The following is a 55,934-nucleotide window of genomic DNA, read 5'->3' as shown; positions in this document are numbered from 1 at the left end:
AACGACGTGGTCACCGGCAAGGGTCCCAGCGATCGCGACGAGGACGCCGACCAGGGCTTCTACACCGTCCGCGGCCAACTGCTGTTCGTGCCGGACGACAAGGCCACCTTCCGGCTGATCGGCGACTACACCAAGCGCGACGAAAACTGCTGCGGCGCCGTGCAGATCCGCACCGGCCCGACCGCCGGCATCCTGGGTCTGCTGAACGGCGGCCCGGCCCTGGCCACCACCGCCGATCCCTACGCCCGCGTCGCCTATTCGAACCGCGGCGCGCCGTCGTCGATCGAGGACAAGGGCGTATCGCTGCAGGCCGTGATCGACACCGACTTCGGCGAGATCACCTCCATCTCGGCCATCCGCAACTGGCGCACCGACAACGGCCAGGACTCCGACTTCACCACCGCCGACCTCGCCTATCGCAACAAGGACGGCACCAACTATTCGGAGTTCACCACCTTCAGCCAGGAAATCCGCCTGGCCGGCCAGACCGACAAGTTCGACTGGCTGGTCGGCGCCTTCCTGGCCGACGAGAAGCTCGATAACGAAGCCAACTTCAAGTACGGCAACGACTACGAGCAGTATCTGGGCCGCCTGCTGTCGCGCTCGGGGGCCAATCCGGCCGGCGTCGCCAACTTCGTCGCCCTGCTGCTGAACCGTGCGCCCAACACCAGCTTCGTCGGCGGCCAGGGCTTGCACGACACCTACAAGCAGCGCGCCACCACCGTCGCCGGCTTCACCAACAACACCTGGCACGTGACCGACGCCTTCGACATCACCGCCGGCCTGCGCTACTCGATCGACAAGAAGGACCTGGACACCTACCAGACCACCAGCGACGGCGGCGTGGCGTGCGCCACCGCCCTGTCGCCGGCCGGCCAGGCCCGCATCGCCGGCATCGTCGGCCCGGCCAACGCCGGCACGGTGATCGGCAACCTCTGCCTGCCCTGGGCCAACCCGCTGTTCAACGGCCGCGGCACCAACCAGAAGCGCTCGGACAAGGAATGGAGCGGCACGATCAAGGCGTCGTACCGCTTCTCGCCGGAGGTGTTCAGCTACGCCTCCTACGCCCGCGGCTACAAGGGCGGCGGCTTCAACCTGGACCGCACCCAGTCGTCCAACGGCCTGCCTTCGGGCGCGCCTGGCGTCGTGCCGATCCTGGACACCTCGTTCCCGGCCGAATTCGTCGACAGCTATGAAGTCGGCCTGAAGAACACCCTGTTCAACCGCACGGTGCTGTTCAACGTCACCGGCTTCTACCAGAAGTTCACGGACTTCCAGCTGAACACCTTCCTGGGCACTTCGTTCGCGGTGCGCTCGGTGCCGGAAGTGACCTCCAAGGGCGTCGACGTCGACTTCCTGTGGTTCACCCCGGTGCACGGCCTGTCGGTCCAGAGCGGCCTGAGCTACGCCAAGACGACCTATGGCGACGACAAGGTCCCCAACGACCCGACCAACGCCCTGGCCCTGCTGCCGGGCAGCCAGATGTCGCTGGCCCCCAAATGGTCCGGCTCGGCCTCGCTGACCTACGAACGTCCGGTCGGCGACAGCCTGAAGGCCCGCTTCAACATCGGCGCCAAGTACTCGTCCGCCTACAACACCGGTTCGGACCTGTTCCCGCCGAAGGTCCAGAAGGCCTACACCGTGGCCAACGCCCGCATCGGCCTGGGCTCGCAGGACGACAAGTGGACGATCGAGCTGTGGGGCCAGAACCTGTTCAACGAAGAGTACGAACAGGTCGCCTTCAACGGCTTCCTGCAGGGCTCGTCGGGCCTGAGCGCCACCAACGCGACCTATGCGCCGGCCAACGACACCATCACCTATGATGCGTTCCTGGGCGCGCCGCGCACCTACGGCCTGACCCTGCGGGCCAAGTACTAGATCCACGGACCCGCTCTCCAGGCGAAAGTCGGGAGCGGAGACGAGGGTGGAAGACGGAAGGGCGATCCGGGTGACCGGGTCGCCCTTTTCGTTGGGCTCCTTTCGCCCTTAACCAAGCTTTCCTCAAGCCCCGAAGCGCCTCACCCTGCGATCGGGGATTCGCTGCGGGAGGCGCATCGCATGAAGACCATCCGGCTGCTCGGCGTCTGGGTCTGCCTGCTGCTGGGCCTGGCGATCGCCAACCTGGCCTTGCGGACGCCGCCCCCCCTGCCGGCCAACACCCCCGCCGACCAGTTCTCGGCCGGCCGCGCCATGGCCGACGTCCGCGCCATCGGCCGCAAGCCGCATCCGATTGGCTCGAATGAGATCGTCCGGGTGCGCGACCACCTGCTCTCGCGGGTCAATGGCCTGGGGCTGGAGGTGCTGGTGCGGCCGGGCGAGGGCGTGCGCGAGGCGGCCAAGTGGTCGCCTCGCTCGGTGGCCGTCGGCGCCGTCCAGAACATCGTCGCCACGCTGCCCGGCGCCGACCGCGATGCTCCGGCGGTGCTGGTGATGAGCCACTACGACACCGTCCACAACTCGCCCGGCGCCGCCGACGACTCCGCGGGCGTGGCCGCCGCCCTGGAAATCGCCCGCGCCCTGAAAGCCGGCCCGACCCCGGCCCGCGACGTGATCTTCCTGTTCACCGACGGCGAGGAGCCGGGCCTGCTGGGCGCCGAGGCCTTCTTCGCCCGCGACCCTCTGCGCGAGCATGTGGGCGTGGTGGTCAACATGGAGGCCCGGGGCGACGCCGGCCGCGCGGCCATGTTCCAGACCGGTTCCGACAGCGGCGACCTGGTCCGCCTCTACGCCGGCGCGGCCCACCAGCCGACGGCCAACTCGCTGGCCGCCGCCGTCTATGCGCGGATGCCCAACGACACCGACTTCACCCACGCCCTGCGCAAGGGCCTGCCGGGCCTGAACTTCGCCTTCATCGACGACCAGCTGGCCTATCACACGCCGCTGGCCACGCCCGAGCATCTGAACCAGGGCAGCCTGCAGAACCTGGGCGACCAGGCCCTGCCCGCCGTCCGGGCCCTGGCGATGGGCGCGGCCCTGCCTTCGAAATCACCGGACCTGATCTATTCCGACGTCCTCGCCCGCGTTCTGGTGGCCTATCCGGTGAATATCGGCTGGGCGATCCTGGCGGCGGCTGGGGTGCTGATCCTGTTCACCGGCTTCCGCGCCCTGCGCGGCAAGGCGGTGAACTTCGTCGAGATCCTGCGCGGGATCGCCGGTTTCCTGCTGCTGAGCGCCGGTGCGATCCTGGCCCTGCACCTGGCCGGCCGGCTGATCGGGATCGTCGACCAGCAGCGCTACTATGCGATGCTGGGCCAGTTCAACCTGCTGCTGCCCGGCGCCGGGATCCTGCTGATCGGGGTGTGCCTGACCACCCTGATCCTGCAGGCGCGGGGCGGTGGTCGCATCTGGATCAGCCTGGTGGGCCTGGCGGCCGGCGGCGCGTGCAGCCTGGTCGGCGGTTTCGACCCGATCGGTCTTGGTCTCGGCGTCGCGGTGGTCGTCCTGGCCTGGCTGAGCCTGGGCAAGGGTGTGGGCGTGTTCGGCGCCTGGCTGGGAGCCCTGCTGGTGGTGCTGGGCCTGGCGGTCACGGTGCAGGCCTTGCTGCCGGGCGGCTCGGTGATGCTGGCCTGGCCGCTGCTGGCCGCCAGCCTGGCCGCCGCCCTGGTCATGGCCGTCGGCGGAACCCGCGACCGTCGTGTCGCCTGGGTCCTGACCCTGGCCGTCGCCCTGATCGCCATCGCCGTCGTCGCCCAGCTGGGCGCCTGGGGAGCCTGGACCTTCGCCGGGGTGGGCCTGCAGGAGCCGGCCGTGCTGGCGGCTTTCGCCATCCTGGCCGCCCCGGCCCTGCTGCCCCTGGCCTTCGATTTCGCCGCCTATCGCTGGGCGCCGGTCTTCGCCGGCGTCGCCGTGGCGGCGGGGATCGGGTTGCTGGCCTATGCCGGCCTGGGCGACGGCGGACCAGCCCGGCCGCAACTGGCCGAAGCCAGCCACCTGGCCGACCTGTCGACCGGCACGGCCTGGCGGGTTTCGCCCCAGCCGCGCCTGGATCCGTGGTCGCGGGTGGTGCTGTCGGACAACGACGCCAAGCCGGTGCGCCAGGCCTATCCGCCGCTCTACCGCGAGCCGGTGTGGATGGCGCCGACCGCCGTCCTGCCGGTCGAGCGGCCGGTGCTGTCGATCGACCGGGCCGGCGACCGCCTGCTGGTTCGCGCCGTGCCGACGGCCGGCGCCGAGGTCCTGACCCTGCGCCTGCGGCCCAGTATCGACCTGAGCCAGCCGCGCCTGAACGGCCGGCCGATCGCCCTGCCGACCCAGGCCGGCGAGTGGACCAGCCTCAGCTACCACGCGCCCGATCCCAACGGCGTCACCCTCAGCTTCACCGCCCGTCCGGCCGGCAAGGTCGACGTGGCCGTGATCGAGATCCGCGACGGCTGGCCGCGCGGCGTCTCGGCCATCCCCGCCAAACCGGCGGGACTGATGGGCAGCGGCTATTCGGACAAGACCATCGTGCTGGATCGCGGGGCGCTGAGCTGGCCGGCCTATGTGGAGGCGGCGCCGGAGTAGCGGCCGGGGACGCGCACTTGTGCGTGTCCCCATCCACGAAGCGCCACGCCAGGCTTGGGGACACACACAAGTGCATGTCCCCGGCCCGGGATCACGATGCGGCGCGCTACTCCGCCGCCTGCTTGGCCGAATAGCCCAGCACGGCCTTGGTCTCCAGGAACTCGCCGAACGCGTGGTCGCCCCATTCGCGGCCGTTGCCGCTCATCTTGTAGCCGCCGAACGGGGCCATCAGGTCGGGGCCGGCGCCGTTCAGGATCACCTGGCCGGCCCGGAGCTTGGAGGCCACCGCGCGGACTTCGGCCAGATCGTTGCCCGACACATAGGCCGCCAGGCCGTATTCGGTGTCGTTGCCGATCTCGACCGCCTGGTCGACGCCGTCATAGCCGAGGATGGCCAGCACCGGGCCGAAGATCTCTTCCTTGGCGATGGTCATGGTCGGCGTGACGTTGGCGAACACCGTCGGCTTGACATAGTAGCCGGTTTCCAGCCCCTCCGGCTTGCCCGGACCGCCGGCCACCAGGGTCGCGCCCTCGTCGACGCCCTTCTGGATCAGGCCCTGGATCTTGGTCCACTGCACTTCGGACACCACCGGGCCCAGCTTGGAATTGCCGTTCGGGTCGCCCACCGTGTGGGCCTCGGCGGCGGCCTTGGCGATGGCGATCACCTCGTCCATGCGCTTTTGCGGGACCAGCATCCGGGTCGGGGCGTTGCACGACTGGCCCGAGTTCATCATCACCGAGGCCACGCCGCCGCCGACCGCCTTCTGGAAGTCGGCGTCGTCGAGGATGATGTTGGGGCTCTTGCCGCCCAGTTCCTGGTGCACGCGCTTGACGGTCGGGGCGGCGTTGCGGGCCACCTCGATCCCGGCCCGGGTCGAGCCGGTGAACGACACCATGTCGACCTCCGGATGCGAGGAGAGCGCCGCGCCGACGGTCGGGCCGTCGCCGTTGACGAGATTGTAGACCCCGGCCGGCACGCCGGCGGCCGCCAGGATCTCGGTCCAGACCCAGGCCGAGAACGGGGCCACTTCCGAGGGCTTGAGCACCATGGTGCAGCCGGTGGCCAGGGCGGGCGCCACCTTGCAGGCGATCTGGTTGATCGGCCAGTTCCACGGGGTGATGAAGGCGCAGACGCCGATCGGTTCCTTGACCAGGCGCGTGGCGCCGCGATCCTCTTCGAACCTGTAGTCCTTCAGCACCTGGAGCGCCGTCTGGACATGGGCGATGCCCATAGCCGCCTGGGCGCGCTGGGCCAACCACGACGGGGCGCCCATCTCCTCGGTGATGGCCTTGGCCATGTCCTCGAAGCGCTTCTGATATTCGGCGATGATCCGCTCGAGCAGGTCGACGCGCTCCTCGCGGCTGGTCTGGGAGTAGCTGGCGAAAGCCTTGCGGGCAGCCCGCACGGCAAGGTCGACATCCTCGGCCGTGCCCAGGGTCACCCGGCCGGCGGCAGTCTCGGTGGCCGGATTGATCACGTCCACCGTCTTGGAGCCTTTCGGCTCGACCCACTGACCGTCGATGTAGAACTTCAGGTAGTCGCGCATGCCGTGCTCCTCCGGTCGGGGTCGTTCACGTCCGGCGGGACGGCGGCCCTCGTTCAAACATCCATTTTAATGATCGTTGATCACTGGGGAAGGCCTGATCGCCATTCCGACGATCTCCCTCACCACATCGGATCGCATTCGGCGCCGTGCAACGCCTCGGCGATGCGCTGGCGGGTGCTGGGCGTGGTGTCGGCCGGCAGGGCGTCGGGCGCGAACCAGCCCACCTCGTGAATCTCGCCCTGGACGCTGGCCGCGCACGGTTCCCAGGCATGGACGCGATAGAGCAGCACATGGTCGCCCGGATGGCGCGGCTCGTTGCTGTGCACCGAGACCAGGGTCGGCCGGCCCAGCACGCGCACGCCGGCCTCTTCCTGCATTTCCCGCGCCAGGGCCGTCTCGGCCGTCTCGCGCCGCTCGACCCCGCCGCCTGGCAGGTACCAGCCGTGGACATAGGTGTGCTGCACCAGCAGCACCCGCCCCTCGCCGTCGGTGACCACCCCGCGCACGCCCAGGGTCAGGCCGCGCCGAAAGCGGAACAAGGCATAGACCAGGGGACGGGTGAAGGGTTCGACATGGCGGCGCCAGAGCATGGGCGGAGCCTAGAGCATTCTCGAGCGAAGGGGCGCCCGGCTCGGGGGGAGAAAGCACGCGGAAACAAGTCTGGAACCGCCCCCTCAAGCGACGTCGCCCAAACTTTCGCCTAACGCGCTATAGGCTGGGGCAGGTTCAGAAGCTCCACGGCCGAGTTGTAGTTGCGCTGCATCATGTTGAAGTCCTCAACGCTGCGGCTGCGCTTAAGGTCGCGATAGTTGCCGATCATCGAGGTCAGCTGGTCGGCCGCGATCTGGCGGGTCGGACCGATCTGGCCGCCCGTCTTGGCCTTCGCCTCGGCATAGGCCTTGCGCTGGTCGGCCAGGGTCGTCTCCAACTGGGCGACGATCGCGTCGCCCTTGGCCAGGGTCGCCGGATCGCTGAGGTCCTCGGGCGACTTGAACAGGTCGACCAGGGACTCCGACTGCTGCAAGGCCAGCTTGCTGTTATAGGCCAGCAGGTCGCCGCGCGCCTTGAGCGCCGCCAGCTCCACGGCCAGGTGCTTGTTGCGCTCGGCCTTGAGCGCTTCGGAGAAGGCGTCCATGTCGGTCAAGGCGGTCTGGAACTCGGCCTTCATCAGCGGGTCTTCGGCCTTGCCGCGGGCCAGGCCGTCGTCGCGATAGGCCTTGCTGTCATAATAGACCTTCAGCGGGCGCAGGCGGGCCAGCACCTTGTCGAGGTCGGCGATCAGGGTGTCGGCGGCCTGGTCGACCGCCTTGGAACCGCCAGGCATGGCCCGGGCGCTCTTCAGGGCGTCCTGCGCCTGCTCGATCCAGCCGGCCGAGACGATGATGGGGTCCTGGGCCGATTGGCGCGAAATGTCGGCCTTGGCGTAGTCGTCGGCGGTCTCCACCAGGCCGTAGGTTCCGACCAGCTTGTTGAACCCCTCGGTATAGGCGCCGACCTTGGCCATGTCGGTCGGGCTCCTGGCTGACGCCGCGGTCCCGTCGGCCGACTTGCCGCCTGGAAGCTTGTCGCAGCCGCCCAGGATCAGGGCCGCCGCCACCGCCGTCGCCACGATCGAGACCGAAGCCGCGGCCCGGGCCTTGCCCTTGTTCTGCTTGATCACGCTGAAGGTCCCCCTGCTGACACGAAGCTAGACAACGTCGGACGCTGCGAAAGGCTCCCTTAGGTTGAGCGCTTTTCCATCCGGCGAGCGGGCGAGCCTTGCCCTGCGCCCGCCACCCCGCTAAAGCCGCTGCACATCCATCTTCAAACCGGACTTGTCCCATGCTCGCGATCGGCGTCATCGCCATTTTCCTGGCGGTCATCCTCGGCCTCAACAAGTTCGAGTTCGGCCGTTTCGACTAAGACCGCCATGACCCGCGGCGCGGCCCTGGTCACCGGCGCCGGCCGCCGGATCGGCCGCGCCTTGGCCCTGGAGGCGGCGCGGGCCGGGTTCGACGTCGCCGTCCACTACCGCGGGAACCGCGCCGACGCGCAGGCCGTCGCCGACGAGATCGCCGCCCTCGGCCGCCGCGCCGCCGTCCTCGACGCCGAACTGGCGGACGAGCGCCAGACCGCCGCCCTGATCTCCCGGGCCGCCCACGCCCTCGGACCCGTGACCCTGCTGGTGAACAGCGCTTCGACCTTCGAAGACGACCGCCTGGCCACCGCGACGCGCGAAAGCTGGGACGCTCACCTGGACGCCAATCTGCGAGCCCCGGTCGTCCTGGCCCAGGCCTTCGCCGCCGCCCTGCCCGCCGGCGAACCGGGCCAGATCGTCAACATCGTCGACCAGCGCGTCTTGCGGCCAAATCCGCAGTTCTTCAGCTACAGCCTGTCCAAGGCCGGCCTGTGGTGGCTCACCCGGACCATGGCCCAGGACCTGGCGCCGCGCATCCGGGTCAACGCCATCGGCCCTGGCCCGACCCTGGCCTCGACCCACCAGACGCCCGGCGAGTTCGAGCGGGAGGCCGCCGGCACGCCGCTGGAACGGGCCGTTTCGCCGGACGACGTCGCCATGGCCCTGCGCTATCTCATTGACGCCACGGCAGTCACGGGCCAGATGATCGCGGTCGACGCGGGTCAGCATCTGGGCTGGCGCACGCCGGACATCATCGGTTCCTGAGAGTCGCCGTGGCCGCCCACCCCCTGACCAACGCTCCGAACACGGCTCCGCAGCCGACGCCGGCCCGGGTGATCGTCACCAAGGTGTTCGTGCGCGGCCTGAAGGTCGACGCCTGGATCGGGGTCTACGACCACGAGCACGGCCGCCAGCAGCCCCTAGTGATCGACGTCGAGCTGGACGTCGCCGCCAGCCACTGCGAAGCGCTGGGTGACACCGTCAATTACGAGACCATCCTGCAGGCCGCGCAAGCCATCGCCGCCGAGGGCCATATCGACCTGGTCGAAACCTTCGCCGAGCGCCTGGCCCAGGCCAGCTTCGCCGACAGCCGCGTGACCCGCGCCCGGGTGCGGGTGGAAAAGCCCCTGGCCCTGGCTCCGCACGCCGCCGCAGCCGGGGTGGAAATCACCGCCGTCCGGGGGTGAGCGTGCTGCGGCACAGCGCCCGCCTCTCCCCGTTCCAGCCCGAGACGGTCTGGACGCTGGAGGGCGCGGAGCTGGTCGAGCGCCGGGGTCCCCGTGAGCAGCGCTTTCCCCTGGCCGCCCTGACGACCTTCCGTCTGGCCAGGCCGCGTTCCGGCGGACGCCGTCGGGTGCTGACCCTGGGCTTCGGCCGCCGCAAGGCCATCCTGGCCGCCCAGAGCTATGTCGCTCCGGGCCGCTTCGATGATCGGCTGGCCAGCTTCTCGCTGCTGGCCCGCGCGGTGGCGGCGGTGGCGGCCGACCTGTCACCCCGCGCTCGGTTCGAACTGGCGGGCGCCATGGCCCCGCGCGAGGGCCTGACCTGGGTGATGGGCCTGCTCGGCTTCGGCACGGCGGCGATGCTGCTGCTGGCCTTCAGCCCGCACATGGCCGGCATGGCGCTCGCCATCGCCGCCCGCCTGGCCTTCCTGCTGATCCTGCTGGCCGCCGCCCTGCCCTGGCTGGGACGCGGCCAGGGCCTGGACCCGCACGCGCTGCCGGAGGACCTGCTGCCGGGCGGCTAGAACGCTTCCAGCCTGACAGCGCCTTCATTTGCTTTGGCCGCCGTTTTTCGCGACCATCGTTTCATGACCCAGACCGACCCCGCTCCGGATCCCGCCGTTCCGCCCGCGCTGCAGGACGACAAGACCATGCCCGTGGTGGTCTACGCCCTCTATCTGGCCGCCCTGGTCTCGGCCGGCATGACCTCGGTGGTCGGGGTGATCCTGGCCTATGTCAGCAAGGGCGCCGCGCCGGAGTGGATCCAGAGCCACTACGTCTTCCAGATCCGCACCTTCTGGCTGTCGCTGCTGTTCGGCCTGATCGGCCTGGTGCTGACGCCGGTGGGAATCGGCTTCGTGATCCTGCCGGCGGTCGGCATCTGGGTGGCGGTGCGATGCATCCTTGGCCTGTCCTGGCTGTTGAAGAGCCAAGCCTATCCCACGCCGCGCAACTGGATGATCTGATGAGCGACGCCGCCCCGACCGCCCCCGACCGCGTGGAGGAGGACAAGGTCCTGCCGATCGTGGTCTACGCCCTGTACCTGCTGGGCTTCACCAACGGCTTGACCTTCCTGGCCGGACTGATCGTCGCCTATCTCAATCGTGAGACGGCCGGGCCGATCAACGCCAGCCACTACACCTTCGCGATCCGCACCTTCTGGCTGTCGATCTGGTGGTTCCTGATCGGCCTGGCCCTGTTCCTGGTCGGCCTGGCCCTGGCGGTGCTGCTGATCGGCATCCCGATGCTGGTGATCGGCGGGGCGATCATGGGCGCGATCGGCGTATTCTTCGTGGTCCGTTGCATCATGGGGCTGGTCTACCTGCTGAAGGGCGAGGCCTATCCCCGGCCCCGGACCTGGCTGGTCTGACGCCGGCGTCCAGACACAAAAAATCCCGGAACGCCCAAGCGCTCCGGGATCCTTGATTTGAGAACTGGAAACCGCGCGCGGTTAAGCCGCCACCAGCTCCCGCCGCACCAGCCGCGCATATTCGTCCATCAGCGACAGCGACAGGGCGGCCGGCGTGAACTTGAACTCGCCGATCTCCGACACCGGGGTGACCTCCGCCGCGGTGCCGACGATGAAGCACTCGGTGAAGTCGGCCAGCTCGCGCTTCTCGATATGGCGCTCGACCACCTGGATCCCACGCGCCTTGGCGATCTGGATCACCGTCTGGCGGGTGATGCCGTTCAGGATGCAGTCCGGGACCGGCGTGTGCAGGACGCCGTCCTTGACGAAGAACACGTTGGCGCCGGTCGCCTCGGCGATATAGCCGCGATAATCGACCATCATCGCGTCGGCATAACCGTCCTTCTCGGCGGCGTGCTTGGAGATGGTGCAGATCATGTAGAGGCCGGCGGCCTTGGCGGCGGTCGGGATGGTGTTCGGGGCCGGGCGGTCGTACTTGGCCCAGGTCAGGCGGATGCCCTTGGCCTTGGTCGCCGGGTCGAAGTAGCTGGGCCACTCCCACACGGCGATGGCCACGTGGATCCTGGTCTGCTGGGCCGAGACGCCGATCATCTCGCTGCCGCGCCAGGCGATCGGCCGGACATAGCAGTCGGTCAGGCCGTTCTTGGCCGCGGTCGCCTTGCACGCCTCGTCGATCTGCTCCACCGTATAGGGGATCTTGAAATCGAGGATTTCGGCCGATTTGAACAGGCGCTCGGTATGCTCGGTCAGCTTGAAGATCTCGCCGCCATACATCCGCTCGCCTTCGAACACCGACGAGGCGTAGTGCAAGCCGTGGGTCAATACGTGCACCTTCGCGTCCCGCCAGGCGACGAACTGGCCGTCCAGCCAGATCCAACCATCGCGATCGTCGAAGGGAACGAGAGACATCGGTCAAAGACCTCCTTATTTGGAACCCGGTTCTTAGACGCTCGGAGCCGCGGAAGGTCAAATAAAATGGACGCAAGCTGATGGCCGGGCCGCTTTCATCGGGACCTCCCGGAGGCCCGACCGGAGGGATGTCGGGCGGCTCGACCGACCCGCGCCTGATCCTTGGCGAGGAACAGCTGGACAGCGGGCTGGAGCTGCTGCTGCTGGCCGAGGCGGGCCTGTGGGCGGCTGTCGACGCAGCCCTGGAGGGCGAGGGTCCGGGCCTGGGCCGCTCGCACTGGCGGGCCGCCTTCCTGCTGCGCCGGCGGCCGGGCCTCGGCGTCCAGGACCTTTCGAAACTGACCAGCCTGTCCAAGCAGGCGGCCAGCAAGACCCTGGCGGACCTGCAGCGGCTGAACCTGGCGCAAAAGGCGGCCGGCGACCTGGACGCCCGCCGCCGCCCGGCCGAGCTGACCCCGGAAGGGATCGCCTTCGAATACCGGGTGGCCGAGCGCCTGCGCACCTTGCTGGGCCGCGCCTACCGCACCGGCGGCCTGGACGGGGTGGCGGGCGCGCGAAGGATCCTGGCCGCCTTGGCCGGACCGCGCCAGGGCGTCGGCCTCAATCGTCGAGACGCCCTATGACGCCAGAAGAACGCGCGGACCGCCACCTGCTGGTCGTCGACGACGACGACCGCATCCGCACCCTGCTCAAGGAATTTTTGACCCGCGCCGGTTTCCGGGTCAGCGCCGCGGCCGACGCCGCCCACGCCGACCGGCTGACCGGCTCCATGGATTTCGACCTGCTGGTGCTGGACGTGATGATGCCGGGCGAGGACGGCTTTTCATTCACCAAGCGGCTACGGGGCCGGGGCGGCGAGGCCGGCCAGACGCCGATCCTGATGCTGACCGCCCGCGACCAGACCAGCGACCGGATCGAGGGCCTGACCCACGGGGCCGACGACTATCTGGCCAAGCCGTTCGAGCCGCGCGAGCTCCTGCTGCGCATCGAGTCGATCCTGCGCCGGTCGGCGCCCAAGCCGGCGGGTCCTCGCGCCATCAGTCTGGGCGATTGCGCCTTCGAGCCCGAGCGCGGCGAGCTGACCCGTGACGGTGAACCGATCCGCCTGACCGAAGCCGAGGTCGCCTTGCTGCGCCGCCTGGCCAGGGCGGCTCACGCCCCGGTCGACCGCCTGGAGCTGGCCCGCGACACGGTCGACGCCACCGGCCGCGCGGTCGACGTCCAGGTCACCCGCCTGCGCCGCAAGATCGAGCCCGACCCGAAGAACCCGCGCTATCTGCAGACGGTGCGCGGGATCGGCTATCGGCTGGCGCCGGATTGATGGCGTTGTCGCCCTGGGTCTTCAGGTCCTCGCCCCATGGAGGAGGTGTCGCCGCAGGCGACGAAGGGTGGAGTGTGCACCTCCGACCGTTCGCCCTCGACGCCGCGCCACTCCCCCCACTGGCCCTTCAGGCCGCCTCCCCCAAAGGGGGAGGATCTCACTGATGATCCGCCTTCGCGCCCGCCTGCACATTCCCCGCCCGATCAAGCGGTGGCTGCCGACCTCGCTGTTCGGCCGCAGCCTGCTGATCATCGTCCTGCCGGTGGCGGTGATGCAGATCGCCGTCACCTGGGCGTTCTTCGACGCCCACTGGGACACCGTCACCAGCCGCCTGTCGGAGGGACTGGCCGGCGATGTCGCGTGGGCGGTCGAGAGCTACAAGGATGATCCCTCGCCCGCCGCCCTCGACAGGCTGGCCGAGCGCGCCCAGGACTCGATGGACCTGTCGATCGCGCTGCAGAAGGGCAAGAGCTTGCCGGCCGGCAAGCGCAACTCGCTGTTCCGGGTGGTGGACCGCTCGCTGAACCGCGCCCTGTCCGACCGCCTGGACGCGCCCTTCTGGTTCGACGCCAGCGGCGACCACTATCCGGCCCATGTCGATATCCGGGTGAAGGTGCCGCAGGGCGTCCTGCGGATCATCGCCCCGCGCGACCGGGCCTTCGCCACCCAGGGCCACATCTTCATCCTGTGGATCGTCGGGGCCACCCTGCTGCTGACCGCCGTGGCCATCCTGTTCATCCGCAACCAGGTGCGGGCCATCGAGCGGCTGGCGGACGCCGCCGACGCCTTCGGGCGCGGCATCGACCAGGCCGCCTTCAAGCCGCACGGTGCGCGCGAGGTGCGCCAGGCGGCCCAGGCGTTCCTGGCCATGAAGGCCCGCATCCAGCGCCACATCGAACAGCGCACCGCCCTGCTGGCCAGCGTCAGCCACGACCTGCGCACGCCCCTGACCCGCCTGAAGCTGGAGATCGCCCTGGCCGAGCCCAGCCCGCAGTTGGAGGCCATGGCGCGGGACCTCTCCGAAATGGAGCACATGATCGACGAGTACCTGGCGTTCGCCCGCGGCGAAGGGGGCGAGGAGGCCCGCCAGGTGCTGCTGCGGCCGCTGATCGAGGGGGTGTGCGAGGGCGCGGTCCGGTCGGGGGCCAAGGTCGAGCTGTCGATCGGCGACGACCTGACGGCCATCCTGCGGCCCAACGCCTTCAAGCGGGCCTTGGCCAACCTGATCGATAACGCCGCCGCCCATGGCGAGACCGTACGGGTCTCGTCCACCGCCGCCCCGGCCGGCGGGGTATGGATCTTCGTCGACGACGACGGCCCCGGCATCCCCGAGGACCGCCACGAGGAAGCCTTCCGCCCGTTCAACCGCCTGGACGAGTCGCGGAACCAGAACGAGAAGGGCGTCGGCCTGGGCTTGGCCATAGCCCGCGACATGGCCCGGGGACTGGGCGGAGAGCTGACGCTGCAGAAGTCGCCGATGGGGGGCCTCAGGGCGGTCCTGCGGTTACCGGGCTAAAGCATCTGACGAGGTAGTGACGGGGACAGGTACATGCACCTGTCCCCAGCCGCATGTCCCCCAGCCGCATCTACCGCATCGCCGCTTCGATAAGGCGCGGTCCCGGTTCCCGCATCGCCCGCGCCATCGCCTCGTCGAACGCCTCCGCCGTCTCGACCCGCTCGGCCGCGACGCCCAGCCCGCTCGCCACCGAGACCCAGTCGATGCGGGGATCGCCGAGGTCCAGCAGCCGCGACGCGGCCGGTCCCGGTTCGCCGCCGCCGGTGCGGCCCATCTCGACGCCCAAGATGCGGTAGGCGTGGTTGGCGAACACCACCACGGTCACGTCCAGCCGCTCACGGGCGATCGTCCATAGGCCCTGGACGGTGTACATCGCGGCGCCGTCGCCGTTCAGGCTCAGCACCTTGCGGTCAGGGCAGGCCACGGCCGCGCCGATGGCCAGCGGAATGCCCTGGCCGATCGCCCCACCGGTCAGGGACAGCCAGTCATGGGTCCGGGCGTTGCGGGTCTGGGTGAAGATCGGCAGGCCGGCGGTCACCGCGTCGTCCGAGATGATCGCGCCGGCCGGCATGTGGCGGGCGATCGCCGCGCCCATGGCCCAGGCGTCCAGCTTGCCGGCTGGGGCCGGCGGTGGCGCGTAGGACTCGACTGCGCCCGTCGCCGGGGCGCCCAGCAGCTCTGCAAGGGCCTCAAGCGCGGCGGCTGCATCGGTACTCCGGTCACTGAGCGTCAGGGTCGCGCAGCCGTCGGGGACCAGCACGCTGGGTCGGTCGGGATAGGCGAAGAAGGCCACGGGCTCGGTGGTGGCGACCAGCACCATCAGGTCGACGCCCTCCAGGTCCTTCAGGGCCTGCTCGCCAAAATAGGGCAACTTGTCAGGGCGGAAGCGGCCCTCGCCGCGCGCCTGGCGAGCGGTGAAGGTGTCGGTCAGGACGCGCACGCCGGCCGCGGCGATCCGCCCGGCGGCGGCGATCGCCGCCTCGCCGCACGCGCCGCTGCCCAGCAGCAGGACGGGCTTGGCCGCGGCCTTCACAGCCTTGGCCGCAGCGGCGACCGCGACGGGATCGGGGACGCCGAAGCGGGGACGCCCCACCACCGGTCCCGCGACGGCGGTCGCGTTCCAGGCGCTGTCAGCGGGCAGGATCAGGCAGGCGCCGCCGCCGGGTGCGCCGAGGCTGGCGGCCACCGCCTCGGCCGCCAGCGGCCCGACCGCGTCGGCGCTGTCGGCCGACTTGACCCACAGCGAATTGGGCGCGGCCAGGGCGGCGATGTCGGAGTTCAGCGGCGCGTCGTACTGGCGGTGGCCGACGGCGTGGTCGCCGATGATGTTGACGACCGGCGTGAAGGCCCGGCGGGCGTTGTGCAGGTTGGCCGCGCCATTGGCGTAACCTGGGCCCAGATGCAGCAGGGTGCAGGCCGGCGTCCCGGTCATCCGTCCGTAGCCATCGGCCGCGCCGGTCGCCACGCCCTCGAACAGGCACAGCACGCTGCGCATGCGCGGCTCGCGATCGAGAGCCGCGACGAACTGCATCTCGCTGGTGCCAGGATTGGCGAAGCAGGCGGTGACGCCGTTGTCGGCCAGGGTGGTTATCAGGGCGTCGGCGCCGTTCATCCGCTCTCCTTCAAGGAAACACCATCACCCCGTCGTCCGGCTCCTCGGCGAACAGCCGCGCCAGCTCGGCCGGCCGTCGCTCGCGCGCCAGGGCCTGGTTGATGTAGCCCTTGTCGGTCAGCTCGCCCGAGGCCGCGTCGGGCGCGCCGTCCAGGATCAGGGCGCGGGTCACCTTGCCGCCGCCCTTGGCCAGGCCGTTCAGACGCTCCAGGCCGGCCCGGATCGCCGCCTTCACCGCCTTCGGGTCGCCGATCCGCAAGCAGGCCTTGGGGTCGAGGAACAGCATCAGTCCCACGCCCTCGCGCCCCTCGCCGCAGACCACCGCGTCCGACACCGCGCCGGCGATCGCCGACACCGCCGCCACCCGCAGGGCGCCGGCGACGACGAAGGCGCCGCTGGCCAGCTTGAAGTTCTCGACCAGCCGCCCGTCGAACACCAGACCAGCCGCCGGATCCAGCCGGTCGGCCAGCCTGGCCGCGTCGCCCAGCCGGTAGTAGCCGTCCTCGTCGAAGGCCGCCGCCGAGGCCTCGGGCATGTCCAGATAACCGGGCGAGACCTGCGGGCCCTTCACGCGGATCTCGAACTTGTCGGGCGGGCCGTCGAGGACCGGGACCAGCTTGACCGCCGTGCCGGGGGTGGGCAGGCCGACCATGCCGGAGCGGGCGTTCAGCCAGTGGATGTTGCAGGCGGTCGGGCCGGTCTCGGTGGCGCCGTAACCGGCCGCGAAGGTCACCCGGCAGCCGATCGTCCGCAGGGCCACGGCCTGGACCCGGTCGAGGATCGACTGGGCCATCGACGCCCCGCCGTACTGCAGCACCCTCACCTTCTCGAAGAACTTGGCCGCCAGGGCCGGGTCGCGTTCCAGCTCGCCGACCAGCAGGCCCCAGCCGGCCGGGACCATGTTGTGATAGGTCGTGGCCACCTCGCGCAGGTTGCGCACCGTCTCGTCGAACCGGCCAGCCAGCGGCTGGCCACCATCGATGTAAAGAGTCCCGCCCCGGTGCAGCACCATGTGCAGGATGGCGTTGGCGCCCAGGCTGTGGCTCCAGGGCGCGGAATTGACCAGCACCGGCGGGTCGGGATCCTCGTAGCAGGCGGCGATCTGGGCGGCGTTCAGGGCGATGTTGGCGTGGGTGCAGATCACCGCCTTCGGCTGGCCCGTCGAGCCCGAGGTCAGCAGCAGCTTGGCGACGTCGTCGGGTCGGCAGACGGGCGGCTGGGGCGGCGAGTCCTGGAGGGCCTCGAAGGCCACGTCGCTGTCCCGCGCATTGCGGCTGGCGATCACCGGCAGGCCGGCCAGGAACGGCGCGGCCAGGGCCTCGGCGAAGGCCTCGGCGTCGTCGACATAGACCGCCGCCGGCTTCAGCCGCTCGACCGCGAAGGCCAGGCGGGAGAGGTCCGCGCCCTTCAGGCCATACTGCGGCGACACCGGCGCGATCGGCGCGCCCAGGCTCATGGCGGCGTAGCCGACCAGGGCGTTGTCGATCCCGTTGCGGGCCAGGATCAGCAAGGGCTTGCCGCGCGACAGGCCCAGTCCCGCCAAGCCGCCGGCCAGGCGCGCAACCTGGTCGGCGGCCTCGGCGTAGGTCACGGTCCGCCACCCCGCCGCGCCCTCGCCGTGCTCACCGGGCCGCTCGGCCAGCCAGATCCGGTGCGGGGCTTGCGACGCCCAGCGGATCAGCGGCGCGGTCACGGTCTGGACGGTGCGGGAATAGGGGGTGGGGTTGCTCAGGATCAGGACGTCGCCGCGCCGCTCGACCTCCAGCGCGCGGGGCGCGTAGCGGGCGTCGCGAAACGGCGCGTGGGTCTCTGACGTCCCATCCATGCGGGGAGTGTTAACTGGACTCGGGCGGGTGGCAATGGCGGTTCGTCAACCCACGCGCCCTCTCGGTTCATCATCCCGGGCCGTGCGCTTGGCGCCCTTTTAAAGTCGGATGAGAGCGTTCGAAGCGGCTACCGCCGCAGGAATTGGGATCGCTTCATCCGTTCCGCGAGGTCTATACAAGGCGAATGAAGACGTTCGCAGTCAGCCGCTCCCGGCACCCCATGTCCGTGAAGTGGTCTGGGGGAATCATTCCTGAATGAAGAGCATTGCTTGGGTAAACGGCAATTCTACCACGGCGCCCAGTGATCTCCGCCGTCATTTCATATTCGTCATTTGATCCGCATATATAGCTTTCTCGAACCCCAAGATGTCGTATCGACGCCAAATAATAGTCGAGCTTATCTTGGGTTATTCGCTCCAATCCGGTGGCGCGATGGCGGTAGAGGGCAGTGCCCATGGTGGGGGTCAGGTAGTGCAGAATGGCGATCATCTTGCCACTGGTGTCATCAAAATGCGGGTGGCTCTGATACCTCGTGAGCTTTTCGGGGCGCGTCGTGACCCTTGAAAAGGATGCCGATGTGGCCCCCAAAATGTCTGCGTCGAAGGCGTCGCCGATAATGGGCGCCAAGGTGTCCAGCATAGGACCGATGTAGTCAGCCATCAGGCTGTCGCCTGGCGCGATGAAATGGCGCTCACCTGGGTATGGGCCTGTCGCTTGCGGATAGGGAGACAGCGCGCGCGCCTGACTGACAATCGCGTCAAGGTCGGCGACATAGTTGTCGACAATCAGGACCGGCACTTTTTCGTGTCCGACATAGAGCAGGTGTGGTTCGATTGTCGTCCGCCTTTTCGAGCCTGCCCGTTCGCCGTCGGCCTCCAGATCAGTCCGCTGCCCCACAAGCGCAGAACCAAAGCTATCCCGGACCGCTATTGCGATCGAGGCGCAAAGTCAACCACCGGTCGGCGCCGCTGGCCTAACCGCAACTCGTCTCCGCCTGGCTACAAGAGATAGGCGGGGACATTAGGGATTTTCGTGTGCGCCGCTATCTAATCGATACTGCTGTCTAACTTGTGCCGTCACAAGATCGACCTTCTTGAGGTGACCTTACCTTTGTCTATAGTTATCTTCACGGTCATTGACGGGACTGGGGAGCCTATACTGCCCACGCCACATGGTCGCGATCAGGTGAGAAGTAGGCGGCCGTCGCCAATGTCGCCGACGTACTCGAAGCTACGGTCTGAACAGCAAGGCCCGGGATGACGGCTGAAAGGGTCGACGATCATCGCATCGCCGCCTGCCCCCGCCGCCGCTCCAGCCACAGGCGCTCGGCCGGAGCCGGGTCCAGGGCCAGGGCGCGGTCGTAGGCGGCGACGGCCTCGTCGCCGCGGCCCAGCCGGGCCAGCAGGTCGGCGCGTACGGCGTGGAACGGGCCGAAGTCGCGGAAGGCGACGGAGTCCAGCCAATCCACCTCGGCCAGGGCCTGGGCCGGGCCCGTCACCTCAGCCACCGCCACGGCGCGGTTCAGCCGCACCACCGCGTCGTCGCGCCACCGCAGCAGAGCGTCGTAGAGGGCCAGCACCGTGGGCCAGGGCGCGGGCTCGCCCAGGCTGGCGCGGGCGCACCAGGCCGCGTGGATGGCCGCCTGCAGCTGTCTCGGCCCTGGCCGACGACAGCGCGCGGCGGCGTGCAGCAGGGCCTCGCCCTGGTCGATCAACGGTCGCCGCCACAGGGTCGGGTCCTGCTCGGACAGCGGCGTCATCGCCCCGCCGTCGTCCAGCCGCGCCGGGCGGCGGGCCTCGGCGTAGCGGACCAGGGCGGCGAAGGCCAGGCACTCCGGCTCGTCGGGCAAGAGCTCGGCCAGCACGGCGGTCAGGTCCAGCATCTCCTTGGCGTAGCCGGCGTGCTGGCCCGCCCCGGCCGCATCCTCGTGGGCCTTGGCGTAGGCGATCTCCAGGGTCGACAGCACCGCCCCGATCCGCTCGGGCCACGCCTCGGGGCCGGGCACCTCGAAGGCGACGCCGGCCTCGGCGATCTTGCGCTTGGCCCGCACCAGCCGCTGGGCCAAGGTCGGCTCGGCCACCAGAAAGGCGCGAGCGATCTCCTGGGTGGACAGGCCGCAGACCAGGCGCAGGGTCAGGGCCGCGCGGGCGTCGGGCGCCACGCCCGGGTGGCAGCAGACGAAGATCAGCCGCAGCCGCTCGTCTGGAATCAGGCGGGCGTCGTCGATCATGGCGTCCTCCGCGCTGGGGGGCGGCGTCGGCGGGTCGGGGATCAGCCGGGTCCGCACGCCGCGCCGCCGCAGCATGTCCAGCGCCCGCCGCTGGGCGACGCTGTAGAGCCAGGCGGCGGGGTCGCGCGGCTCGCCGTCTTTGGCCCAGCTCTGGGCGGCGGCCAGGCAGGCCTCGGCGAAGGCCTCCTCGGCCAGGTCCAGGTCGCGGAACTTGGCGGCGAGCGCGGCGATCACCCGGCCGCCATGCGCCCGCGCCGCCTGGTCGAGAAGACCCTTCGCCATGGCGTCAGGTCGTCCCGTCGATCACCGGACGGACCTCGACCGAGCCGTCGCCGGCCAGCGGCAGCTTGCGGGCCCAGGCCAGGGCTTCGTCCAAGTCAGCCGCCTCGATCAGGTAGAAGCCGCCAAGCTGCTCCTTGGTCTCGGCGAACGGCCCGTCGTGCAGGCCGCACTGCCCGCCGGCCCGGCGCACGGTGGTGGCGGTGTTGGTGGTCTTCAGGCCCGCCCCGCCGCGCAGCAGGCCCTTCTCGACCAACTCGGCGGCGAAGGCCTGGTGCTGGGCGATGATCTCCTGCCAGGCGCGGCCGTTCTCGTCTCGATAGGCGGTTTCGTCCTCGTAGATCAGCAGGGCGTATTGCATGGATTGGTCCTCCTCGATGGCCAGGTCGACGGGAGCGCCGCCCGGTCTCGGATCAGAGACGGGTCAGCCTGGCCGGACTCGACATTCGCCCGCAAGTTTTCGGCGGGCCCGGTCGATCAGCCTCAGCCGACGTCGTGGGCGATCGCCCGGATCTCGACCTTGCCGCCCGGGATCTGCGGGATCTTCCGGGCCCAGGCCTCGGCCGCGGCCATGTCCGGCGCCTCGACTAGGTAGAAGCCGGCCAGCTGCTCCTTGGTCTCGGCGAACGGCCCGTCATGGACCACGTGGCCGTCGGCGGTCTGGGCGATGGTGCGAGCCGACGGGGTGTCGACCAGCCGCGCGCCCAGCCAGGCCATGCCGTCGGCCCGCAGCTCCGCCTGCAGCGCCTCGTGCGCCGCGATGACGCCCGGCTTGATGGGATCGGTCTCGGGCCGGGCCCACTCGGCTTCGCTGGAATAGATCATCAACAGGTACTTCATCGAACCCTCCGTCGGCGCACGGCGCGCGCCCTCGCTGAAAGACGCGCGAGGTTGGGCGGATTCGACAGGGGCGGCGAAGAAAGTCGAGGGGGCCGACAGATCCTCCCCCTCTGGGGGAGGTGGCCCGAAGGGCCGGAGGGGGTTCACCCCGCCAGCGTCTCCAGGAACCTTACCGGCGCCCCCGTCCCTTCCGCCACGATCTCGTCGTCGCGCATGACCACGGTCCCGCGCACGATGGTCGCCACCGGCCAGGCCTTGGCCTCGAAGCCGTCGAACGGGGTCCAGCCCGAGCGGGTGGCCATCCAGTCGTGGGTGATGACGCGCCGGGCCTTCATGTCGACGATGGTGAAGTCGGCGTCGAAGCCCTCGGCGATGCGGCCCTTGTCGGCCAGGCCGAAGATCCGGTTGACGCCATGGCTGGTCAGGTCGACGAACCGCTCCAGGCTCAGCCGGCCGTCCACGACGTGAGTCAGCATGATCGGCACCAGGGTCTGGACGCCGGGCATGCCCGAGGGCGAGGCCGGATAGGGCCGGGCCTTTTCCTCGCGGGTGTGGGGGGCGTGGTCGCTGCCCAGCACGTCGGCGACGCCCGCCTCGATGGCATGCCAGATGCCGGCCACATGCTCGGCCGAGCGGATCGGCGGATTCATCTGGGCGAAGCCCTTCAGCCGCTCATAGGCCTCGGGCGCGACCAGGGTCAGGTGCTGGGGCGTGACCTCGACGCTGGCGACGTCCTTGTTCTGGGCCAGGAAGTCGATCTCCTGGTGGGTGGTGACGTGCAGCACGTGGATGCGCTTGCCCAGGTTCTTGGCGATGCGGACCAGGCGATGGGTCGATTGCAGGGCGGCCTGGGCGTCGCGCACCTCCGGGTGGCTGGTCCAGTCGCCGGGACGGGCCAGGCTGCGGCGCTCGGCCAGGCGGTACTCGTCCTCGGAGTGGAAGGCGGCGCGGCGGTTGACGTGCCGCAGCACGTTCTCGACGCCCTCGTCGTCCTGGACCAGCAGGCTGCCGGTCGAGGCGCCCATGAACACCTTGATGCCGCAGCAGCCCGGCAGGCGCTCCAGTTCGCCCAGGAAGGTGGCGTTCTCGTGGGTGCCGCCGACATAGAAGGCGTGGTCGGTGTGCATGCGGCCCTTGGCGCGGGCCAGCTTGTCGGCCAGGGCGTCGGGGTCGGTCGTCGTCGGCTCGGTGTTGGGCATCTCGAACACCGCCACCACGCCGCCCAGGGCCGCACCGCGCGAACCGCTTTCCAGGTCCTCCTTCCACTCCAAGCCGGGCTCGCGAAAGTGGACCTGGCTGTCGATCACGCCGGGCAGCACGGTCAGGCCGCTGGCGTCGAACACCTCGTCGGCGCTGGCCTGGGACAGGTCGCCGATCGCGACGATCTTGCCGCCGCGCACGCCGATGTCGGTGAAGCCGCGGCCGGCGTGGTTGACCACCTCGCCGCCGCGCACGATCAGGTCGAAGGTCTGGGTCATGGGCGCGGCTCCTGCGGGGGTTTGGGGCGGTCTAGGACGGATCGATCGTCAGTGGCTGTGGCGAAAACCTCGTCCTTCGACAAGCTCAGGATGAGGTTTTTATAGCGCCCTGGCCTGTAAATGGTCCTCATCCTGAGCTTGTCGAAGGACGAGGGCCACGCGCAGAGTTCGAATGTCGGTCCGTCCTAGGCGCCCACCCTAGCCGCCGCAAGACGAAATATCGCCCGGTTCCGACATTGACCATCGCGCGCGACGGGCGCACCTCCCCGACGTTTCCTCAAACACGCAACGAGGCTCCGATGGACTTCTCCGGGCTCCAGGCCGCCAGCAAGGTCACGGACGAGTGGAAGTATCCGCAAGGCCGGCCCAACCGCACCGGGATGCTGCCGGTCGATCAGGCGCCCGACCACACGCTCTACTGGGAGGAATACGGCGATCCCGACGGCGAGCCGGTGATGTTCCTGCACGGCGGACCGGGCGGGGCCTGCGCGCCGGTGATGTCGCGGTTCTTCGATCCCGCGCGCTATCGGGTGATCCTGTTCGACCAGCGCGGCTGCGGCAAGAGCACGCCGACCGTGGCCTCGCACGGCCCCGCCGTCGCGCTGGTCCGCAACGACACCGACCACCTGGTGGCCGATATCAACCGCCTGCGCGACGCTCTGGGCATCCAGGGTCCGATGCACGTGTTCGGCGGCAGCTGGGGCAGCACCCTGGCCCTGGTCTACGCCATCCGCCACCCCGAGCACGTGGCTTCGCTGGTCCTGCGCGGCATCTTCCTGGGGACGCGCGAAGACCTGCTCTACATGTACCAGGGCAACGCGGCGGTGTTCGACAGGACGCCCTACGCCCTCAGCGAGCCGGGCGCCTATGTCGCCTATCCCGACGAGTGGAAGGCCTTCGTCGAGGTCATACCGCCCGAGCAGCGCGGCGACATGATGGGCGCCTACAAGGCGATCTTCGACGCCAGGCCCGATGACGACGCCGGCCGCCGGGCGCAGCTGCGCGCGGCCGTGGCCTGGTCGGTCTGGGAGGGGGCGATCTCCAACATGATCCCGGAAACCGGCGACCCGGGTAAGTTCGGCGAGGCCGACTTCGCCCTGTGCTTCGCTCAGATCGAGGCCCACTTCTTCGCTCGCAACCTGTTCCTGGAGCCGGATTACATCACCCGCAACGTCGCGCGGATCGCTCACCTGCCGATCCATATCGTCCACGGCCGCTTCGACCAGGTCTGCCCGCTGACCCAGGCCTCGCGGCTGGTCGCTGCGCTGGAGTCGGTCGGCGCCGCCCCGGCCACCTATGTGCGCACCAACGCCGGCCACAGCGCCATGGAGGCCCAGACCGTGATGGCCCTGACGGCGATCATGGACGGGCTGCCGAGGCTGTAAGTTGGATGGGATGACGGCTGGGGACAGGCGCATGCGCCTGTCCCCATTCGTGGCGGGACCCTAGGCGCGGTCGGCGTCGATGGCGTCTTCGGGCGTCGCGGCCTCTTCCGCCGGCGCGACGTCCTCGACCACGGCCTGAAGCTCGGGCGTCACTGCCGCGTCCTCCACGGTCGGCTCGGCCGCGTCTTCCTCGACCGCCTTCGCCTTGACCTCGGCCAGCAGGGCCTTGGCCGCCTTGACCACCGTCGTCACTGGCAGGTCGCTCATGTGACGGATGGCCTGGGACAGGTCCGGATCGACGGCCAGGAACTGCTCGAAGCTGCGCGGGCCGCGCACGGCCTTGGTCAGCGGACCCCAGGGGCCATAGCGGCGCTCGTCCGAAGGGCCGAACAGGCCGATCGTCGGGACGCCCGCCGCGGCGGCGATGTGCATCAGGCCGCTGTCGTTGCCGATGAACAGGTCGGCGCGCTTCAGGGCCGCATAGGCGGTCAGCAGGTCGACCTTGCCGGTCAGGTCGACATAGCGGCCACGGGCTGAGGCCATGCGCAGCTCCTCGACCATCCGCCCGTCGCCGGGACCGCCCAGGATCAGCAGCCGCCCGCCCGCCAGCGCGCCGCCGGGCCCCAGCAGCTGCTGGGTGGTCTGGGCGAAGCGCTCGATCGGCCAGATCTTGCCCACCCAGTTGGACGCCGGGCCGACGGCCAGGATCGGGCCCGCCGGCTCGCCCGGGCGCGGCGCCAGCAGCTGGTCGGCCAGGGTCTGGACATCGGGGGTGATGTAGAGGTGCGGGGCGGGCGGATCGCCTTCCAGCTTCAGCACCTTGGCGGCCTCGACCACCTTGTGGATCGGTTCGCCGGTGTTGCGCTTCCACACGGCGCGCTTCTCGCGGCGCAGGAAATAGGCCGTGCCCGAGCCGCGCAGATCGACGACCAAGCCCCATTTCCTGTGACGCACCTGGTTCCACAGCTTGAACCAGTGGCCCTTGCCCTTGCCCTTCTCCATGACGATCACCCGATCGAGCCCGGGCACATGGGCGAAAAGGGGAGCCGCCAGAGGCCCGGAGACGATGGTGAAGCGGGCGTTGGGGATCTGGTCGGCCAGAAACTTGATCAGGCCGGACGACAGCACGGCGTCGCCGATCCGCGTGGCGGTGATGAAGAGAATCGGGAAGGCCCGCTGTGTCATCGGAGCATGTATAGGGCGTCCGGCGAGTCGACGCATCCCTCGATAACAGTTGAGCTTTCTCTTCGTTAAGGACTGGCGCGGGTGCGTCCGCCTTGCCACATGTGCAGGCATGAGCACGCCCCGCATCGCCCGCCTCGACAGCCGCGCCGTCATCGCCGTGACCGGTCCCGACGCCAAGACCTTCCTCAACGGCCTGTTGAGCCAGGAGATCGAGACCCTCGCGCCGGGCGAGCTGCGGTTCTCCGGCCTGCTGACCCCGCAGGGGCGGCTGCTGTACGACCTGTTCGTGGCGGCGGATGAAGACGGACTGCTGCTGGACGTCGCGGCCGAACACGGCGACGCTATCTTGGCGCGCCTGACCATGTACAAGCTGCGGGCCAAGGTGGAGCTGGTGGCGTCGAACTCGGCCGTCCTCGCGAACTTCCCGGCCCATGTCGACGAGATGGAAGCGGGATGGTTCGCCGATCCCCGCCTGCCCGCGCTGGGCGGGCGGGCCTATGGCCTCGACGTCGCGGCCACCGCCACCGAGGACGACTACGACGCCCGTCGCCTGACGCTGGGCGTCCCCGGTCCGGCCGACTGGGGGACCGACAGGACCTATCCGATCGAGGCCGATTTCGACCTGCTGAACGGCATCGACTTCAAGAAGGGCTGCTTCGTCGGCCAGGAGACCACCAGCCGCATGAAGCGGCGCGGGACGATCAAGAACCGCATGCTGCCGATCGCCTTCGACGGCCCTGCCCCCGCTTTCGGCGCTGAGGTGCTGGCCGGCGACCTGCGCGCCGGCGAGGTGCTGTCGGGCCGCGACGGCAGGGCCATGGCCCTGCTCCGCCTGGACCGCGTCGCGGGCGCCGCGCTGACGGTGGACGGCCGCGCGGTGACGGTCGATTGGCCGGACTGGGTTCCGGCGATCGTGACCAGTTGAACCGCCGTGAACGACCTCGTCCTTCGACAGGCTCAGGATGAGGTCGAATTCAAGCTCGGCTGTTCGGATCACGCAAGCCGATCGGCGCCAAGAATGTTCTTGAAAAGTTCCAACCCATGGGGCCAAGTTCGCCGCATGACCGAGATCCAACGCTGCACCTGGCGGGGCATGAACGGCGACCCGTTCTACGAGGCCTATCACGACACCGAGTGGGGCGTGCCGGAGTATGACTCCCGCGCCCTGTGGGAAAAGCTGGTGCTGGACGGTTTCCAGGCCGGGCTGTCGTGGATCACCATCCTGCGCAAGCGCGAAGCCTTTCGCACCGCCTTCGCCAATTTCGATCCCGACAAGGTAGCCCGGTTCGGCGACGCCGACCGCGCCCGGCTGATGGCCGACGCCGGCATCATCCGCTCGAACGGCAAGATCGACGCGGCGATCTCCGGCGCGCGAATCTATTGCGACATGCGCGAGCGCGGCGAGGACTTCTCCGCCCTGCTGTGGGGCATGGTCGGCGGCAAGCCGGTCCAGAGCCACTGGACCGGCGGCGATGTCCCGGCCCAGACGCCCCTGGCGGTCGACATGGCCAAGATGCTCAAGGCCAAGGGTTTCAAGTACTGCGGCCCGGTGATCGTCTACGCCTTCATGCAGGCCACGGGTCTGGTCAATGACCACCTGACGACCTGCTTCCGCCACGAGGAATGCCGTAAGCTCGCACGATAGAGCAAGGCGCGGCCAAAGCCGGCCTTCCGCGGACGCGCGGCGGGAAAATAAGCTAGGGCGTCGACCACCGCGCTCGTCACAGCCTTGTCGAGCTTCTGACGTTCTACTGTTGCGAGACTCTGTCAAACAGGCGCAGTGGAGAGCTTGACCATGCGCCCTGCTCGCTTCCCCTTTCGACGCCTCGCCGCGTTCGCGGCCATGCTCGCCGCCTGCGCCGGACCGGCCCTGGCCGAACCCTCGGCCGATCGACCGGGGACGGACCTGCGCGGCCGACTCTATGACTGGGCCGACGGGGTGTTGGTGGTGGCGCATCGGGCTTGTCACGCGGCCGCGCCCTCGCGCGGGATGACGGGCTCGCTGCCGGAAAACTCGCTGGCGGCGCTGGATCGCTGCGTGGCCCTGGGCGTCGACATGGTCGAGATCGACGTTCGCCGCACCGCCGACGGCGCGTTGGTGGTGATGCACGACGCCACCGTCGACCGCACCACCAACGGCCGCGGCCGGGTTTCCCAGATGAGCCTGCGGCGGTTCAAGATGCTGCGCCTCGGCGCCGTGGATGGCGGCCTGGCCGAAGCCCCGCCGACGCTGGAGGAATATCTGGCGCGGGCCCGGGGCCGCATCCTGGTCAATCTGGACGTCAAGGAGCCGATCGCCGAACAGGCGGCGCAGGTGGTGCTGGCCAGCGGGGCCGCCGGCCAGGTCCTGGTCAAGGCTCGGGCCGAGGCGGACGCCGCCCCGATGGCCGACCTGCCCGCCTATAGCGGCCTGGCCTTCATGCCGATGGTCGGCGCCGCCGACGGCCGCGGGGTGCGCGACCCGGCGGGAATCACCACCCGCCAGGCGCTGGCCGAGAACCGCATTCCGGCGATCGAACTGTGCGACCTGCGACGCTCGGAATTCAGGGCCGTCCGGGCCGCGGCCCGGCTGGCGCGGGTGCGGCTGTGGAGCAACGCCTTGGCCGCCAAGGGCGTGAAGGGGGTCTGGACGCGGGCCTGGGCCGGCGGCGCGGCGGCCGACGGGCGACGCACCTGGGCGCGACTGATCGACGACGGCGTCACGGTCATCCAGACCAACCGGCCGGCGGCCCTGCTCGATTATCTCGACGCCCGCGCCCTGCGCGGCCGCGCGCCCCCCGTGGTCAACGCGGCGCTGTAGCCATCGGCTTGCCGAGCGGCGCGGCCAGCCGCCGCCAGCTGTCATCCACCCAGGGCGGGACCAGGCGTCGCGCGCCCGAGGCGCTGAGGTGGTCGTCGTCGAAATAGATCGGGCGGCCGCCGATCACGCCCACGCAGCCGCCGTCCAGACATAGCGTCTCGCTGGGAAAGACCGCGGCGACTCCCGGCCGGTCCTCGACGGCCGCGCGGATCTCCGCCTCGGCGGGCGTCGCGCGGGCCAGGGGCGGACCGGCCTCGACCCGGGCGCACACCGCTGCGGGGCCGCCCAGCTGGCGCTGCTGGGCCAGGCACTCGGGCGGGGCCAGGGTGAGCTCGGGCACGGGACCGATCACTACCACCCGCAGGTCGGGCCGGCGCCGAGCGATGGCGTCCAGCGTCGCCGTCAGAGCGGCGGACAGCGCCGGCCGGACGCCTGGCCGGGCTACGGTGTCGACCGCCACGCGCGGCGAATTGACGTCGTAGAACGGCGGGGCGTCGCGATAGAGCGGCCAGCGGGCGGCCAGCACCACCAGGGTCAGCCGGCGGTCGGCGGCGATCCGGTCCATGGTCCTGGCGGCCCAGGCTTCGCAGCCTCGGTCCAGGCGACCGAAGATCCGCACCCGCACGCCTGCCAGCGGCGGGCAGCCGCCCCGAGCGACCTCGCCCACGCTCCAATCCCTCGCCCGGGCCCAGGCGACCACGCCCGGGGTGACGGCGTCGGCGTGGGAGTCGCCCCAGACCAGGACCTGGTCACCCCGGCTTCCGGGCGACGCGCCGAACCGGCACTGTTCCGGGGCGGTCTCGTCCGCCCGCTCGAAACAAGCCTTCCGGGCCGGATTGACGTCGGTTTCCTCCAGCCTGACCAAGGCCCGGGCGTCCGGCGACAGGCGCTGAGGCAGGCCCTGGCCCAGGAACAGCGCCGCGCCCGCCGCGACGGGTCCCAGCAGCAAGAGCAGGACACCACCCAGGCGGCGCCAAGGGCGGTCGGCCGGGCCTCGGCGTAGCGGCTGCTCGACGAAGCGCCAGGTCAGGGCCGCCAGGCCGAGGGACAGGGCGACAAGGCCGAGGCGCTGGACGCTCGTCAGCGGCTGCTGGGCGACATCGGCGGCCAGCACCAGCAGCGGCCAATGCCAGAGATAGAGCGCGTACGACACCCGGCCGAGAGCCACGACCGGCGCGGCGCGCAGGATTGCCGTCGCGCCGGGCGCCACGCCCTGGCCGCTCCACACCAGCAGCGCCGCGCCCAGGCAGGCGGGAACCGCGGAAAGGCCGGGGAACGGGCTGGCTTCGCTCAGGGCGACCAGGCTCCAGGCGATGGCCAGCAGGCCGCAGAGCGCCGCCAGGTTGGCGACGCGGCGATCGGCGGGCGGCGCCGCCAGGCCCAGGGCCAGCACACCACCGGCCAGGAACTCCCAGGCCCGGGTCGGCAAATGGAAAAAGGCCGCGACGCCGCCGCCTCCGGCCACCAGGACCTGGGCCAGGGCCAGCGACGCCGTCAACAGGGCCAGAGCCAGCGCCGTCCGCGCCGGTCGCAGCCAGCCCAGCGACAGCAGCCCGATCAGCGCCGGCCAGACCAGGTAGAACTGCTCCTCCACGCCCAGCGACCAAAGGTGGAGCAGCGGGTTCTGCTGGACCGACGGCGCGAAATAGCCGGGGCTCTGGGCGGCCAGCACATTGGCCAGGAACAGGCCCGAGGCGCTGGCCGCCGCCCCGGTCTGGGTCAGCAGACGCGGCATCTCGATCCAGGTCGCCAGGACCATCGTGACCAGTGTCACCAAGACATAGGCCGGCACGATCCGCCCCGCTCGGCGCAGATAGAACCCGCCCCACGAGAACCGCTTCTCGTCGCGCGCCTCGACCAGGATCCGGGTGATCAGAAAGCCAGAGATCACGAAGAACACGTCCACCCCGACGAAGCCGCCGGGCAGCACGGCCGGGAAAGCGTGGTGGACCACGATGGCCGCCACGGCCAGGGCGCGCAGTCCGTCGATGTCGCGCCGATAGGCTTGAGCTTGATCCCGTTGCACGCCGCCCTCCATTTTTACATCTGTAATTGCTGGCGTGGACAAGACGGGGCCGTCAAGGAATTTCTTACGTGCGTAAACTTTCGGCCGAGACCTAGTTTCCAGACGGCGGGTCGCAAGCACGGTCTTTCCCCGGCGCCCCGAAACGGACTATGAGCGGGTCGTGCCCAAGTCTCCCGCCCTCGCCCGCACGGGCCCCGATATGATGCTGGAAGCCGCCTGCGGCCCCGGCCACGTCTGCGGCGTGGACGAAGCCGGGCGCGGGCCATGGGCAGGGCCGGTCAGCGCCGCGGCGGTGATCCTGGACCCGAGCCGTATCCCCCGGGGCCTCGATGACTCCAAGAAGCTGACCGCCAAGGCGCGCGCCGCGCTGGAGATCGAGATCAAGTCGGTCGCGGTAGCTTGGTGCGTGGGCCTGGCCAGCGTCGAGGAGATCGAGCAACTCAACATCCTGCACGCCGCCGGCCTGGCGATGCGCCGGGCGATCGAGGGCCTTTCCGTCCGACCGGCCATGGCCCTGGTCGACGGCAACTACGCGTTCAAGCTGCCTTGCCCGATCAAGACCGTGGTCAAGGGCGACAGTCTGTCATGCTCCATCGCCGCCGCCTCGATCCTGGCCAAGGAGGCCCGCGACCGGATCATGGTCGACATGGACGCGGTCTATCCGGGCTACGGTTTCGCCGGTCACAAGGGCTATCACGCCGCCGTCCACGTGGACGGTCTTCGCAGGCTGGGCCCTTCGCCGATCCACCGGATGGGCTGGGCGCCGGTCAAGCTGGCGCTTTCGGGTGAATTGGGCGCGGGCGAGCTGGCCCTGGACGAGGCGGCGTTCGACGACGAGCTGTCCGCCTAGAGCACGTCAGGCGTCGCTGAGCACCATGGCGAACGGGACCTTGCCGCCATCCTTGTCGACATAGCCGCTGACCAGCTTGTGGTCGGGGTTCAGGACGCCCAGGTCGACGTCCTCGGTGGGGAACATCACCACCCGGCGGTCGCCGATGCAGATCAGCAGCTCGTAGCCGTCGAGGGCCCGCTGCGACATGGCCTTCAGCCGTGAATAGTAGGGCTCGCGCCGCCAGGCGGCCGGCTTGCCCGGATCGACCACGACGTTCAGCCGCTTGCCGTCGCGGTCGGGGTACATCAGGAAGCTGGCCTTGTCGGGCCGCCAGGCGGCGTCCAGCTTCTCGGAGGTCAGCCACAGGCAGTGGAAGCCCCGGCAAGCCTGAGGGCGGGCCTCGTAGTCGCCGCAGCCCGAGCCCTTGCGGAACACCCCGCACCATTGGCCGGCCGGCTTGGCCAGCTCGCCGATGTGCAGGACCTTGCAACACATGCCGCAGTCGCCGCACGACTTGGCCGGCGCGGGGGAGAGGTCGGGGGTCGCTTGGCTCATGCCGGGATCTCGCGCACCAGGCCCTGGTCGATGTCGCGGTCGGGCAGGATCGTGTAGCCGCGCCGCCCCACCAGGACGTTGAGGGTCAGGCCCTGGGCCGCGCCCCGCGCCGCCCAGGCCTTGAAGGTTTCGTGGAACGGCGCCTTGCGCCAGGCGTCGGGGGCGGCCGGATCGACCTCGACCACCAGGGTCCGGCCTTCGTCCTCGCGATGCAGCACGAAGCGCGCGCGGTCCGGCCGCCAGCGGTCGTCCAGGTTGGGCGCGTTCAGCCAGTAGCAGGCGTAGTCGGCGCAGGCCTGGGGCCGGTCGGCGTAGATCCCGCAGCCGACGCCCTTGCGATAGTGGCCGCACCAGGCGTGCGGCGCCTTGCCGATGGCGGCCACGCCCATCAGCTTGCAGCACATCCCGCAATCGCCGCAGGTCCTGGCCTGGTCCACCGTCGTTCGCCCCGTAGATCGTCCGGTGACGGATCTATCGCGGTTTCGTGACGGTTTTTCGGTGCGACAACGCTCGGGGACATGCCCTTGCGGCGTGTCCCCATCGGCAGGCTCGGCGCTCGCACATGGGGACACGCCGCAAGGGCATGTCCCCGGCCGCGCCTAACCCTCGCTCCACACCGCCAGCTCGTTGCCGGACGGGTCGGTGAAGTGAAACCGGCGGCCGCCGGGGAAGCTGAAGATCGGCCGGGTGACCACGCCGCCGGCCGCCGTCACCTTGGCCAGCATGGCCTCGATGTCATGGGCGTAGAGCACCACCAGCGGCCGGTCGGTCGAGCCCTCCTGCGGCGTACAGAACCCGCCGTCCGCGCCCTGCCCCTCGAAGGCCGCATAGTCCGGACCATAGTCGGTGAAGGCCCAGCCGAAGGCCGTGGCGTAGAAGGCCTTGGTGGCCGGCAGGTCGCTGGCGGGCCATTCGATGTAGTCGATCTTGCCGTCTTCGCGCATGGTCGCGGCCCTTCACTTGTTCTTCTTATGTTCTAGATCGCCGTCAAGGCAGAGTCCAGACGCTGGTGCGCTTGACCGCCATGTCCTCCAGCTCGCGGGTGGTCGGCACCTGGTATTCGGCCAGCTTCACCAGGCCTTCCTTGGGGAAGTAGGTGCGGCCCGGATCGCCGACCAGCACGGTCGCCCCGGCCGCCCGACCCAGGCCCAGCCAGGCCATGACGGCTTCCGCCATCGGCCGCTCGTAGCAGATGTCGCCGGCCAGCAGCACGTCGGCCGGCGGCGGCGGGGCGTCCAGCAGGTCGACTTCGGTGAAGGCGACCTCGACGCCGTTGGCCGCGGCGTTGAGGCCGATCGCCGCCTCGCAGAACACGTCGATGTCGGCGGCTAGCACGCTGGCCGCCCCGGCCTTCATCGCCGCGATCGCCACCAGGCCCGAACCGGACGCGAAGTCGATCACCCGCTTTCCGGCCACGACCTCGGGATGGTCGAGGACGTAGCGGGCCAGGGCCTGGCCGCCGGCCCAGGCGAAGGCCCAGAACGGCGGCGGCAGGCCGATTTCGGCCAGGGCCTCCTCGGTCAGCGTCCAGATCGGGGTGATCTCGTCGGCCAGGTGCAGTTGCAGTTCCGGCGTGTGCGGCGGGGCCTGGAGCCGCGTGTTCTCCAGGATGAAGGCGCGGCGGCCGGCGAGGGAGGCTTCGATCATGGGCGGCTTAGAGCACGGCCCGGTCCTAGTCCCTAGGCCGGCGACCGGCTGGACGCCGCCTTCAGCACCGACAGGTAGCCTGGCGCGGTCAGCATGCCTTCGGTCCGGCCCTTGGCCGCCAGCAGCCGGTGGGCCTTGGGCAGGTTCCAGCACGGCATGTGCATGAACAGGTGGTGCTCGGCGTGGAAGTTGACGTGGTAGGGCGCGATCAGGGCCCGCTCGAGCCAGTTGGCCCGGGTGGTGCGGGCGTGGCGGAACGGGTCGGGCTCGTCCTTGGCCACCAGGGCGTGCTCGGCGATGTTGCGCAGCCGGGTGACCAGCGGGAACCAGGTCGCCATCGGCGCGATCCACAGGGCCAGCCAGGCCCACCACAGGCCGATGGCGCTCAGGGCGACCAGCAGGCCCAGGTTCCACAGCAGGAACGGCGCCTGCCGCCCCACCTCGCCGCTGAAGATCGCGCCCTTCGGCTGGTCGCCCTTCAGCTTGCCCAGCAGCGGGCCGAACCGCTGCTTGAAGAAGGTCTGGCCGGTCAGGTCGCGGACGATCTTGCGGCGCAGCGAGGCGCGGGTGGTCGGGAACGGCGCCGACAGCACCAGGTCCGGATCCTCGGCCTGCTGGGCGTACTTGTGGTGGGTCAGGTGATAGGGCCGGTACTTGGCCAGCGACGCGCCGACCGGCGCCGCGCACAGCCATTCACCGACCCAGTCGTTGACCTTCAGGTTCGGGTGCAGCCCGCCGTGGGCGGCCTCGTGCATCAGGATGGCCAGGCCCAGCTGGCGGGCCCCGATCAGCATCACCGCCAGCAGGTAGGTGAGCGGATTGGGCCAGAGCACGAACGCCGCCCCGGCCGCGACGATCACCGCCCAGGCGTGGGCGACCATCAGCAGGCCCCGCCACGACGAGCGCGCCGACAGCGGCGCCCATTCCTGCGGCGTGAACAGCTCCTGCGGCTTGATGCGGGACGCGACGGCCATGGAACGATCATGCCACGTTCAGCGTCCGGCTTACAGGATGACCCGACGTCACGCTGCTTTCGGAGACCCTTCATGCGCCTGATCCTGACCGCCCTCGCCCTGGCCCTCGCCCTGCCCGTCGCGGCCGCTCCGACCCTGTCCCGGGCCGCCAGCTTCGACTGCAATCGCGCCCGGGCTCCCGATGAGAAGGCGGTCTGCGCCAGCACCGCCCTGAACGACAAGGACGTGAAGATGTCGGTGCTCTACGAGGTCAACCGGCGCACCCTGGCCATGGGCGGCCGCGGCGCGCTGATCGACGCCCAGCAGCAGTGGCTGCGCGACCGCCGGGGCTGCGGCGCCAATCGCGCCTGCCTGAACCGAGCCTATGACCGCCGGCTGGGCGAGCTGGAACGGAGCATGGAGCGGATCTATCGCAACGGACCGTTCTGAAGCGCGTCGCGCCCTCTCCGTTCCCTACAGTCCCGGCGGCTTCCACATCCCCGCAGCCAGGGCCAGGAACAGCACGAAGCCAACCTGGGCGTTGGACTTGAACAGGGCCAGGGCCCCGGCCGGGTCGTCGATCCGCACCCGGGCCGCCTGGCGCGACAGGTGGACGGCGACCAGGGCCGCCAGGGGCAGGAACAGCGGCCCCAGCCCCCCGACCCAGGCCGCCGCGATCACCAGCACGAAGCAGGCGATGTAGAAGGCTAGCACGCCCTTCTGCACGTGCGCCCCCAGCCGGCGGGTCGAGGACTTCACCCCGGCCAGGGCGTCGTCCTCGATGTCCTGGATGGCGTAGATCGTGTCGTAGCCCAGGGTCCAGAAAAGGCCCGAGGCGTAGAGCAGCGCCGCCGACCAATCCAGCCGATGGGCAGCCGCCGCATAGCCCAGCAGCGCGCCCCAGTTGAAGGTCAGGCCCAGCCAGGCCTGGGGCCACCAGGTGATGCGCTTCATGAACGGATAGGCGGCCACCAGGGCCAGCGAGGCGACGCCCAGGCCGATGGCCAGCCAGCCCAGGCAGACCAGGATCCCGAAGCTGACCAGGCAGCAGCCGATCACGAACGCCCAGGCCTGCTTGACGCTGATCAGGCCGGCGGGAATGGGGCGCATGGCGGTGCGGGTGACCTGGGCGTCGAAGTCGCGGTCGACGATGTCGTTGAAGGCGCAGCCGGCCGCCCGCATCAGGGCCGCGCCGACGAAGAAGGCGACCAGCAGCCACGGGTTGGGCCACTGGCCCTGGCCGGCCGCGGCCAGGGCGATGCCCTGCCAGCCGGGCAGCATCAGCAGCCAGATCCCCGCCGGCCGGTCGAACCGGCCCAGCTTCAGCCAGGGCCGCAGGGCCGGCGGCGCATGGCGGTCGACCCAGTTGCCGGCGGCGGCGTCGGGCAGGATGGCGGTGTCGGGAGCGCTCATGGCCAAGGCTTAGCCCCCGGCTCCCGCCTCGCGCAACCATGCCCGAAACGCCAACATAGATCTTTCCGATCTCGCGGCTAAAAACGATCGATTGGATTGATCAAACTGGGTCGGCCAAGGTGTGTTCAGCGGAACGGCGGCCCCCTCCAGTCGTTTCGCGCACCGAGGAGGGTCGCCGTCTTTTCCCCCGGGGCGGCGGCCCTCCTCCTTCCGTTCCGAAAGGCTTCCGATGACCCGTCCGTCCCTCGCTCTCCTGGTCGACCGCATGGAAGCCTGGGCCCTGCTGGTCCTCGGCTTGGCCGCCGGCGTCGTGGCGCCGCATCCGGTGACCACCGCCCTGTGGACCGCGGCGGCCCGGGCCTTCGACCGGGCCGGCGACGACGACATGGTCGGTCGGCTGACCTCGGGCGCCAAGTTCGGCGGCCGCATCCGCGCCAGCCTGCGCGGCGACACCCTGAGCCACCTGCGGTTCGCCTAGGTTCGACCTCCAACGCCGTGCGTGGTCCTCGTCCTTCGACAGGCTCAGGATGAGGACCAATTTGCAGACCGAGCCGTAGAAAACCTCATCCTGAGCTTGTCGAAGGACGAGGTTTTCGGGCCCGCCGGAAGGTGCATGTCGATATGATTTTGGGAAGGTCGTGGAGACACGACTTCGCCGCCTCATGCGGAAACCCGCTGAGCGAATGGGAAGGGTGCGAAGCGCCCGGGCCTCGCCCGGATGATTTGCAGTTATGTGTACCGTTTCGACGAAGTGCAGGCGCTTCGCGCGGAGCCGTTATCCGGAAGCCTTCGGGTCGCGGATTTTTAACTGGCCCTATCCGCCTATCCGGGCGCCGGAGTTTCGTCGCGACTGAGGCGAACCTGCTCCGAACCGACCTGGACGCTTCCGAAGAAGCACGGCGGACAGGGCCTTCCCGCTCGTCCACCCCTGAAAGCCGCATCGGTCGCCGTACGTGCGCCCTCCCCATGCTCTCAGGTGAGATCAGGATACGGGTGGTTTGAAGGGGTGGGGACAAAATCGGGTCGAGAAAGTTTAGGCCCTTGAAATCGCGGGACTTTGCTCCTCGAACGCCGAGCATAAGTCCCTTCCCTCCCCTCGTGGGGAGGGTGGCCCTGGCAGCGCCAGGGTCGGGTGGGGGCCTGCTGAGCCAGCGGTCCAGCCCTGTCCAGCACCCTGTACCGATCCCCCACCCGACCCGCTACGCGGGCCACCCTCCCCACAAGGGGGAGGGAAGGATATTTCGGACAGAGCGTCAGTTCCTTCCTGAATAGCGGCGACGAGAAAGCCGTCTTCCCGTTTCGCGCTTGATCCCCCACAGTCCAGCGCGATGACCGCCGCTCCCCGCCCGCCCCGCAAGCGCCTGTCCCGTCCGGTCCACTGGGCGCTGGACGGGCTGGGCGCGGCGCTGGTGGCGATCGGGGCGGTGGGCATCGTCACGCCGGGGCTGCCGACCACGGTGTTCTGGATCGGCGCGGTGATGTGCTTCCTGAAGACCCGGCCTCACGCGGTGCGGCCGCTGCTGCGCACCCCGATCGTCGGGCCGGCCATCCGCTGGTACCTGCGCTGGCGGCCGTTCGGCGGCGGGCGGCGCCGAAGCCACGGTTCGAAACAGGCTTAAGCCGCCGCTCGCGCCGAGCGTGCGGAGCGCCTATCTGTCCCGCATCATGACCGACCAGATCGACGAGGACGAGACCGGCGCCCCACGACGCGCCCTGAGCAACGCCAAGGTGCTGGGCTTCATCGCGCGCTTCTGGCTGCGCCGGAAGGGCCTGTTCTTCGCCGGCGTCGGCCTGACCCTGGCGGCGATCTGCTTCGACCTGGCCCTGCCCTGGGCCTCGGGCCGGCTGATCGACACGATCACCAAGGGCCCGTCGGCGATCGACGCGGCCTGGGGCGCCTGGGCGGCCTTCGTCGGGGTCTATCTGGGCTTTTCGCTGATCCGCAACCTGGCCATGCGGTTCTGGATCCCCCTGGCCGCCCGCAACATGGAGGAGATGACCAACGAGGGCTACGCCCGCGTCCAGGCCTTCTCGTCCGACTGGCACGCCGACAGCTTCGCCGGCGCCACGGTGCGCAAGCTGACCCGCGCCATGTGGGGCTATGACAGCGTGACCGACGCGGTGACCATCTGGCTGGCCCCCAGCCTGATCGTGCTGGTCGGGCTGTCGGTGATGCTGCTGCTGCGCCAGCCCCTGGCCGGGATCGTCGCCCTGGTCGTGGTCGCCGCCTACATCACCGTCAACCTGGTGGTCACCACCCGCTACGTGCGGCCCGCCAACCTGAAGTCCAACGCCCTGGATTCGAAGATCGGCGGCAGCCTGGCCGACGCGGTGACCTCCAACCCCACCGTCAAGAGCTTCGGGGCCGAGGCCCGCGAGAGCGCCCGCGTGGCGGAGGTCACCGCCGCCTGGCGCGAGGCGGTGATGGTCACCTGGCACAAGTTCACCAATGTCTGGCTCGGCCAGAACCTGCTGCTGGTGCTGCTGCAGGGCGGGCTGACGGCGGCGATGATCCACGCCTGGGCCAGGGGGACCGCGACGCCCGGCGACGTGGCCTTCGCCATCACCGCCTTCATGCTGATGAGCGGCTACCTGCGCAACATGGGCGAGAACATCCGCATGCTGCAGAAGGGCCTGGACGACACCGAGGACCTGGCCGCCTGGGAGGGCCTGGCGCCGCAGATCGCCGACGCGCCCGGCGCCCCGGACTTTGTCAGGGGGCCCGGGGCGATCGCCTTCGAGGACGTCACCTTCCGCTACAAGTCGGCCGGCGCGCCGCTATACGACCACTTCTCGCTGAAGATCGCGCCCGGCGAGCGGGTGGCGCTGGTGGGGCCGACCGGCTCGGGCAAGTCGACCTTCGTCAAGCTGGTCCAGCGGCTGCACGACCTGCAGGGCGGGCGGATCGTCATCGACGGCCAGGACGTCGCCCAGGTGACGCAAGGGTCCCTGCGCCGCGCCATCGCCGTGGTGCCGCAGGACCCGGCCCTGTTCCACCGCACCTTGCGTGAGAACATCGCCTATGGCCGTCCCGACGCCAGCGACGAGGAGATCGTCTCGGCGGCCAGGAAGGCCCGCGCCCACGAGTTCATCCTGCGCCTGCCCCAGGGCTACGACACCCTGGTCGGCGAGCGCGGGATCAAGCTGTCGGGCGGCGAGCGCCAGCGCGTGGCCATCGCCCGCGCCTTCCTGACCGACGCCCCGATCCTGGTGATGGACGAGGCCACCTCCTCGCTCGACGTCGAGACCGAGGGCCAGGTGCAGGAAGCCGCCGAGGCCCTGATGGCCGGCCGCACCACGATCGTCATCGCCCACCGCCTGTCGACCGTGCGCGGCGCCGACCGCATCCTGGTGTTCCAGAACGGCCGCGTGGTCGAGGAAGGCCGGCACGGCGAGCTGAAGGCGGCGGGCGGGGTGTATGCGCGGCTCAACGCGGTCAGCGAGGGCGTGGGCTGAGGCCGGGGACATGCCCTCGCGGCGTGTCCCCCCACGGTTCGCACGGCGCCGGCGGGGTGTATGCGCTGCTCAATGCGGTCAGCGAGGGGGTGGGTTAGGGCTCTATCGCGGCCCCGCGTCGGTGGCCTTCGGCAGTGGGGCCAGCACAGCCGGCGGCGGCGCCTTGGGTTCGCAGCCCATCGGGCCAAGCGTCAGGTGATAGGTTTCGCCCGCAATCTCCAGATCCGGCAACGACGGCGGTAGGGCCTTGAGGCGTTCGCTCGCGAAGACATCCCGAATGTTGAACCTCGGGCACGCCGACAGTTCCGCAACGCCGTATTCCTCCCACCGTCCACTGGAAGCCCGGCGATAGACCACGACGCTTCCCCCGTCTGACAGCAGGAGTTCGGGCTCGCCCTCGCCATCGATCTGGCGGCGCGTGGCGATGCACCAGTCATCGGTGAAGGGCGAGCAGGCGCCCAATGGGATCGAGCCAGGCGCCGAGAACTGCCGTTCGAAGTCGTCGGGCAGGACAGTTCCGGCTGGCAGCATCTCCGTCTTGGCAAGGATCTTCATGTTGCGGCCTGCCGGGCTTTCGGCGACCTCGGTCTTCGGTCGCTCGTAGCGGCTCTCGAGCATCGCCGCCACCCGCGCGCCCTCGCGGACTTCGACCCTGCCACTGCGCTTCAGGGTCTCGAACGCCGCTTGGCCAAAGCGCCCGGCCTGGAAGCGCAGGAAGCGGAAGTCGAAGTCGGCCGCCTTCACCTTCCCCTTCTCCAACCTCATCATCTGATCGTTCACCGACAGCCGCCTCGGATCCGCCAGCGGCGTGCACAGGGCCAGCAGCACGGCGATGACCACGAAGGCCATGGCGATGTTGGTGGTCTCCAGCGCCTTCATCCAGGCCCCCGGCCGCACGGCGGCGACCGCGTAGCCGACCGCATAACCCGCCGCGACCAGCACGCAGGCGGCGGCGATGATCCGGTCGGGGCTGAGGCCGTACTGGCCGATCCGCAGGCTCAGGCCATAGGCCGCCAGCACGGTGATCGGGACCAGCAGCACGCCCGCCAGCCGCGCGGCCCATTTCAGCACCACGGCGGTCGTCTCGGTCCCGTCCTGGTAGGCGGCGTTGGCCAGCAGGATCAGGAAGGCGTCGGCGGTCAGCAGGATGGCGGTGGCGCTCTTGGTCTTCCACAGCGGCTCCAGCCCGGTGAACGGCAGGGTCAGCAGGAAGGCCGCGGCGATCAGGGCCATCAGCGGCAGCAGCCAGGCCAGCAGGGTCAGGGCCACGGTCCGCACGCCGCGCACCAGGTTGGCGCGCACGTCGGTCAGCTGGACGGCGGCGGCGAACATCACGGTGGTGGCCGGGAAGCTGAACCACTCGTGCTTGATCAGCGTGTCGATGGCCTCGACGCCGATCAGCTTGAACAGGGCCGCGGCCAGGAACAGCAGCAGCCAGAAGGCGCCGGTGAAGCCTAGCGACAGCGCGCCCTGCACCCCGTGCTTCCAGGTGACGTCGAAATAGGTCGGGTATCGCGCGATCCGCCGCCGCTCCATGTCGGCCGGCTGGACCAGGTGATGGCCGATGAAAACCAGGGCGGCGACGGCGAAGAAGGTCTGCGGCCCCAGGGCGTCGACGCCCCTGGCGACCGGGTCGCCGCTCCACACGCCATAGGCGCCGAGGCCGGCGGCGACGACGGCCGCCACGCCCTTCCAAGCCGCCAGGGTGCGCCAGCGCAGGGCCGAAACTCCGGCCAGCACCACGAACGGCGTGAACAGGACGACCAGCAGCAAGGCGCCGTAGAGCTCGCGCTGGGTGGCGGGCCAGACCTTGGACTGGTCGGCCTGGTAAAGGCCGTACAGCAGCAGGCCCTGCACCAGGCCGGTCGCCAGGCGGAGGATCGTCGCCCGCCGGACGGCGCGGGAATCGCTGACGTCGAGCGGAGCGCCGAAAGAAGCCTCTGTCATGACCGGTCCCTCACAACCTTGGCGATCCACCGACGACAGGAGCATGTGCGGCGACCGGCGCCTAGGGTCGAGCTTGCGGCGCGGCCGAACCTTGCTCTACGAGAAGGCGACCGCCCAGGAGCCGCAGCTTGTCGACGTCCTCTCTCCCCCGGACCCCACATTATTACGACGTCGACGCCGGGCGGTTTCGTAACGAGATCCTGCCGGCCGGCAAACCCGCCATCCTCAAGGGCCTGGTCGCCGACTGGCCCGCCGTCGTCGCTGGCCGCCGGTCGGACGAGGCGCTGGTCGCCTATCTGGACGCGATGGACAGCGGCGCGCCGGTCAATGTGTTGAGCGCCAGCGCCAACATCGACGGACGGTTCTTTTACAGCCCGGATCTGCGCGGCCTGAACTTTGAACGTGACGACATGCCATTGGCCCGGGCGTTGGCCGCGCTGCTGGAGCTGAGGCCCGTCGTCCGGCCGCCCGCCATCGCGGTCCAGTCGACGCCGACGCCGGGCCTCCTGCCGGGCTTCGCCGAGGCCAATCGGCTGGCCCTGGTCGGCCCCGAGGTCGCGCCGCGCATCTGGATCGGCAACGCCATCACCACGGCCACCCATTTCGACATGAGCTACAACATCGCCTGCGCCGTGGCCGGCCGGCGACGCTTCACCCTGTTTCCGCCAGACCAGTTGAAGAACCTCTATCTGGGGCCGTTCGACTTCACGCCGGCGGGGCCGCCCGTCAGCCTGGTGGACGTGGCGCGGCCCGACCTGGACCGCTACCCCGCCTATGCGACCGCCCTGGCGGCGGCCGAGGTCGCCGAACTGGAGCCCGGCGACGCGATCTACATTCCCTATTGCTGGTTCCATAATGTCGAGTCCCTCGATCCCTTCACGGTGCTGATCAATTACTGGTGGAGCGAGACACCGGCCCTGCTGGGCCCGCCCTTGACCGCCCTGGTCCACGCCATGGCCAGCGTGCGGGGCCTGCCGCCGGTCGAACGCGAGGTCTGGCGCGAGATGTTCGACCACTTCGTCTTCGAGACGCATGGCGATCCGGCGGCCCATCTTCCACGGGACCGGCGAGGTCCGCTGGGCGAAATGACGCCCCAGCACGTGGCGCGTCTACGCGCCGTCCTGAGCGAGGCGTTCAACTCGCCGTAGCCAGCCCGGTAAAAACGAGTAGGTTCCGCGCCGTCCTGAGCGCGACGGCCGAAAGCGGAATCCGGTTTCGGCGACCGTCGCGCTCCTTTGCAGGGTCGGGGTCCTCCGGACCCCCGGAGCGAACCATGGCCTATCGCAGTTTGCGCGAATTCATCGACGTCCTCGAGGCGAAGGGCGAGCTGGTGCGGGTGACCGAGCCGGTGTCGACCGTGCTGGAGATGACCGAGATCCAGACGCGCCTGCTGGCCACGGGCGGGCCGGCGGTGCTGTTCGAGAACGTCGTGCTGCCCGACGGGTCGCGCTCGCCCATGCCGGCCCTGGCCAACCTGTTCGGCACGGTCAAGCGCGTGGCCATGGGCGTCACCCTGGGCGGCGAGCCGCGCACCACGGCCGGCGAGCTGCGCGAGGTCGGCGAGCTGTTGGCCTTCCTGCGCCAGCCCCAGCCGCCCAAGGGCCTGAAGGACGCCCTGGACATGCTGCCCCTCGCCAAGACCGTGATGGCCATGCGGCCGGGCACGGTGAAGAAGGCCCCGGTGCAGGAGGTGGTGCTGACCGGCGACCAGATCGACCTGACCAGGCTGCCGGTCCAGACCTGCTGGCCGGGCGAGCCGGCGCCGCTGATCACCTGGCCGCTGGTGGTCACCAAGGGCCCGGGCAAGGACCGCGAGGACGACTTCAACCTGGGCATCTACCGGATGCAGGTGCTTTCCAAGGACCGCTGCATCATGCGCTGGCTGGCCCACCGCGGCGGGGCCCAGCACTACGCCCGCCACAAGAAGGCGGGCAACCGCGAGCCCCTGCCCGCCTGCGCCGTGCTGGGCGCCGATCCGGGCACCATCCTGGCCGCCGTGACGCCGGTGCCCGACACCCTGAGCGAATACCAGTTCGCCGGCCTGCTGCGCGGCGCCAAGGTCGACCTGGTCCCGGCCAAGACCGTGCCTCTGATGGTCCCCGCCCACGCCGAGATCGTGCTCGAAGGCCACGTCCTGCTCGACGAATATGCCGACGAGGGCCCCTACGGCGACCACACCGGCTACTACAACAGCGTCGAGACGTTCCCGATCTTCCAGGTGACCGCGATCACCATGAGGAAGAACCCGATCTACCTGACCACCTTCACGGGGCGACCGCCGGACGAACCGTCCGTGCTCGGAGAAGCCTTGAACGAGGTGTTCATCCCGCTGATCCGCCAGCAGTTCCCCGAGATCGTCGACTTCTGGCTGCCGCCCGAGGGCTGCAGCTACCGCATCGCCGTGGTGTCGATGAAGAAGGCCTATCCGGGCCACGCCAAGCGGGTGATGCTGGGCGTCTGGAGCTATCTGCGCCAGTTCATGTACACCAAGTGGGTGATCGTCGTGGACCACGACATCAACGCCCGCGACTGGAAGGACGTGATGTGGGCGATCAGCACCAAGATGGACCCGGCCCGGGACATCACGGTGATCGAGAACACCCCCATCGACTATCTCGACTTCGCCAGCCCCGAGAGCGGCCTGGGCAGCAAGATCGGCCTGGACGCCACCGACAAGCTGCCGCCCGAGACTCATCGCGAATGGGGAAACGAGATCCGCATGGACCAGAGCGTGATCGACGCGGTCAGCGAGAAGTGGGCGCGGCTGGGGTTGCCGGGGGACGGCAAGCCGATCTGGAAGTAGCGGCCAAAGAATGTTATAACTCCGTTCTAACGGAGACGGCCTCATGCGATCCTCGGTGCGCAAGATCGGCAATTCGGCCGGGGTGATCCTACCCAAGCCCTTCCTCGCCAGTATCGGCGCGGAGGCGGGCGATCCCGTGGACGTGACGATGGAAGACGACCGCATCATCATCGTGGCGGCACCGAAAAAGCATCCGCGCGACGGCTGGGAAGAAGAAGCCCGCGCGATGGCGGAAGCCGGCGCCGACGGGCTCGTCTGGCCAGAATTCGGCAATGATTTCGACGACGAGGAATGGGACGGCGAATGGTGACCCGGGGAGAGGTCTGGCTCGCCAACTTCGATCCGACCGTCGGCCACGAAATCCAGAAGACCCGACCGTGCGTCGTCATCTCGCCCGACGAACTGAACAAGGTCGTGCGGACGATCCTGGTCGCGCCGATGACCACCGGCGGCTGGGCCACGTCGTTCCGCGTGCCGGTGGTGTTCAACGGCAAGGATGGCCTGATCGTGCCGGATCAGATGCGTTCCATTGATCGCCGCCGCCTGCGCAAGAAGCTGGGCGCGCTGGCCGCCGACGATCTCGAAACCTTGCTCGGTGTCATACGGACGATCTTCGAAACCTGATCGACAGGTCATCACGCCCGCCTCGGCCGATGCACCGCGGTCACCAGGACGTAGCTGAGCAGCATCAGCAGGTACCAGGCGCCCAGCTTGGCGGGCGACACCAGGGTCCAGCCGTGGCGCTGGCTGGGATAGGCCCAGGCGCCGGCCAGCGTGCCCAGGTTCTCCGCGAACCAGATGAACAGGGCGACCAGTCCGAAGCCCAGCAGCAGCGGCATGCGGCGCGGCGTCCGGTCGGGCGTGAACGTCACCCAGGTGCGACCGAACAGCAGGACGGACGCCGCGAACAGGCCGATCCGGATGTCGGGCCCATAGTGGTGGGTGAAGAAGTTCAGGTAGGCCAGAACCGCCAAGGTCCAGGTCGTCCAGGCGGGCGGGTAACGTACGAAGCGGAAGTCCATCAGCCGCCAGACGCGGGCGATGTAGCTGCCGATGCAGGCGTACATGAAGCCGCTGAACAGCGGCACGCCGCCGATCTTCAGCAGGCCGGGCTCCGGATAGATCCACGAACCGTGGGCGGTCTTGAACACCTCCATGACGGTGCCGACGACATGGAAGACCGCGATCACCGCCGCCTCGTCCCAGCGCTCCAGCCTCAGGGCCAGCAAGGCGACCTGGATGGTCAGGGCGGCGAGGACGAGGACGTCGTAGCGCGCTAGCGGCGCTGCAGAGGGCCACCACGGGTGCGTGCCGACGATCAGGGCCAGCATCAGCCCGCCGAACAGGCAGGCCCAGGCCTGTTTGAGGCCGAACAGCAGGAACTCGTAGGCCCAGCCGTTGAGGCGCGCGCGCTCGGCCCACGGCCTCGCCCAGGCGTCCAGGGCCGCGACCTGGTTCTTGATCCAAGCTTTGACGCCCGGCGAGGGGGCGCCATATGTCGTCCCATGACGTCGCAGATCTTCCCGCCCGCCGCCGACAAGACCGCCCTGGAGCGCGGCGCCGCGATCACGCCGCGCTTCGACGCCGGCGGCCTGGTCGCCGCCATCGCCCAACACGCCGACACCGGCGAGATCCTGATGTTCGCCTGGATGAACGACGAGGCCCTGAAGCTGACCCTGGACACCGGGATCGCCCACTATTTCAGCCGCTCGCGTAACAGCCTGTGGAAGAAGGGCGAGACCAGCGGCCAGCTGCAGGTCGTCACCGAGCTGCGGATCGACTGCGACCAGGACGCCGTGCTGATCAAGGTCCGGCCGCAAGGCGACGGCGGCGCCTGCCACGTGGGCTTCCGCTCGTGCTTCTACCGCGTCTGGGAGAACGACGCGCTGGTCGAGCGCGAGGCTTAGGGCTCTTCTCATCCCGCCAGCCTGCCCGGCCCGCATCGAGCCGGCGGCCAGGGAACGTGCAGATCGCGTGAAGACCGGCGGTCGAAGAACGCGGGTACGCTGGCGTTACAGGCGACGGGATCTGTGGCATCGTCGTCCTGGGGACTGACGGGGGCGCGACACATGACCGAAGCGGCTTTGCGAACCGGTGCGAAGGCCAACGCCTCGCACCAATTCTATTTCGCCATGGCGTTGACCTGCCTGGCCATCGCGGTGCTCGGCTTCATGCCGACCTATTTCCTGCCCATGGCCCAGGGCCGGTTCAGGGCCGAGCCCCTGGTTCATATCCACGGCCTGGTGCTGTTCTCGTGGATGGCGCTGTTCTGCACCCAGACCTGGCTGGTGGCCCAGGGCAAGACCGTCGCCCACCGCACCTGGGGCATGCTGGGCGTGGCCATCGCCACCGCCATGGTGTTCGTGGTCACCGCCGTCGTCTCGCTGCGGGTCGCCCAGGCCTCGCTGCCCGGCCAGCCCGAGGGCCTGGCCCATCACGTGCGCGCCTTCGCCTGGGTCAGCATGGGCGGGATCGGCTTCTTCGCCGTGCTTTTCATCCTGGCGATCGTCAACATCAGGCGGCCGGAGACCCACAAGCGCCTGCTGCTGCTGGCCACGATCTCGATGCTGGGCGCGCCGATCGCCCGCTGGTTCCTGACCTTCCTGGCCCCGCACGGCGGGCCGCCGCCAACCCCGCCGCCCGGCCTGCCCCTGGTGGGCGCGCCGCCGGTCTTCGTGGCCGTCCCGCCGGCCCTGCTCGGCGACCTGCTGCTGTTCCTGGCGATGTGGGTCGACTGGCGCACGCGCGGACGTCCTCATCCGGTCTATCTGATCGGCGGAGCGGCCATGCTGGTGCTGCACTTGACCCAGGTCCCCGTCGCCGAATCGCCGGCCTGGCAGGCGATCGCCGCCGCCATCGGCCGCATCGCGGGCTGAGCGCTTGCGTCGAGCCGGGGCGCGGCGGACAAGGTCGGCATGACCACCGCCCAGTCCCTGATCGCCTTCGCCGTGGCCGCCGGCCTGCTGACCATCACGCCGGGCCTGGACACCGCCCTGGTGCTGCGCACGGCCGCCGCCGAGGGCTGGCGGCGCGCGAGCGCCGTGGCCGTCGGGATCGGCCTGGGCTGCCTGGCCTGGGGCGCGGCGGCGGCGTTCGGGGCCGGCGCCCTGCTGGTGGCGTCGCACGCCGCCTACACGATCCTGAAGTGGGCGGGCGCGGCCTATCTGGTCTGGCTGGGCATTGGCCTGCTGCGCGAGCCGCGCGCCGCCTTCGACACCGGCGCGGGCGATGCTCCGCCGGCCGGCGGCCTGGCCGCGGCGCTGGCCAAGGGCTTCTGGAACAACCTGCTGAATCCCAAGGTCGGGGTGTTCTACGTGTCGTTCCTGCCGCAGTTCATCCCCGCCGACGCCAGCCCCGCCGCCTTCGGCCTGCTGCTGGCGTCGATGCACGTGGTCATGGGCCTGGCCTGGGCCGGCGGCCTGATCCTGGCCACCGCGCCGATCGCCAAGGCCCTGCGCAGGCCCGGCGTGGTCAAGTGGCTGGACCGGGTGACCGGCGGCGTGTTCGTGGCGTTCGGCGTACGGATCGCGCTGGAGCGGCGGTAGGGTGCGCGGGGCGAAAACCTCGTCCTTCGACAAGCTCAGGATGAGGATTTCTACTGAATCGCCTCACCACTAGCCCTCATCCTGAGCCTGTCGAAGGACGAGGGCGGCCCCTCGGCGTCTACGCCGCGCCAGCCTCCAGCGCCCGCAGATAGGCCTGGAACATGTCGGCCATGGCGTCGCTGTAGGCCGCGATCTCGGCCTCCGTTCGCGGCGTTTCCGAGAAGTCCTTGCCCACCTGGCTGAGCGTGGCCTTGATCAGGTCGCCGGCCAGGACCCGCCGGGTCTCCGAGACTCTAGGCAGCGCCTCGCGCAGGAAGCCCTGGACGATGTCGGCGCCCGCCGCCTTGGCGTCCTGGGCCTCGGGCGCGTCGCGATAGAGCGGAGCGGCGTCGTTGAGCGCCACCCGCATTTCGGCTTCCTCGCATTCGGAGCGGATGAAGGCGTGGACCAGGGTGCGCAGCCGCTCGAACGGCGGGCGGTCGACGTCCTCGAGGATGGCGCGCAGCAGGCCGGTGGTCTGGCGCCATTCGTCGCTCTGCAGCCGGAAAAGGATCGCGGCCTTGTTGGGGAAGTACTGATAGACCGAGCCGACGCTGACCCCGGCCTTTTCGGCGACCCGCGCGGTGGTGAAGCGCCCCGCGCCCTCCTTGGCCAAAACCTGAACAGCGGCCTCCAGAATGGCGGAAACGAGTTCGGTCGAGCGGGCCTGGCGAGGCTGCTTTCGTGAGGAAATCCGGGGGCTTGGGCGTTCGCTCATCGGGGCCTGGGGCGATGCGAATAGTCAATCTGACGAATTAGTCGCATTTCTTGAGGCGGCGCAAGGACGCGCCTTTCAGACCGGAATTTCCCATGAACACCCTGACCACCGCCCCGGTGGCGCCCCTGCTGGATCGTCTGTTCGAGGAAGCCGACGCCGCCTCGCCGATGAGCAGTCCCCTGGCGGCGGCCCTGTCGGTCGAACAGCATCGGCGTCTGATGCAGAGCAAGACCGACTATCTCGACTTCTACAGCCAGATGAAGGACTTCCCCCTGGCCGTCTCGCGCGAGACCGGCCTGCTGCTCTACATGCTGGCCCGCAGCGGCGGCGCCCGCACGATCGTCGAGTTCGGGACCTCGTTCGGAATCTCGACCCTCTACCTGGCCGCGGCCCTGCGCGACAACGGCGGCGGCGTGCTGATCACCAGCGAGTTCGAACCGTCCAAGATCGAGCGGGCCCGGGGCAACCTGACGGCCGGCGGCCTGATCGACCTGGTGGAGATCCGCCAGGGCGACGCCTTGCAGACGCTGAGCGTCGACCTGCCCGAAACCATCGACCTGCTGCTGCTGGACGGCGCCAAGGCTCTGTATCCCGACATCCTCGGCCTGGTGGAAAGCCGCCTGCGGCCGGGCGCCCTGATCGTCGCCGACAACGCCGACTACAGTCCCGACTACCTGGCGCGCGTGCGCTCTCCGGCGTCGGGCTACCTGTCCACGCCGTTCGCCGAGGACGTCGAGCTGTCCATGCGGATCGGCTGAGGGCGAGACCGGAGATATCAAATAGATCCGCTCATCCCGGCGAATGCCAGGATGAGCGGACTGAAAATCACCCCGCCGCCAGCGCCTTGACCCCGCCGCCGTCGCCTGGCGTCACCACGAACCGCTTCAGCACCCGCGTCTGGTACTGGGGATCGAGGATCGTCGACACCGCGACCAGCTCGCCCGTCGCCTTGCCGTGCTCAAGGGTCAGCAGCAGGAAGCCCTTGGCGGCCTGGTCGGTGAACTTCACCTCCTTGTTGCGGGCCACATAGGCGGTGTCGAGCGGAACGCCGGGCAGGTAGTCGCCATAGCCGGGCGAGGTCACCGAGGTGACCCCGAACTCGGCCGCCACCCGCGCGGCGCCGGCGTCGTCCCACAGTTCGTTGACCCAGAAGGCGTGGCTGTCGCCCGACAGCACGATGGGCCGGGCCTTGTAGGCCTTGAAGATGTCATGGACCCGGGCCCGGTCGGCCGGATAGCCGTCCCAGGCGTCCAGATTGCCGGGCAGGCCGGCCTGGGACAGGCCCCGGCTCTCCTCGACCGGCTTGGCGACGTAGTCGGGCAGCTTGGACAGCAGGGCGGCGTAGGCCGCCTCGCCCATGGTCGCTTTCAGGTCGGGCGGGACCACCCGGGCCATCACCACCTGGTTGCCCAGCACCTGCCAGGCCGTGCCGGCCTTCATCGAGGCGTCGATCTCGCGGGCCAGCCATTGCTCCTGGCCCTGGCCCATCATTCGCCGGTCGGGGTCGTTGAGCTTGGCGGCGAAGGCGGCCATGTCGGGCTTGCCGTCCGCCCCCGCCAGGTCGCGACCGTAGTCCAGCTGGTGGGTGCGGGCCGTCAGCCGGGTCTCGGTCATCAGCAGGGTGGCGACGTCGCCGAACTGGAAGCGCCGCCAGCACGCCTCCGGCAGGGTCCCGGGCGCCGGTTCGCGGATCGGCATCCACTCGTAATAGGCCTTGATCCCGGCCACCTTGCGCTTGGCCCAGTCGCCCTCGATGGCGGACTGGTGGTTCTCGGCCCCGCCGATCCAGCTGTTGTCGGCGGTCTCGTGGTCGTCCCAGACCACGATCCAGGGCGCGCGGGCGTGGGCGGCCTGCTGGGCGGGGTCGGTCTTGTAGAGGGCGTGGCGGCGGCGGTAGTCGGCCAGGCTGAGCAGTTCGCGCGGCGGATCGGGCGCGCGGGTCTTGGCGGTCGGTGAGTCCATGCCGTAGTCGCCGGGCGCGGCGCCGTACTCGTAGATGTAGTCCCCCAGGTGCAACACGGCGTCGACGCGCGGCAGCTTGGCGATGGCGTCATAGGCGTTGAAATAGCCGTTTGGGTAGAGGGCGCACGAGACCACGGCCAGGACGACGTCCCGGACCTGGCCCTTGGGCAGGGTGCGCGTGCGGCCGCCCACGGCCTTGCCGAACGGCTTGCCCTTCCGGACATACCGGAAGCGGTAGAAGTAGTCGGTCCCCGGCTTCAGGCCGGTCACGTCGACCTTGACCGTATAGTCCCGGGCCGCGACGGCGGTGGCCTGGCCCTGGCGGACGATGGCCTTGAAGCCGGGATCGGTCGCCACGTCCCAGCGCACGGCGATCGGCGCGGTCGTGGCCTCGGCCGTGATCCGAGTCCACAGCACCACCCGGTCCTCCAGCGGATCGCCCGAGGCCACGCCGTGCAGGAAGGCGGCCCGGCCCGCGAACAGGCCCCGCGGGGCCGCCGCCATCGCCTCGCCGGCCGCGCTCGCGCCGCCCAGGCCGAAAAGGGCCAGGGCCCTGCGTCTGTCGATGGTCATGCTCAACTCCCCGAGGGCGCCGCTTGGTCGTCTCGCGCGTCGCCGCAGAGACAACAGCGGAATGATGATGTCTGTCCAGCCGGGCCGTCGGGGACAGGCGCCGCGCCTGTCCCCGACGGCGAGCGGCCGCCTATCGCCGCAGCGAGAACGTCACGCCGTAATAGCGCGGATTGCCGGCGATGAAGGTCGGGATGCCGAAGCTGTCGCCCGTATTGCCGGCGTCCTTGATGTACTTCTCGTCGGTGGCGTTGGTGACGAAGGCCCCGACCTTCCAGCGGGCGAACGACGGCTGGTATTCCAGGCGCAGGTCCAGCAGGCCGTAGCTGTTCTGGAACTCGTCCTGCACCAGGTCGGGGAGCAGGTTGTGTTGCTGCAGGGCCGGGATGTCGTTGTCGTCGTCGAAGAAGGGCTTGGACTGCCAGGCGTAGATCGGCGTGAAGGTGAAGCGGCCGTTCAGCAGGTCGGCGTGCAGGCTGGCGCCCAGCGAGACCTTGTGGTCCGGCGACAGGCGGAAGCGGTTGCCGTCGCGGATGCCGGCCTTGAAGCGCCCGTGGTTGTAGCCGTAGGTCGCGAACACCTCGGCGAAGCTGGCGGCCTGCCAGGTGGCCTGGCCCTCGAAGCCGTAGCTCTCGGCCTTGCCGGCGTTGGTGGTGATGATCTGGGCGCCTTCGCGCACATTCGTCTGGAAGTTGTCGTAGCTGTAGAAGTAGACCGCGCCCTCCACATTGAGCCGTCCGTCCAGCAGGCGGCTCTTGGCGCCGGCCTCGTAGCTGTCGACGGTCTCGGCCGCCACCGGCGTGAACTTGCCCGGCGACATCGGCGCGCTAGGCGCGGCCGAGGACAGCACCTTGGGTCGGCGGCCGCGGGCGTAGGACGCATAGAGGCTGGCGTCGGGCGTCACCGCGTAGCGGCCGACCAGGCGCCAGGTCAGGCCGTCGTCGGTGAAGTCCTGGGTCGAGACCTGGCCGTTGCCGGTGGTCGGCTGGGCGAACAGGCCGAACATCGGGACCGGATAGGCCGCCGAGGTCGGGATGTTGGCCGCGCCCGGAACCGCCAGGGCCCCGAGGATCGCCTGACGCGTCGCCGGCGCCTGGCTCAGGGCGCCGATCGTCCCGCCCAGGATCGAGCGCTGGCTGACCTGCGAGGCGACGCCGCTGGACTTGTCGTCATTGGTGTAGCGCAGGCCGGCCGACAGCTCGAAGCGGTCGGTCACATGCCAGGTGGCGTCGCCATAGACGTCCCACGACTTGGTCGCGCCATAGTTGGTGAACTGCTCGGTGTGGACGCCCAGATTGCTGGCGATGCCCTGGGCGACCGCGCCGGTCGCCGCGCCGCCGGTCAGGCCGGTGACCAGGGCCGAGAGGAAGGTGGTGTTGGTCAGCACCGCCGTTGGCTGCGGATTGGGCTTGGTCAGCTGGCCGGTCAGCAGGGCCAGGGCGTAGCGCTCATCAAACTGCAGCGGCACGCGGGTCCGGGCCTCCTCATCGAAATAGCTGACGCCGCCGAACCAGCTGACCTTGCCGCCGTTGTCGTAGTTCAGGCGCAGTTCCTGGCTGTATTGCCGGCCGCGCGCGTCCTCGGCGAACACGAACATCGGCAGCGAGAAGCCGTCCGGGTCGAACACCTCGTCGCTGGCGAAGTGCCGGGCGGCGGTGATCGACGACAGGGTCCAGGCGTCGTTGAAACGATAGTCGACCAGGGCCGTCGCGCCCTGCACGAAGCGCTTGAGGCCCAGGGGCGCGCCGCCCTCGAAGCCGTAGCCGCTGGACAGGCCGGCCGGGCTGTTGGGGTCGCGATCGCCCAGGGCCTGGCCAGTGGCGATGTTGGTCGGGTTGTAGCTGTTGGACTTGAACGCCGTGCCGGTCGGATGGTCGGCCTCGTAGTTGAGGATCAGGTCGGCGTCGAGCCTGGCGGTCGGCGACCAGTGGGCCGACAGGCGCAGGGCGCCGGTGTCGGTCGAGCCCAAGTTGGGGCCGCCCAGCACGTTCTCGATGGCGCCGTCGCGCTCCTTGTAGCGGCCGGCCAGGCGGAGGGCGAAGGTGTCGCTCAGCGGCACGTTGGCCATGCCCTCGAACAGGCCGTAGCCGTGGTCGCCCAGCTCGGCGCCGACCCGCCAGTCCAGGGCCTTGAGATCGGCCTTGTTCTGGATGATGTTGACCGCCCCGATCATCGCGCCTCGCCCGAACAGGGTCGACTGCGGGCCCTTGGCCACCTCGATGCGCTGAACGTCGAACAGCTCGACATACGAACCGCGCGACTTGGAGATCGACACGCCGTCCTGGAACACCGAGACCCGCGGCTCGACCGTGGCCTCGCCGCTGTCGGAGGTGATGCCGCGCATCACGAAGCCGGGGTTGTTGGGCGATTGGTTCTGGACCTGGAAGCCGGGGACGAAGGCCGACAGCTTGTCGAACTCCTGCACGCCCAGCCGCTCCAGCATGGCGCCCGAATAGGCCGTCAGGGCGATCGGCACGTCCAGCGCCTTCTGCTCGCGCTTCTGGGCGGTGACGATCAGTTCCTCGACCTGGCCGTCGACCGGCTCCGCGGCCGGAGCGCCGGGCTCGGCGGCGTGGGCCGCGCCGGCGCAGAGCGCCAGGCCGCTGACGGCGGTCATGAGCAAGGTGGTGCGGAACACGCGCATCGACTATCCCCTTCGGACGCAAGACAAGAACCGGAGCCGTTAGGCGCAGGCGGTGTCCGCGATACGACAGACCCATGACGGAGCCATGAACACGCCTTGATCCCGCCGCCCGACCCGATCCCGCCGCTCGTCGACGACGAGGCCGACGACCTGGACGTCCCCGAGGCGGGCGCCGGCGGCGGCGAGGTGGTGCGGATCGCGCTGGGTCCGGACCTGGCCGGCCAGCGGCTGGACAAGGCCTTGGCGACCGCCGCCCCGGACCTGTCGCGCGCCCGGCTGCAGGCCCTGATCGCGGCCGGCCAGGTGTCGCTGGTCGTCGAGGGGGCCGCGCCGCGCCCGATGGCCGACGGCAAGGCCAAGGCGCCGGCCGGGGTCTACACGGTGCTGGTCCCGCCGCCGATCGCGGCGGAGCCCGAGCCCGAGGCCATCCCCCTGGCCGTGCTCTACGAAGACGCCCACCTGATCGTCATCGACAAGCCGCCCGGCATGGCCGCCCATCCGGCCCCCGGCTGCGAGACCGGCACCCTGGTCAACGCCCTGCTGTTCCACTGCGGGGCCAGCCTGTCGGGGATCGGCGGCGTGGCGCGGCCCGGCATCGTCCACCGGCTGGACAAGGAGACCTCGGGGGTGATGGTGGCGGCCAAGACCGACGCCGCCCACCAGGGGCTGTCGGCCCTGTTCGCCCGGCACGACATCGACCGCATGTACCTGGCCCTGGTCCGCGGGGCGCCGCAGCCGCCCGCCGCCACGATCACCACCCAGCTGGGCCGCTCGCCCGGCGACCGCAAGAAGATGGCGGTGCTGAAGTCTGGCGGCCGCGAGGCGATCACCCACTATCGGGTAGAGAAGACGTTCGGCGGCGACAGGCCCATGGCCGCCCGCGTCGCCTGCCGGCTGGAGACCGGCCGCACCCACCAGATCCGCGTGCACCTGGCCAGCAAGGGCAGCCCCTGCCTGGGCGACCCGGTCTATGGTGCCGGCGCCCCGGCCGCGCCGGTCAAGGCGGCGCTCAGCGAGATCGGCTTCTCCCGCCAGGCCCTGCACGCCGCCGTGCTGGGCTTCGTCCACCCGATCACCGGCGAAACCCTGCGGTTCGAGACCCCCCTGCCGCCGGACATGGCGGCGCTGGAAGTCGCCCTTGAGGCTTTGTAATTCCGAGGCTGCTTTCGACCGAGGCTGTGTAAAAACCCTCTAACCGCTGCGCCCCTGCGAGAGAGCATGAGCGTGGCGCGAGGCCGGCGTCAGGCCTGGATCGCCTTCATCAGCGGNCGAGGCTGTGTAAAAACCCTCTAACCGCTGCGCCCCTGCGAGAGAGCATGAGCGTGGCGCGAGGCCGGCGTCAGGCCTGGATCGCCTTCATCAGCGGTCCGACACCCATGATGGCGATCACTCGCTTGAGGTTATAGGCCAGGACGTGGAGGCCTATTTCGGTCTTCACGTTGGGCAGGCGCTTCATCAGGAAGTGTGTCGATCCCATCCAGGCCTTGATCGTGCCGAAGGGGTGTTCGACGGTCCGCCTTCGCTGGCGCATGGCGCCGGGCGTCAGGTCCATCCGCCTTTGCATGGCGTCGATGACCGCCTCATGCTCCCAGCGGGTCACGCGCCGCTCCTTGCTGGTCGTGCACTGGGGCTTGAGGGCGCAGCTCTGACAGCTGGCCAGATCCCAGTAGCGGTGCAGGGTCAGCCCTTTCTCGACGCTCGTCATGTGACGCGGCAGCAGCGCGCCCGAGGGACAGCGGTAGACGTCCTGCTCGGGCAGATAGACGAAGTCCTGCTTGCCGAACCGGCCATCGGCCTTGGCCCCGGAGGTCAGGGGCCTGGGCACGTAGGGCGTCACGCCCAGGGTCTCGCAGGCCAGGATCTCCTCGCCAGAGAAGTAGCCGCGGTCGGCCAGCACATCGAGGGCTTCAACGCCCAGAGCATCCTTGGCCTGCGCGGCCATTGACGAGAGCTGCTGGCGATCGCTGCCGGTCATGATCACGTCGTGGGCGACGATCAGGTGATGCTCGGCGTCGACGGCGGACTGGACGTTGTAGCCGACCATGCCGCTGCCACGTCCGCTGGTGGCCATCGACCGGGCGTCGGGATCGGTCAGTGAGACCTGGCCGTCGGGAGAGGCCGCGATCTTGGCTTCCATGGTCTGCAGCCAGCGCATCTGCTCGCGGAGCCGCTCGACCTTCTCCTTCAGGCGTTCCGATCGCGTCTCGGCGGCCTCACCCTCCTGACGGTCAGCGGTGTCCAGGTCGCGCAGATAGCCGGCGATGTGCTCGGCCACTTGCTCCAGGCGCTTSTTGAGYTTGTWGGCYGTGAAGTTCTTGTCGCGCGTGTTGACCGCCTTGAACTTGCTGCCGTCGATGGCGGCCAGGGCCGCGCCGAACAGGCCGATCTGCCGGCACAGCACCACGAACTGGGCGCAGGCCGCCTGGATCGCTGGGCCGTTATCCTTTCTGAAGTCGGCGATGGTCTTGTGGTCGGGCGCCAGCCGGCCCGTCAGCCACATCAGCTCGACATTGCGCCGCGCCTCGCGTTCCAGCCGGCGGCTGGACTGCACCTTGTTCAGGTAGCCATAGACGTAGAGCTTGAGCAGCATGGCCGGATGATAGGCCGGACGTCCTGTCGCCGCCGGCATCACTTCGAAGCCCAGCGACGCCAGATCCATCTCGTCGACGAAGACATCGACCACACGTACCGGGTTCTCCTCGGCCACGTAGTCGTCCAGACATTCGGGAAGCAGCGTCGGCTGTCGGCGATCACAACCCTCAACGAAGCGGCTCAACTCCACCTCCCGACTGCTACTCCAGCATCAGGATTCTAGCCGATTTGGCGGTGTTTTCACACAGCCTCG

General features: G+C 69.7%; 53 protein-coding genes (1 of these 53 running past the window's edge). 28 read left to right on the top strand and 25 right to left on the bottom strand.

The features are described from left to right. Both ASD47_RS15235 and ASD47_RS15230 read left to right on the top strand, forming a co-directional pair. On the top strand, positions 1-1,878 hold the 3' portion of the coding sequence (locus tag ASD47_RS15235; RefSeq protein WP_056758236.1) for a TonB-dependent receptor. The gene continues 648 nt to the left of window position 1, outside the view; 1,878 of the gene's 2,526 nt are visible here — the last part of the coding sequence; its start codon lies off the left edge, out of view; it ends in the stop codon at positions 1,876-1,878. A 180-nt stretch (positions 1,879-2,058) separates the two neighbouring features. Further along, on the top strand, positions 2,059-4,503 hold the full coding sequence (locus ASD47_RS15230) for a M20/M25/M40 family metallo-hydrolase (RefSeq protein ID WP_056758233.1): 2,445 nt from the start codon (positions 2,059-2,061) through the stop codon (positions 4,501-4,503). 106 nt (positions 4,504-4,609) lie between these two features. Here ASD47_RS15230 and ASD47_RS15225 read toward each other — a convergent pair whose 3' ends face one another. The 3 genes from ASD47_RS15225 to ASD47_RS15215 all read right to left on the bottom strand — a co-directional run bounded on the left by ASD47_RS15225 (position 4,610) and on the right by ASD47_RS15215 (position 7,709). Continuing rightward, on the bottom strand, positions 4,610-6,049 hold the full coding sequence (locus ASD47_RS15225) for an aldehyde dehydrogenase family protein (RefSeq protein WP_056758230.1): 1,440 nt from the start codon (positions 6,047-6,049) through the stop codon (positions 4,610-4,612). Positions 6,050-6,168: 119 nt separating this feature from the next. After that, complete coding sequence (locus tag ASD47_RS15220; protein ID WP_056758227.1) at positions 6,169-6,639, bottom strand: NUDIX domain-containing protein; 471 nt, start codon at positions 6,637-6,639, stop codon at positions 6,169-6,171. Between the two features lie 110 nt (positions 6,640-6,749). Beyond that, on the bottom strand, positions 6,750-7,709 hold the full coding sequence (locus ASD47_RS15215; protein ID WP_056758224.1) for a DUF3829 domain-containing protein: 960 nt from the start codon (positions 7,707-7,709) through the stop codon (positions 6,750-6,752). 249 nt (positions 7,710-7,958) lie between these two features. Between ASD47_RS15215 and ASD47_RS15210 the strand changes: the two genes are divergently transcribed. The 5 genes from ASD47_RS15210 to ASD47_RS15190 all read left to right on the top strand — a co-directional run bounded on the left by ASD47_RS15210 (position 7,959) and on the right by ASD47_RS15190 (position 10,538). Then, positions 7,959-8,711, top strand: a complete 753-nt coding sequence (locus tag ASD47_RS15210) for an SDR family oxidoreductase (protein WP_056758221.1) — start codon at positions 7,959-7,961, stop codon at positions 8,709-8,711. Positions 8,712-8,734: 23 nt separating this feature from the next. Beyond that, positions 8,735-9,133, top strand: a complete 399-nt coding sequence (folB, locus tag ASD47_RS15205) for a dihydroneopterin aldolase (protein ID WP_156402284.1) — start codon at positions 8,735-8,737, stop codon at positions 9,131-9,133. 2 nt (positions 9,134-9,135) lie between these two features. After that, positions 9,136-9,693 carry a hypothetical protein gene (locus ASD47_RS15200; RefSeq protein ID WP_156402261.1) on the top strand — a complete coding sequence of 186 codons (558 nt, stop codon included), beginning with the start codon at positions 9,136-9,138 and terminating at the stop codon, positions 9,691-9,693. Positions 9,694-9,756: 63 nt separating this feature from the next. Then, complete coding sequence (locus ASD47_RS15195) at positions 9,757-10,134, top strand: hypothetical protein (RefSeq protein ID WP_056759037.1); 378 nt, start codon at positions 9,757-9,759, stop codon at positions 10,132-10,134. Then, positions 10,134-10,538 (top strand): hypothetical protein, encoded by a 405-nt coding sequence (locus ASD47_RS15190; RefSeq protein ID WP_056758215.1) that lies wholly within the window; start codon positions 10,134-10,136, stop codon positions 10,536-10,538. Before ASD47_RS15195 ends, ASD47_RS15190 begins: the two co-directional genes overlap by 1 nt. Before the next feature lie 81 nt (positions 10,539-10,619). On the opposite strand, the gene ASD47_RS15185 is transcribed toward ASD47_RS15190, so the two are convergent. Further along, positions 10,620-11,507, bottom strand: a complete 888-nt coding sequence (locus ASD47_RS15185) for a branched-chain amino acid aminotransferase (protein ID WP_056758212.1) — start codon at positions 11,505-11,507, stop codon at positions 10,620-10,622. 128 nt (positions 11,508-11,635) lie between these two features. On the opposite strand from ASD47_RS15185, the gene ASD47_RS15180 reads away from it, so the two are divergent. From ASD47_RS15180 to ASD47_RS15170, 3 genes are all read left to right on the top strand, one after another. Continuing rightward, positions 11,636-12,130 (top strand): MarR family winged helix-turn-helix transcriptional regulator, encoded by a 495-nt coding sequence (locus ASD47_RS15180; protein WP_056758209.1) that lies wholly within the window; start codon positions 11,636-11,638, stop codon positions 12,128-12,130. Further along, positions 12,127-12,828: a response regulator gene (locus ASD47_RS15175; RefSeq protein WP_056758205.1), complete on the top strand. Its 702-nt coding sequence runs from the start codon at positions 12,127-12,129 to the stop codon at positions 12,826-12,828. The genes ASD47_RS15180 and ASD47_RS15175 overlap by 4 nt, the downstream gene beginning before the upstream one ends. Positions 12,829-12,991: 163 nt before the next feature. Further along, positions 12,992-14,344, top strand: a complete 1,353-nt coding sequence (locus ASD47_RS15170; RefSeq protein ID WP_056758202.1) for an ATP-binding protein — start codon at positions 12,992-12,994, stop codon at positions 14,342-14,344. A gap of 70 nt (positions 14,345-14,414) precedes the next feature. Here ASD47_RS15170 and ASD47_RS15165 read toward each other — a convergent pair whose 3' ends face one another. The 7 genes from ASD47_RS15165 to ASD47_RS15135 form a co-directional block, all read right to left on the bottom strand. Beyond that, positions 14,415-15,956, bottom strand: coding sequence for an acetolactate synthase large subunit (locus tag ASD47_RS15165; protein WP_056758200.1), 1,542 nt, complete (start codon positions 15,954-15,956; stop codon positions 14,415-14,417). Between the two features lie 10 nt (positions 15,957-15,966). Next, the gene (locus ASD47_RS15160; protein WP_056758197.1) at positions 15,967-17,781 is read right to left on the bottom strand and encodes a feruloyl-CoA synthase; all 1,815 of its coding nucleotides are present in this window, start codon (positions 17,779-17,781) and stop codon (positions 15,967-15,969) included. A 172-nt stretch (positions 17,782-17,953) separates the two neighbouring features. Further along, positions 17,954-18,679: a DUF6445 family protein gene (locus tag ASD47_RS15155; protein WP_056758193.1), complete on the bottom strand. Its 726-nt coding sequence runs from the start codon at positions 18,677-18,679 to the stop codon at positions 17,954-17,956. A 382-nt stretch (positions 18,680-19,061) separates the two neighbouring features. Further along, entirely contained in the window at positions 19,062-20,294 is a 1,233-nt protein-coding gene (locus ASD47_RS15150; protein WP_056758190.1) for an RNA polymerase sigma factor, read from the bottom strand. 4 nt (positions 20,295-20,298) lie between these two features. Continuing rightward, on the bottom strand, positions 20,299-20,652 hold the full coding sequence (locus ASD47_RS15145; protein WP_056758187.1) for a YciI family protein: 354 nt from the start codon (positions 20,650-20,652) through the stop codon (positions 20,299-20,301). Positions 20,653-20,774: 122 nt separating this feature from the next. Then, positions 20,775-21,131, bottom strand: coding sequence for a YciI family protein (locus tag ASD47_RS15140; protein ID WP_056758184.1), 357 nt, complete (start codon positions 21,129-21,131; stop codon positions 20,775-20,777). Positions 21,132-21,274: 143 nt separating this feature from the next. Continuing rightward, complete coding sequence (locus ASD47_RS15135) at positions 21,275-22,609, bottom strand: dihydroorotase (protein ID WP_056758182.1); 1,335 nt, start codon at positions 22,607-22,609, stop codon at positions 21,275-21,277. A gap of 299 nt (positions 22,610-22,908) precedes the next feature. Here ASD47_RS15135 and pip point away from each other — a divergent pair, with 299 nt between their 5' ends. Next, the gene (gene pip / locus ASD47_RS15130) at positions 22,909-23,994 is read left to right on the top strand and encodes a prolyl aminopeptidase (RefSeq protein WP_056758178.1); all 1,086 of its coding nucleotides are present in this window, start codon (positions 22,909-22,911) and stop codon (positions 23,992-23,994) included. A 60-nt stretch (positions 23,995-24,054) separates the two neighbouring features. Here the strand turns inward: pip and ASD47_RS15125 are convergent, their stop codons facing one another. Continuing rightward, positions 24,055-25,179 (bottom strand): glycosyltransferase family 9 protein, encoded by a 1,125-nt coding sequence (locus ASD47_RS15125; RefSeq protein ID WP_056758175.1) that lies wholly within the window; start codon positions 25,177-25,179, stop codon positions 24,055-24,057. Between the two features lie 109 nt (positions 25,180-25,288). On the opposite strand from ASD47_RS15125, the gene ASD47_RS15120 reads away from it, so the two are divergent. The 3 genes from ASD47_RS15120 (at position 25,289) to ASD47_RS15110 (ending at position 27,979) form a co-directional block, all read left to right on the top strand. Then, positions 25,289-26,104 (top strand): folate-binding protein YgfZ, encoded by an 816-nt coding sequence (locus tag ASD47_RS15120; RefSeq protein WP_056758172.1) that lies wholly within the window; start codon positions 25,289-25,291, stop codon positions 26,102-26,104. A gap of 135 nt (positions 26,105-26,239) precedes the next feature. Next, positions 26,240-26,824 carry a DNA-3-methyladenine glycosylase I gene (locus ASD47_RS15115; RefSeq protein WP_056758169.1) on the top strand — a complete coding sequence of 195 codons (585 nt, stop codon included), beginning with the start codon at positions 26,240-26,242 and terminating at the stop codon, positions 26,822-26,824. 150 nt (positions 26,825-26,974) lie between these two features. Next, positions 26,975-27,979, top strand: coding sequence for a glycerophosphodiester phosphodiesterase family protein (locus ASD47_RS15110; RefSeq protein WP_056758166.1), 1,005 nt, complete (start codon positions 26,975-26,977; stop codon positions 27,977-27,979). Here ASD47_RS15110 and ASD47_RS15105 read toward each other — a convergent pair. Next, a complete protein-coding gene (locus tag ASD47_RS15105) occupies positions 27,963-30,005 on the bottom strand; it encodes an acyltransferase family protein (RefSeq protein ID WP_162251649.1) in 2,043 nt (680 codons plus the stop codon). The genes ASD47_RS15110 and ASD47_RS15105 overlap by 17 nt on opposite strands. A gap of 199 nt (positions 30,006-30,204) precedes the next feature. Between ASD47_RS15105 and ASD47_RS15100 the strand changes: the two genes are divergently transcribed. After that, the gene (locus ASD47_RS15100; protein WP_056758161.1) at positions 30,205-30,855 is read left to right on the top strand and encodes a ribonuclease HII; all 651 of its coding nucleotides are present in this window, start codon (positions 30,205-30,207) and stop codon (positions 30,853-30,855) included. 6 nt (positions 30,856-30,861) lie between these two features. Here the strand turns inward: ASD47_RS15100 and ASD47_RS15095 are convergent, their stop codons facing one another. From ASD47_RS15095 to ASD47_RS15075, 5 genes are all read right to left on the bottom strand, one after another. Then, complete coding sequence (locus ASD47_RS15095; protein WP_056758157.1) at positions 30,862-31,392, bottom strand: hypothetical protein; 531 nt, start codon at positions 31,390-31,392, stop codon at positions 30,862-30,864. Continuing rightward, a complete protein-coding gene (locus ASD47_RS15090; protein WP_230983849.1) occupies positions 31,389-31,829 on the bottom strand; it encodes a YkgJ family cysteine cluster protein in 441 nt (146 codons plus the stop codon). The genes ASD47_RS15095 and ASD47_RS15090 overlap by 4 nt, the downstream gene beginning before the upstream one ends. A gap of 162 nt (positions 31,830-31,991) precedes the next feature. After that, positions 31,992-32,336: a VOC family protein gene (locus ASD47_RS15085; RefSeq protein WP_056758151.1), complete on the bottom strand. Its 345-nt coding sequence runs from the start codon at positions 32,334-32,336 to the stop codon at positions 31,992-31,994. Positions 32,337-32,379: 43 nt separating this feature from the next. Then, positions 32,380-33,039, bottom strand: a complete 660-nt coding sequence (locus tag ASD47_RS15080; RefSeq protein ID WP_056758148.1) for a methyltransferase — start codon at positions 33,037-33,039, stop codon at positions 32,380-32,382. A 32-nt stretch (positions 33,040-33,071) separates the two neighbouring features. Beyond that, positions 33,072-34,013 carry a fatty acid desaturase family protein gene (locus tag ASD47_RS15075; RefSeq protein ID WP_056758145.1) on the bottom strand — a complete coding sequence of 314 codons (942 nt, stop codon included), beginning with the start codon at positions 34,011-34,013 and terminating at the stop codon, positions 33,072-33,074. 72 nt (positions 34,014-34,085) lie between these two features. Between ASD47_RS15075 and ASD47_RS15070 the strand changes: the two genes are divergently transcribed. Continuing rightward, positions 34,086-34,442 carry a lysozyme inhibitor LprI family protein gene (locus ASD47_RS15070; RefSeq protein ID WP_082564630.1) on the top strand — a complete coding sequence of 119 codons (357 nt, stop codon included), beginning with the start codon at positions 34,086-34,088 and terminating at the stop codon, positions 34,440-34,442. 24 nt (positions 34,443-34,466) lie between these two features. Here ASD47_RS15070 and ubiA read toward each other — a convergent pair whose 3' ends face one another. Then, complete coding sequence (ubiA, locus tag ASD47_RS15065) at positions 34,467-35,405, bottom strand: 4-hydroxybenzoate octaprenyltransferase (protein ID WP_056758142.1); 939 nt, start codon at positions 35,403-35,405, stop codon at positions 34,467-34,469. Positions 35,406-35,634: 229 nt separating this feature from the next. On the opposite strand from ubiA, the gene ASD47_RS15060 reads away from it, so the two are divergent. The 3 genes from ASD47_RS15060 (at position 35,635) to ASD47_RS15050 (ending at position 38,861) form a co-directional block, all read left to right on the top strand. After that, complete coding sequence (locus tag ASD47_RS15060; RefSeq protein ID WP_056758141.1) at positions 35,635-35,883, top strand: hypothetical protein; 249 nt, start codon at positions 35,635-35,637, stop codon at positions 35,881-35,883. 850 nt (positions 35,884-36,733) lie between these two features. Next, positions 36,734-37,024, top strand: coding sequence for a DUF454 family protein (locus ASD47_RS15055; protein ID WP_056758140.1), 291 nt, complete (start codon positions 36,734-36,736; stop codon positions 37,022-37,024). Positions 37,025-37,070: 46 nt separating this feature from the next. Beyond that, on the top strand, positions 37,071-38,861 hold the full coding sequence (locus ASD47_RS15050; RefSeq protein WP_056759034.1) for an ABC transporter ATP-binding protein: 1,791 nt from the start codon (positions 37,071-37,073) through the stop codon (positions 38,859-38,861). A 102-nt stretch (positions 38,862-38,963) separates the two neighbouring features. On the opposite strand, the gene ASD47_RS15045 is transcribed toward ASD47_RS15050, so the two are convergent. After that, positions 38,964-40,808, bottom strand: coding sequence for a DUF4153 domain-containing protein (locus tag ASD47_RS15045; protein ID WP_082564629.1), 1,845 nt, complete (start codon positions 40,806-40,808; stop codon positions 38,964-38,966). A gap of 128 nt (positions 40,809-40,936) precedes the next feature. On the opposite strand from ASD47_RS15045, the gene ASD47_RS15040 reads away from it, so the two are divergent. The 4 genes from ASD47_RS15040 to ASD47_RS15025 all read left to right on the top strand — a co-directional run bounded on the left by ASD47_RS15040 (position 40,937) and on the right by ASD47_RS15025 (position 44,235). Continuing rightward, positions 40,937-41,956 carry a cupin-like domain-containing protein gene (locus ASD47_RS15040; protein ID WP_056758135.1) on the top strand — a complete coding sequence of 340 codons (1,020 nt, stop codon included), beginning with the start codon at positions 40,937-40,939 and terminating at the stop codon, positions 41,954-41,956. A gap of 125 nt (positions 41,957-42,081) precedes the next feature. Beyond that, a complete protein-coding gene (locus ASD47_RS15035; protein ID WP_056758132.1) occupies positions 42,082-43,611 on the top strand; it encodes a UbiD family decarboxylase in 1,530 nt (509 codons plus the stop codon). A 43-nt stretch (positions 43,612-43,654) separates the two neighbouring features. Further along, the gene (locus tag ASD47_RS15030; RefSeq protein WP_056758129.1) at positions 43,655-43,921 is read left to right on the top strand and encodes an AbrB/MazE/SpoVT family DNA-binding domain-containing protein; all 267 of its coding nucleotides are present in this window, start codon (positions 43,655-43,657) and stop codon (positions 43,919-43,921) included. Continuing rightward, on the top strand, positions 43,915-44,235 hold the full coding sequence (locus ASD47_RS15025; RefSeq protein ID WP_056758127.1) for a type II toxin-antitoxin system PemK/MazF family toxin: 321 nt from the start codon (positions 43,915-43,917) through the stop codon (positions 44,233-44,235). Before ASD47_RS15030 ends, ASD47_RS15025 begins: the two co-directional genes overlap by 7 nt. Before the next feature lie 11 nt (positions 44,236-44,246). Here ASD47_RS15025 and ASD47_RS15020 read toward each other — a convergent pair whose 3' ends face one another. After that, entirely contained in the window at positions 44,247-45,053 is an 807-nt protein-coding gene (locus tag ASD47_RS15020) for a DUF817 domain-containing protein (RefSeq protein ID WP_369800316.1), read from the bottom strand. A gap of 63 nt (positions 45,054-45,116) precedes the next feature. On the opposite strand from ASD47_RS15020, the gene hisI reads away from it, so the two are divergent. From hisI to ASD47_RS15005, 3 genes are all read left to right on the top strand, one after another. Continuing rightward, positions 45,117-45,518: a phosphoribosyl-AMP cyclohydrolase gene (gene hisI, locus ASD47_RS15015; RefSeq protein ID WP_056758124.1), complete on the top strand. Its 402-nt coding sequence runs from the start codon at positions 45,117-45,119 to the stop codon at positions 45,516-45,518. 162 nt (positions 45,519-45,680) lie between these two features. Next, complete coding sequence (locus ASD47_RS15010) at positions 45,681-46,487, top strand: hypothetical protein (RefSeq protein WP_056758121.1); 807 nt, start codon at positions 45,681-45,683, stop codon at positions 46,485-46,487. A 39-nt stretch (positions 46,488-46,526) separates the two neighbouring features. Continuing rightward, on the top strand, positions 46,527-47,156 hold the full coding sequence (locus tag ASD47_RS15005; RefSeq protein ID WP_056758118.1) for a LysE family translocator: 630 nt from the start codon (positions 46,527-46,529) through the stop codon (positions 47,154-47,156). Between the two features lie 118 nt (positions 47,157-47,274). Here ASD47_RS15005 and ASD47_RS15000 read toward each other — a convergent pair whose 3' ends face one another. Then, positions 47,275-47,913 carry a TetR family transcriptional regulator gene (locus ASD47_RS15000; protein ID WP_056758115.1) on the bottom strand — a complete coding sequence of 213 codons (639 nt, stop codon included), beginning with the start codon at positions 47,911-47,913 and terminating at the stop codon, positions 47,275-47,277. Positions 47,914-48,005: 92 nt separating this feature from the next. Here ASD47_RS15000 and ASD47_RS14995 point away from each other — a divergent pair, with 92 nt between their 5' ends. Continuing rightward, positions 48,006-48,671: an O-methyltransferase gene (locus tag ASD47_RS14995; protein ID WP_056758112.1), complete on the top strand. Its 666-nt coding sequence runs from the start codon at positions 48,006-48,008 to the stop codon at positions 48,669-48,671. Between the two features lie 67 nt (positions 48,672-48,738). Here the strand turns inward: ASD47_RS14995 and ASD47_RS14990 are convergent, their stop codons facing one another. Both ASD47_RS14990 and ASD47_RS14985 read right to left on the bottom strand, forming a co-directional pair. After that, on the bottom strand, positions 48,739-50,448 hold the full coding sequence (locus ASD47_RS14990) for an alkaline phosphatase (protein ID WP_056758109.1): 1,710 nt from the start codon (positions 50,446-50,448) through the stop codon (positions 48,739-48,741). Between the two features lie 130 nt (positions 50,449-50,578). Further along, positions 50,579-53,089 (bottom strand): TonB-dependent receptor, encoded by a 2,511-nt coding sequence (locus ASD47_RS14985; protein WP_056758107.1) that lies wholly within the window; start codon positions 53,087-53,089, stop codon positions 50,579-50,581. A gap of 96 nt (positions 53,090-53,185) precedes the next feature. On the opposite strand from ASD47_RS14985, the gene ASD47_RS14980 reads away from it, so the two are divergent. Beyond that, positions 53,186-54,241 carry an RluA family pseudouridine synthase gene (locus tag ASD47_RS14980; RefSeq protein WP_082564628.1) on the top strand — a complete coding sequence of 352 codons (1,056 nt, stop codon included), beginning with the start codon at positions 53,186-53,188 and terminating at the stop codon, positions 54,239-54,241. A gap of 187 nt (positions 54,242-54,428) precedes the next feature. On the opposite strand, the gene ASD47_RS14975 is transcribed toward ASD47_RS14980, so the two are convergent. Continuing rightward, positions 54,429-55,865, bottom strand: coding sequence for an IS1182 family transposase (locus tag ASD47_RS14975; protein WP_235525892.1), 1,437 nt, complete (start codon positions 55,863-55,865; stop codon positions 54,429-54,431). Positions 55,866-55,934 lie beyond the last annotated feature (69 nt).

Origin of the sequence: Caulobacter sp. Root1472, from assembly GCF_001426985.1 — a bacterium.
In the GTDB taxonomy this organism is placed as follows: domain Bacteria; phylum Pseudomonadota; class Alphaproteobacteria; order Caulobacterales; family Caulobacteraceae; genus Caulobacter; species Caulobacter rhizosphaerae.
The sequence above is the reverse complement of the archived record's forward strand: the minus strand, read 5'-3'. Positions and strand labels throughout refer to the sequence as shown.

Coding starts and splice junctions, on each gene's coding strand:
- ASD47_RS15230 (WP_056758233.1), top strand. CDS start 2,059: ATGAAGACCATCCGGCTGCTCGGCGTCTGGGTCTGCCTGCTGCTGGGC.
- ASD47_RS15225 (WP_056758230.1), bottom strand. CDS start 6,049: ATGCGCGACTACCTGAAGTTCTACATCGACGGTCAGTGGGTCGAGCCG.
- ASD47_RS15220 (WP_056758227.1), bottom strand. CDS start 6,639: ATGCTCTGGCGCCGCCATGTCGAACCCTTCACCCGTCCCCTGGTCTAT.
- ASD47_RS15210 (WP_056758221.1), top strand. CDS start 7,959: ATGACCCGCGGCGCGGCCCTGGTCACCGGCGCCGGCCGCCGGATCGGC.
- ASD47_RS15195 (WP_056759037.1), top strand. CDS start 9,757: ATGACCCAGACCGACCCCGCTCCGGATCCCGCCGTTCCGCCCGCGCTG.
- ASD47_RS15190 (WP_056758215.1), top strand. CDS start 10,134: ATGAGCGACGCCGCCCCGACCGCCCCCGACCGCGTGGAGGAGGACAAG.
- ASD47_RS15185 (WP_056758212.1), bottom strand. CDS start 11,507: ATGTCTCTCGTTCCCTTCGACGATCGCGATGGTTGGATCTGGCTGGAC.
- ASD47_RS15180 (WP_056758209.1), top strand. CDS start 11,636: ATGTCGGGCGGCTCGACCGACCCGCGCCTGATCCTTGGCGAGGAACAG.
- ASD47_RS15175 (WP_056758205.1), top strand. CDS start 12,127: ATGACGCCAGAAGAACGCGCGGACCGCCACCTGCTGGTCGTCGACGAC.
- ASD47_RS15170 (WP_056758202.1), top strand. CDS start 12,992: ATGATCCGCCTTCGCGCCCGCCTGCACATTCCCCGCCCGATCAAGCGG.
- ASD47_RS15165 (WP_056758200.1), bottom strand. CDS start 15,956: ATGAACGGCGCCGACGCCCTGATAACCACCCTGGCCGACAACGGCGTC.
- ASD47_RS15160 (WP_056758197.1), bottom strand. CDS start 17,781: ATGGATGGGACGTCAGAGACCCACGCGCCGTTTCGCGACGCCCGCTAC.
- ASD47_RS15150 (WP_056758190.1), bottom strand. CDS start 20,294: ATGGCGAAGGGTCTTCTCGACCAGGCGGCGCGGGCGCATGGCGGCCGG.
- ASD47_RS15145 (WP_056758187.1), bottom strand. CDS start 20,652: ATGCAATACGCCCTGCTGATCTACGAGGACGAAACCGCCTATCGAGAC.
- ASD47_RS15140 (WP_056758184.1), bottom strand. CDS start 21,131: ATGAAGTACCTGTTGATGATCTATTCCAGCGAAGCCGAGTGGGCCCGG.
- ASD47_RS15135 (WP_056758182.1), bottom strand. CDS start 22,609: ATGACCCAGACCTTCGACCTGATCGTGCGCGGCGGCGAGGTGGTCAAC.
- pip (WP_056758178.1), top strand. CDS start 22,909: ATGGACTTCTCCGGGCTCCAGGCCGCCAGCAAGGTCACGGACGAGTGG.
- ASD47_RS15125 (WP_056758175.1), bottom strand. CDS start 25,179: ATGACACAGCGGGCCTTCCCGATTCTCTTCATCACCGCCACGCGGATC.
- ASD47_RS15120 (WP_056758172.1), top strand. CDS start 25,289: ATGAGCACGCCCCGCATCGCCCGCCTCGACAGCCGCGCCGTCATCGCC.
- ASD47_RS15115 (WP_056758169.1), top strand. CDS start 26,240: ATGACCGAGATCCAACGCTGCACCTGGCGGGGCATGAACGGCGACCCG.
- ASD47_RS15110 (WP_056758166.1), top strand. CDS start 26,975: ATGCGCCCTGCTCGCTTCCCCTTTCGACGCCTCGCCGCGTTCGCGGCC.
- ASD47_RS15100 (WP_056758161.1), top strand. CDS start 30,205: ATGATGCTGGAAGCCGCCTGCGGCCCCGGCCACGTCTGCGGCGTGGAC.
- ASD47_RS15095 (WP_056758157.1), bottom strand. CDS start 31,392: ATGAGCCAAGCGACCCCCGACCTCTCCCCCGCGCCGGCCAAGTCGTGC.
- ASD47_RS15085 (WP_056758151.1), bottom strand. CDS start 32,336: ATGCGCGAAGACGGCAAGATCGACTACATCGAATGGCCCGCCAGCGAC.
- ASD47_RS15080 (WP_056758148.1), bottom strand. CDS start 33,039: ATGATCGAAGCCTCCCTCGCCGGCCGCCGCGCCTTCATCCTGGAGAAC.
- ASD47_RS15075 (WP_056758145.1), bottom strand. CDS start 34,013: ATGGCCGTCGCGTCCCGCATCAAGCCGCAGGAGCTGTTCACGCCGCAG.
- ASD47_RS15070 (WP_082564630.1), top strand. CDS start 34,086: ATGCGCCTGATCCTGACCGCCCTCGCCCTGGCCCTCGCCCTGCCCGTC.
- ubiA (WP_056758142.1), bottom strand. CDS start 35,405: ATGAGCGCTCCCGACACCGCCATCCTGCCCGACGCCGCCGCCGGCAAC.
- ASD47_RS15060 (WP_056758141.1), top strand. CDS start 35,635: ATGACCCGTCCGTCCCTCGCTCTCCTGGTCGACCGCATGGAAGCCTGG.
- ASD47_RS15055 (WP_056758140.1), top strand. CDS start 36,734: ATGACCGCCGCTCCCCGCCCGCCCCGCAAGCGCCTGTCCCGTCCGGTC.
- ASD47_RS15050 (WP_056759034.1), top strand. CDS start 37,071: ATGACCGACCAGATCGACGAGGACGAGACCGGCGCCCCACGACGCGCC.
- ASD47_RS15045 (WP_082564629.1), bottom strand. CDS start 40,808: ATGACAGAGGCTTCTTTCGGCGCTCCGCTCGACGTCAGCGATTCCCGC.
- ASD47_RS15035 (WP_056758132.1), top strand. CDS start 42,082: ATGGCCTATCGCAGTTTGCGCGAATTCATCGACGTCCTCGAGGCGAAG.
- ASD47_RS15030 (WP_056758129.1), top strand. CDS start 43,655: ATGCGATCCTCGGTGCGCAAGATCGGCAATTCGGCCGGGGTGATCCTA.
- ASD47_RS15025 (WP_056758127.1), top strand. CDS start 43,915: ATGGTGACCCGGGGAGAGGTCTGGCTCGCCAACTTCGATCCGACCGTC.
- hisI (WP_056758124.1), top strand. CDS start 45,117: ATGACGTCGCAGATCTTCCCGCCCGCCGCCGACAAGACCGCCCTGGAG.
- ASD47_RS15010 (WP_056758121.1), top strand. CDS start 45,681: ATGACCGAAGCGGCTTTGCGAACCGGTGCGAAGGCCAACGCCTCGCAC.
- ASD47_RS15005 (WP_056758118.1), top strand. CDS start 46,527: ATGACCACCGCCCAGTCCCTGATCGCCTTCGCCGTGGCCGCCGGCCTG.
- ASD47_RS15000 (WP_056758115.1), bottom strand. CDS start 47,913: ATGAGCGAACGCCCAAGCCCCCGGATTTCCTCACGAAAGCAGCCTCGC.
- ASD47_RS14995 (WP_056758112.1), top strand. CDS start 48,006: ATGAACACCCTGACCACCGCCCCGGTGGCGCCCCTGCTGGATCGTCTG.
- ASD47_RS14990 (WP_056758109.1), bottom strand. CDS start 50,448: ATGACCATCGACAGACGCAGGGCCCTGGCCCTTTTCGGCCTGGGCGGC.
- ASD47_RS14985 (WP_056758107.1), bottom strand. CDS start 53,089: ATGCGCGTGTTCCGCACCACCTTGCTCATGACCGCCGTCAGCGGCCTG.